Below are 57,671 nucleotides of genomic sequence, written 5' to 3' on the forward strand. Positions count from 1 at the left end.
CCTTCGAGACTCCGACATACTCGGCCATCGTCCGGCAACTCCAATGAGTCTCGCCTTTCGGGCGGTAGTTCTGCGTCAGGTCCACGATCTCGTCGATCTTCTCCTGCGGGATCGAGGGCTTGCGACCACGACCCTTGCGCACCTCGCCCAACCGCGCCATGCCGTCCTCGGCGAACCGTGCCCGCCAGTTCGCCACCGATCCCGGCGATACCGACAACGCCTGCGCGATAGCCGTGTTGGCCACACCCTCGGACGCCATCAACAGTGCCTTGGCCCGCACCACCTCCCGGTGTGCACCCGTCTGCGACCGCGCCAACGACTCGAGCGCAACACGCTGCCCATCGGAAATCTGCAAAGCGGGTACCGGATTCCTCATGCACGGATTCTATCGAATCAATCCATATTTATTTGCGAGACACACCACTAGTGCGGCGTGGGGTAAGTGATTTTACGGTCTTGTTTGAGACAATGAGGCATGCGAGCTGCTCCTTTGGTGTTGCGTGACGGAGATCGGGATGTCCTGACCGCGTTGGCGCGGTCGAAGTCGGTGCGTGCGGATTTGGCGCAGCGGGCGCGGATGATGGTGTTGGCGGCAGACGGGGAGTCGAATGCGCAGATCGCGCGGACGGTCGGGGTCTCGCGGCCGACGGTGATCCTGTGGCGTTCGCGTTATGAGCAGTTCGGGACCGCGGGGCTCGAGGACGAGTTGCGGTCGGGACGGCCTCGGAAGGTCGACCACGCCGCGATTGTGGCCGCGACGTTGGCTCCGCCGCCGAAGAATCTCGGAGTGACGCACTGGAGCAGCCGGTTGCTCGCCGACCGATTGAAGATCAGTAACACCACGGTCGCGGCGGCATGGCGCGAGTACGGTGTCAAGCCTTGGCGCAGTGAGACGTTCAAGTTCTCTACCGACCCGGAGCTGGTCGCCAAGGTCACCGACATCGTCGGGCTGTACTTGAACCCGCCCGACAACGCGATCGTGCTGTGCGTGGACGAGAAGTCGCAGATCCAGGCCCTGGACCGGACGGCACCGATGCTGCCGATGCGGATCGGTTCGGTCGAGAAACGCACCCACGACTATGTCCGGCACGGCACCTCGACCCTGTTCGCAGCCCTGGACATCGCTACCGGGAAGGTCACCGGGCTGTGCAAACCGAGGCATCGTCATCAGGAGTTCCTCGTCTTCCTCAAACACCTCGCCCGCGCCTACCCGGAGCGGGAGCTGCATCTGGTGATGGACAACTATGCCACTCACAAGAAGGCCGAAGTCCGGGCGTGGCTGGCCGAACATCCCCGTATCCATGTGCATTTCACGCCCACCTCGGCATCGTGGATGAATCTGGTGGTGCGACACGAAGTCGCATGAGTACAGCGCAACTCACCGAAGGAGGATCGATGTCGATGGTGTAGTTGCCGGTCCCGTGCGTGGGGGCCGTCCCCGCCTCGGCGTGCGTCGCGGGTAACCGCGGGGTGCGGAGCCCGAGGTGAAAGGCCGAAGGACCCTTGTTCCATCCAGGGGTTACGGGCTGGGGAAGACCGGACGGGTGAATAGCGTGAACCCTCGTCGACGCCTCGTCATGATCACTTCCGCCGATGGGAAGCTTCAGTGGGAGATAGGGACCGGCCGCTGGAAGGCGGCGGGTGCCGCCCGGACGAACTTGGCCGGGCGGGAACGCACCACCGTCCCCGGGGTACAGAGGGCACCCAACCCGGTCGTATCTGTCTGATGTGGAACGTGACAACCCCGTTGTGGTCCAAGGGCGTAGTTGCTCTTGGTAGGCCGACCGTGAGGAAGGCGGAATTCCGCAGCGGGCGCAGGATGGCTCGAGAAGCGAATGCCGGTAGCCGAAAGGCCGCAGGAAACCGGGCACCACTGGTCGGCTCCTCTCCGACGGTGCTCGCATAACTGGCCGGATAGGGGCAGCTGCCCCGACCCGAAAGGGTGCTGACGCGAGCCGGGTGAGCCTGCGACGAATCGATGCTCGACGACGCTGGAACCTCGAGGGGGCAAGTTGGACGCCAGGACGATGCCGGAGACGACTACGGTCGCCGACGGTGACGATCCGGTGAACGGACCCCAGGGCCGAAGCCTCGACTGGGACGCTGTGCGTTGGCGGTCGGTCGAGGAACAGGTACGGCGGCTGCGGCAGCGAATCTTCGCGGCGTCACAGGCAGGGGACCTCAAGAAGGTCCGCAATCTACAGAAGTTGATGTTGCGTTCCCGCAGTAACGCACTGGTTTCGGTGCGGCGGGTGACGGAGGTCAACGCTGGCCGCAAGACGGCCGGGGTCGACGGCAAGGTCGTGGTGACAGCGGAACAGAAGGCCGAACTGGCCGACTGGGTGCAGCACCGGGCCGAACCGTGGTCACCGCAACCCGTCAAGCGGGTGTATGTGCCGAAAAGCAACGGGCGCCGCCGCCCGCTCGGAATTCCCGTGATCGCCGACAGATGCCTTCAAGCGCTGACGGTCAATGCGTTGGAACCCGAGTGGGAGGCCCGGTTCGAACCGAAGTCTTATGGGTTCCGGCCGGGTCGTGGCTGCCACGACGCCATCGTGGCTATCCACACGACGGCGAGTCGCACCGACGCCCAACGTCTGTGGGTGCTCGACGCCGATCTCGCCGCGGCATTCGACCGGCTCGACCACGACCACATCTGTCAGTCGCTGGGGACGTTCCCGGCTCGGGAACTGGTCCGGCAGTGGCTGACGGCGGGTGTGATCGAGGACGGCCGGTTCGCCCCGACCGGGGACGGCGCTCCTCAGGGTGGGGTGATCAGTCCGTTGCTACTGAATGTTGCTCTGCACGGTATGGAGGCCGCCGCCGGAGTCCGATACCACGTCACCGGCACTCGTGCCGGGAAGACAGTGTCGGGGTGCCCGGTGGTCATCCGTTACGCCGATGATCTGCTAGCCCTGTGCTATTCACGTGCACAGGCCGAGCAGGTCAAGGCGCAGCTGGCGGAGTGGTTGGCTCCCAGGGGTTTGGTCTTCAATGAGGACAAGACCCGGATCACGCATCTGGAAGATCAGGGCGTGGACTTTCTGGGGTTCACCATCCGCCGCTTCCGGAACGGGAAGCTGCTGACCAAGCCGAGTGACGATGCGTTGCGGCGGATCCGGAAACGGTTGTCCACCGAGGTGAAGGCTCTACGCGGGGCCAACGCCGATGCGGTGATCGCCAAGCTCAACCCGATCATCGCCGGATGGGCCGCCTACTACCGGATCGGGGTATCCAAACGGGCGTTCAACGCGTTGGACGCCCACGTGTGGAGACTGGTCTACAAATGGGCCCGGTTCTCCCACTCGAACAAGCCGCTGCGCTGGGTGAAGGCCCGGTACTTCGGCACGTTCAACCCCGCCAGGACGGACTCGTGGGTGTTCGGCAGCCGGGAGTCCGGCTTCTACCTCCGCAAGTTCGCCTGGACACCGATTGTCCGGCACCGGATGGTGGCAGGGGCGGCGTCTCCGGACGACCCGGCCCTGGCCGACTACTGGGCCGCGCGACGTCGCCGCAGCAAACCTCCACTGGGCCGAGGCACCCTGCGCCTGCTGCAGGCGCAGCACGGCCGATGCCCGCTATGTCGGGGGCTGCTGCTGCACGCCGAGCACGAGCCGCAAAGCCCACAGGAGTGGGAATTGTGGCTGGTGGCCACCCGCAAGGCGGTCCGCAAACACGCGATCACCGCCACCACGGGGGCTGGCACACCGGACAAACGCACCGCGCCGCATCTCGTACACGCCCACTGCTACCGCCGGGGAACCGGTGATGGCAACGAGCACAGCACTTCTGACGGTCTGTGAGCCTTCAGGGCTTGCTTGAGCCGGTTGCCCGGAAATCGGGCACGGCCGGTTCTGAGGGGGCGGGGGCGCGGCAACGCGTCCCCGCTACCCGACGAGGTGTGGTTCGGGATCATCGAACGTCAGGCCATCCACCGCGGAACCTTCGGTTCCGTCAAGGATCTGACTACCAAGATCCGCGCCTTCATCAACGGATGGAACACCCGCTGCGCGCCGTTCGTCTGGACCAAGACTGCCGACCAAGTCCTTACCAAGGCAAACCGTCAAGATACTTCAACAACAAACCACTAGAGAGCCTTAGAAAGCGCAACAACCATGTTCCACGCACCACCAGCTCGCACACCCCCAAGAGCAATTCCACAGGGTGCACAGTCCCCGAGGAAGTTACGTCGATGCGCGGCGGATCACCACGCAGGCGGTGCCCGACCTGCGTGAGCACGGGATCCCCGACGAAGTGTCCGCGGTGATCGCCCGCGCGATGTCCCGGACCCCCGGTCAGCGCCCGGCCACTGCCGCCGACTTCGGGGAACAGCTGCGAGGGCTGCAACGCGCCCACGGCTTCCCGGTCGACGAGATGGCACTTCGTGCGGAGGCCGATGCGCAGGGGAACGGGGAGCAACCGACCTGGCGCGGCGGGCGATTGTCGCAGCCATCCTCCACGCTGGGCGCGACGGGAAGTCTTCCCCTGGAGCTGACGAGTTTCGTCGGCCGCCGGCACGAGTTGACCGAGGCGAAGAATCTGCTGGCCGGGTCTCGGCTGGTGACGTTGACCGGGATCGGCGGTGTCGGCAAGACGCGGCTGGCGATGCGGGTCGCGTCCGCTGTGCAGCGCGACTACGCCGACGGTGTGCGCCTCGTCGAGTTGGATGAGCTGCGCGACGGGTCATCACTGGTCGATGAGGTGGCATCGCCGACCGCCTGGTGATCTCACCCGCGGCGCTGAGTCGCCACTATCGGTCATTCGGTGGAATACTCACGTGGTCAGGCCGATTCCGCTGACGGTGGCTTGGAAGGGGCCGGGCTGGGCGTGGATGTTCCAGAGCTGATCGGCCAGGGCATCGGGGGCGTAGAGCGGGTCCCCGCCTCCGATTGCGCCGGGGATGATGAGCTGTTTGACGTGAATGTTCTGAGGTGTGAGCGCCTCGTGGAGCATTGCACCATAGGCCGATTCGCCGGCGAAGGCGATCGAGGTGCCCGCCACGTTGGGGTTCGGTGTCGCTGCGCTGGAACCGTTGACGAGAAGGATCGTCCCGCGCCCCAGTTGCCGCATTCCGGGAAGCACTTGTTGGACGGCGGTGACGGGGCCGAGGATGGAGAAGTCGGCGGCCGCGGCGAGGTCGGCGGCCGTCGTCTTCAGGACAGGGCGCAGGAAGTCCTTGCGCGGGACCGGGCTGTACTGCAGTACCTCGATCGGGCCGAGTTCGGAGGCTGCCCGTTCGAGCGCGCCGGCCAGCTTCGGCCGGTCCTGCACGTCTGCGGCGTATCCGCGCGCCTGCACCCCGTGCTCGGCGAGTTCGGCCGCGATTCGGTCGACGTTGTCCTGGGTGCGCGAGATCAGTGCGACAGTGAATCCGTCACGCCCGAAACGTCTGGCCGTTGCCGCGCCGAGCCCTCGGCCGGCCCCGATGATTGCGATGGTCGTCATAATTGTCCTTTCGACAAGGTCGGAGTCGCCGAAGCGCTATTCGCCGGTGGTGAGGGCCGGGTGGTCGGCTGCGGTGGCGGTGAGGGTGGTGGCGGCCCAGTTGGCGAGCAGGGTCATGGCGTCGGCCGACGGGCTGCCGGGTTCGACGCTGTAGAGGGTCAGGACCAGGCCCGGGTCGGCCGGCAGCGGCATTGTTTCGTAGCCGATGGTGATCTCACCCACGACGGGGTGGTGGAGGGTTTTGGTGCCGGTGTAGTGCAGGCGCACATTGTGTTTGGCCCACCGGACCCGGAATTCTTCGCTGCGGGTGGACAGTTCACCGACGAGGTCGGAGATGCCGCGGTCGTATGGGTCGCGTCCGGCGTCGGTGCGCAACAGGTTGACCGCGCCGTCGGCCATCTGGTCCCAATCGGGATAGAACTCGTGTGCGCGAGGGTCGAGGAAGCAGAACCGGACGAAGTTGACCGCCTTGCTGGGATCGGGGTGCAGTTGGTCCGGGTACAGGGGCGAATAGAAGACGTAGGCGAGCTGGTTCGCGGCGACGAGGTCGTGGCGGGCGTTGCGCACGAATGCGGGCCCGGTGTAGCCGTCGAGGAGTCGCTGCACCATCGGCCGCACCGCCTTGGTGCGGCGTGAGCGGACTCGTTGCGGGCTGCTGAGGGCGCTGCGGTGCAGGTCGAACAGATGGGAGCGTTCGGCGTCGTCGAGTTCGAGGGCACGCGCGATGGCGTCGAGCACGGACTCGGAGACGCCGTTGACCTTGCCGCGTTCGATCTGGGTGTAGTAGTCGACCGACAGCCCGGCCAGGGTGGCGACCTCTTGGCGGCGCAGCCCGGGGACACGGCGCTTGGCGGCGTCGTAGACCGGCAGACCGACGTGCTCAGGGGTGATCTTGGCCCGCCGTGACGAAAGGAATTGGCCGATCTCGGCGACTCGGTTGGTGGACTCCATACACCCGAGGCTACGACCCGCGCGTCGGCCGATGCCAGGTGCTGTGAGGGGGGTGCTGCCAGCACCCCCCTAATCTTCGCCTCCCACGCGAGCGGTCAGCGGCGTTGCATGGATGCTGCGAGCACGGAGGTGCTCTGCGACCGAATCCTTCGATATCGACGAGGTGACATGACCACGCAAACAGCTGTCCAACCGAGCACCAGCACCAGCACTGGCCTGCCTGTGCTGGTGTATGTGCTGGCGGCCGGGATCTTCCTGATGGGCACGACCGAGTTCATGGTCGCCGGACTGTTGCCCGACGTCGCCGCGGATCTGGGTGTGGATATCGCCCGGGCCGGGTTGCTGGTCACGGCGTTCGCGGTCGGCATGATCATCGGCCCGCCGGTGATGGCGCTGGCCACGCTGCGGTTGCCCGCCCGGGCGACCTTGATCGGGGCGCTGATGGTGTTCTCCGCCGGGCACGTGGTGGCGGCGGTCAGCGACTCGTTCACCGTCGTCACCGCCTCCCGCGTCCTCACCGCGCTGGCCACCGGCACGTTCTGGGCCACCGGCGCGGTGGTGGCGGCCGCGACCGCCGGACCGGGGGCGAGCGCGCGGGCATTGGCAGTGATGTCGGGCGGAATGAGCCTGGCCGTGGTCGCCGGTGTCCCGTTGGGCACCTTCGCCGGCCAGTTCACCGGGTGGCGGGGCCCGTTCTGGATGCTGGCCGTGCTGGCGGTTCCGGCGATCGTCGCTGTCGTTCGGTTCGCTCCGGGCACCGCGACCGGGAACGCGGTGAGTGTGTCGGCGGGTTCGGAGATCTCGGCAGTGCGGCCGTGGCGGGTGTGGGCGGTGCTGGGTGCGATCATGCTGGCGCAGGCCGGGTTCCTCGGCGCCTACAGCTTCATCAGCCCCCTGCTGACCGACCGCGCCGGCATCCCTGCCGCGCTGGTGCCGCTGGTCCTGGTCGGGTTCGGTGTGGGTGCCCTGGTGGGGACCGCGCTGGCCGGTCGGATCGGCGACCGGTGGCCGCTGGCGACCATCGCCGCGGCGGTGACGGTGACCTCGGTTCTGCTGCTCGTCCTGGCAGCGACCGCGAGCCACTCGGCGATCGTGGTGGGTCTGATCGTTGTCCTGGGCGCCTCCGGGCTCGGGGCGAACCCGGTGCTGATCGCCCAGACCATGCGATTCGCCGGACATACCTCCCGGCTGGCGTCGTCGCTGGCGACCGCTGCCTTCAACCTCGGCACCGCCGCCGGATCGGCGTTAGCCGCGACCACCCTGTCGACGTCACTGGGTGTGGTCGGGCCGGCGGTCCTCGGCGCCGCGATCACGGCCACCGCGCTGATACCGATCGCACTGCTGGCGACCACCCGGGCGCGTCCTGCCGCCGGTAACCCGCCGCCCCGACCCTCCGACGAGACGCTGCGGGTCCCCACGTCCGTGAGCTAGAGCGCGGCTGAACACCGGCATCGACAGGAGAAAACCCATGCGCCCCAGGATCACCGGACTGGTCGTCCTCACGACAGCCGTCACCGCCGTCGCCGTGCTCACCGCCTGCGCGAACACCTCGGACTCGGCCGCGAACAGTTCGCCAGCCACATCACTCACGGCGCACCCTGCAACGTCACAACCTGTTCAGGAAGGACCGTTCACGCAGATTCGGTTGAGGATCGGCGCGTCGGAGGCAACCGCACGACTCTACGACAACGCCACGGCACGAGACTTCGCGTCCCTGCTACCGGTGACGATCACCCTGCACGACCTCGGCGGTCGCGAGAAGGCCGGACCGCTGCCTCGCGAACTCGCCGACGGTGCGGGCCAGAGCAGCTACCGGGCAGGACAACTCGGCTACTGGGCACCCAGCAATGACCTGGCCATCTACTACCGCGAAGACGGGTTCACGATTCCCGATCCCGGGATCGTGATGATCGGCGAGATCGACACCGGACTCGACGCCATCACCCACGCCGACGGCACCGACACCCTCACCATCACCGCAGCCTGACCACCCCAATGAAAGGAACATCATCGTGAACCCGACGTACAACTTCACCGGCCAGGTCGCCTTCGTGACCGGTGCCGGTTCCGGCATGGGACGTGCCACTGCGCGGGCGTTCGCCGAATCCGGTGCCGCGGTGACTCTCGCCGATGTCGACGACGACGCGCTGAACACCGCGGCCACCGAGCTGCGTGACACCGGGCACCAGGTCCTGTCCGTGCACTGCGATGTCTCCGACGAGGCTCAGGTCGCCGCCGCGGTCGCCTCAACCGTCGAAACGTTCGGCCGACTGGACTTCGCCTACAACAATGCCGGAATCCAAGCCCCCGCCACCGATGCCGCCGACGAGCCGGCCGAAACCTTCGACCGCGTCACCGGCATCAATCTGCGCGGGGTGTGGGCCTGCATGAAACACGAACTCGCCCACATGCGCACCCAAGGCTCCGGTGCGATCGTCAACTGTTCCTCCCTCGGCGGCCTCGTGGGGCTCCCCGGCCGGGCCGCCTACCACGCCGCCAAGCACGGTGTCATCGGTCTGACCCGCTCGGCCGCACTCGAATACGCGCCCCGCGGCATCCGGATCAATGCGATCTGTCCCGGCACCATCGAAACCCCAATGGTCACCGACATGATCGCCTCCGGCGACCTCGACCCCGACGAAGCCGCCGCCAACCAACCCATCGGCCAGTTGGGCACCGCCGACGAAATGGCCGCCGCCGTGCTGTGGCTGTGCAGCCCCGGCGCCAGCTTCGTCGTCGGCGTCGCCCTGCCCGTCGACGGCGGCTACACCGCCCGCTGACCCCCAACGACCGAAGAGGACCACCATGCGTGGAGTAGTGATGTATGCCCCCGGCGATGTTCGCGTCGTCGAGCGGCAAGACCCGAAGATCATCGAGCCGACCGACGCGATCATCCGGATCACCGCGACCTGCATCTGCGGATCCGACCTGTGGCCGTACCGGGGTGTGGAACCGGTCGATCACACCCTGATGGGACACGAGTACGTCGGCGTCGTGGAGGACATCGGTGCCGCCGTGCAGACCGTGTCGGTCGGTGATTTCGTCGTCGGGTCGTTCGCCATCTCCGACAACACCTGCGAAATCTGCCGCGCCGGTTACCAATCCCGTTGCGTACACGGCTCCTTCGTCGCCGGAGACATCGGCACCCAAGCAGAGAAGGCCCGCATCCCCCACGCCGACGGAACCCTGGTGGCCACGCCCGGTCAGCCGGAGAAGGACCTGGTTCCCTCGCTGCTGGCGGCCTCGGATGTCCTCGGGACGGGCTGGTTCGCCGCCGTCGCCGCGGAGGCCGGACCCGGTAAGACCGTGGCCGTGGTCGGTGACGGTGCCGTCGGACTGATGGGTGTGCTCGCCGCCCAACAGCTCGGCGCCGAACGGATCATCGCCATGTCCCGGCACGCCGACCGCCAAGGGTTGGCCCGCCAGTTCGGTGCCACCGACATCGTGGAGACCCGCGGCGACGAGGGTGTCGCCGCGATCAAGGAACTCACCGACGGGCTCGGCGCACACAGCGTCATCGAAGCCGTCGGCACCGAGGAATCGATGCTGCAGGCCATCCGCTCGACCAGGCCCGGCGGGCACGTCGGCTACGTCGCCGTCTCCCACGACGGTGTCACCCTGCCCGCCGACCAACTGTTCTTCGCCGAAATACACCTGATGGGCGGCCCCGCACCGGTCCGCCGCTTTCTGCCGGAGCTGATCGACCTGATCTGGCGCCGCGAGATCGATCCCGGCAAGGTCTTCGACCTCACCCTCCCGCTGGACCAGGCGGCCGAGGGCTACCAGGCGATGGACGAGCGCCGTGCCGTCAAAACGCTGCTCACCCTCTGACACGACACACCACAAGGAGCACAACAACGATGAACACCCCCCGCACACGGCGAGGCACTCACCGCTCAAGGAAGCTGGCCGGCGCCGGTATTGCCACGCTCGCCGTCCTGGCCGCCTCGGCCTGCTCGGCCGCCGACTCGCCCACCTCATCGGCAGCTCCTGCCTCGCCGGTCCCGAACCTGGCCTCCGGTGATCTGTCCCAAGGCGCCGACAACTTCTACACCAGCGACCAGGTCACCATGGAGAAGGTGACATTCAAGAACCAGTACCGGATGGACGTCTCCGGCAACCTGTTCGTCCCCAAAAACCTCGACCGCAACACCAAGAACGCCGCCATGGTGGTCGGGCACCCGATGGGCGCGGTCAAGGAGCAGAGCGCCAACCTCTACGCCACCAAGATGGCCGAGCAGGGTTTCGTGACGCTCTCGCTGGACCTGTCGTTCTGGGGTGACAGCGCCGGCGAGCCCCGCAACGCCGTCGCCCCCGACATCTACACCGAGGACTTCAGCGCCGGCGTGGACTTCCTGCGCACCCAGTCCTTCGTCGACACCGAACGCATCGGCGCGCTCGGAATCTGCGGCAGCGGCAGCTTCGTCATCAGCGCCGCGAAGATCGACCCCCGCATCAAGGCCGTCGCCACGGTCAGCATGTACGACATGGGCGGTGCCACCCGCAACGGGCTGGGCCACTCGGTCACCCTCGATCAGCGCAACGCCGCCCTGGCGCAAGCCGCAGCCCAGCGAGACGTCGAATTCACCGGCGGACCCACCGAATACACCGGCGGCACAACCGAACAGCTGACCGATCAGTCCGGCCCGATCGAGCGCGAGTTCTACGACTTCTACCGCACCGCGCGCGGGAACAGCCCCGACACCACCACCCAGCCGACGCTGTCGAGCAACGTCAAGTTCATGAACTTCTACCCCTTCAACGACATCGAGACCATCTCGCCCCGCCCGATGCTGTTCATCGCCGGCGAAGACGCGCACTCGCGCGAGTTCACCGAAGAGGCCTACCGCCTCGCCGGTGACCGCAAGGAACTGGTGATCGTGCCCGGTGCCGGTCACGTCGACCTCTACGACCGGGTCGAGATGATCCCCTTCGACAAGCTGACCGAGTTCTACACCCAGAACCTCACCTAACGGGTGGGCGGGCAGTGACCGGACCCGGTTGAGTGCTCGTACCCCCACAGAGGACCCACCGAGATGCCGGCGTGCACCGACTACGCACGCCGGCATCTCCCCATCGCCATCAAACCTCGACGGGTGATGCCAGGGACACCGAGACGCATCCACAGGCGCACGGACAGAACCGTTCTCGCTATGACACGCCTACACCGCACCGCGGTTGCCGAACCGGGGTTCGGATATCGGACGGAAGGACACCGATGACTGGGAACAGTGCCGACAACAATGAACGAGCGGGAACGATCGCGATCGGGCTGGCCATCGCGATCACCGCCCTCCTGACATACCTGGAGGCACTGGCCTGTTGACTGCTCAGGTCGGCCCTCTCACGACCCGAGCCTTAGCGGGCTCTCGCCTACGCAAGGCACCGTAGGCCGCAAGTAGTCCGCTACACGGGGTGCAGCTAGCGGCTGGCTCCGAGTCAGCTCGTTCGGCTGCGACGCCGACACCAGCATCGACGGAGACAGCGTCATCATCGGGGAGAACGTCATCGGTGAAAGAGGGAGATGTCGTCGGGGTCGCCCCCCGACATGCCCTAGCAGTGATTCTCAGAGGAGGACCACTCTACCGGGATGACTGCGCCGTGACTGCCTGACGTTGCTCTTGCAGTTGATGTCTCAAAACATCGATAAGGGAGCAGAGGAAGGTTAACCGCAGAAGGGTCATCCGCCGACCACTCGATGTCGAAGATGCCACCAGCGAGCGAAGCCCGCTGAGGATCATTCGGCCGGCACGGGAGTAGCACTCCCACACCGCCGTCGATGTCGCAATCCTGGGCGGAGGGTTGAGTGGTGAATCGGATGCGCAGAGCGTGCCCAGGCTCGACCGACCAAAGATTCGGGTGCAACGGAATACTGAACAGTTGCTGCTGTCCCGGCGTCAGGTACGTATCTTGAGACTGGGTGGCGTAGGGCCGAATGAGTGTCCCGTTGCTGTCGCGCCACGTGTGATCGGAATCTAGAGCACTCTGGCTGCCGAGAACGACACCGAAAGTGATCGGAATTTCAGTGCCGTCTGGCGCGACGTCCAAAAGAGTCGCTATCAGTGCGAGATTCGTGGTGTTGGTTCGGGCGAAGACCTCGACACTTGAGGGACCGGCTAAAGTCACGCCATTGGTGAATGGTGCTGTCGTAAAATTCAGAACTCCATCAGATTCGGTTGGGGGCGTCCAAGCAATCGTTTCACGCCCCGGGGTGGTCGCGAGGCCGTTCGCCAAGGTGGCGGCTGGGCCAAGGTAGAACGGGTCATAATCGGAGTCCAATGGGTAGGACGCCGCGTTAATCCAGCGTTCGCTTCCCTGCTCGTACAGATGCATAGGCTGCTCCGTGCGGTCGATGCCAGTCGCCTCATCCTTGAGCCAAGTGTCGTACCATCTCAGCATGACGGCAGGGTCCAGACCTTCAGTGTGGTGCCAAGGGCCTACGATCAGCTGGTACTTTCCCGATGCCGAGTCAGAGAAAGCAGGACCGTTGGTTGACTCCACGCGGACAGCTGCATTCTGCATTGCCGCATACATTTCCAAGGCTCCACGTCGCCCGACATCACTCCAGCCCGTCCACAAAAGCGTCGGAATGTCGTTATCGACGATCTTTGTTGCATAGCCAATCGGCTGGCGTTCTTGCCAGAACTCGTTGTAGGCGGCCGGCCCACCCGTGCGCAAATCGTTTGCCACTACACCGAAAGCATCTCGGGCGGAAGGCTGGTTCCCTACGAACTCGCCCATTTGATCATAAAGGACCGAATCACCTGTCGGAATACCTCCTACAAGCGACATCTCGCGAATGTAGTCCCATCCAGTGCACGCCGGGATGATGGCCTTTAGAGGCGAGCCCTTACCAACCATGCCGGCTGTGGCAATCAGTGCCATGCCAGGGTAGGAACAGCCGTAGCCGCCCACCGCGCCATTAGAGCCGTCCAATTTTCGCGCCGCCCACTCGACGATCTCCACACCGTCGGCAGCATCGCGCCCGGAAAAGAGTCCAAAACTACCGCCCGAGTCTTGGGTACCTCGGATCGAAACACTGGCAAAGATGTATCCATGCTGTGTGAATAGTTTGCCGTGTTCGACCGCATACGGCTCGGTATCGGGAGCGTACGGCGTAATATTCACTATTACGGGAAAAGTTCCCGGAGCGCGTTCTCCGGTAGCCACATCTGCTGGATATTTGACGGTCGCGTCGAGGACGACACCGTCATCCATTCGCACCGGAATGTTGCCGGAAACGACCTGTCCGTACGTCGCAGGGCCCAGTTCCCAACCTTCTCCAGACGAAGGCGTCTTGAGGGGGCCCTCGGAGGATTCCGCAGTGCACCCTACGGCAACACTGGCGAGGACGACAACCACACTGAGACACAGTCTCATACGCCGCGGACTGGGGAATTTCACTCGGCGATCCTCTCGCGATTGATGTGTCGGTCGAGCCGATTCCGGCGACGGCGGTCGAGCGCATGTCGAGGAACGACTGAAGCGTGGAAAACCGGAAGGCCGAGGGGCATCAGCCGCATCTTGCCAATCGATTGGTGCCGACTTTACCGCCGCAAAGGCGCCCGCAGCAAGGCTCCGCGTTGACTCATCGGAAATCCCGCGTAGGTCCATTCGTTGCCTCACCTGATAATGCCCGCGTAGCGGCGTGTCGGTCGGGAGTTCGGGTGGTGGCGGTAGGGCCGGATGATGGGACTGTCGAGGGCCGAGCGCAAAGCGGTGCCGAAGACGATCGCGACCCGCTACACGCGGGCCGACAAGGTCGCCAGGGAATCATCCTCGACGAACTGTGTCGCACGACCGGCTGGAACCGTGACCACGCTCGCATAGGTACTACATACGGTGTTGATCCCTCGCGTCGTCACAGCACGCGCACCTCGGCCCGCAATATACGGACCGAAGGTCATTGCGGCGCTGGTATTCTGATGGGCGGTTCTGGGAATGCCCGCCGGCAAGCGCCTGGCACCGACACTGCCCGAGTTGGTACCACTGTTGCGTCGGTTCTCCGAACTCGCGATCGACGACGACACGGTAACGCTTGGGCGGTTGTCTGATAGTGGCTTCACCAGTCGCGGCGGCGCCGGAGAGGTTCCCGCAACAGCTCGCGCGACCCTCGGGCGAAGACATGGGTGGCCCGTTCACGAGAGCTACCGGAAGGGACTGACGCAGAGCCCGCGCCCTATGTCGAGCAGAAGGCTTGGCCGCGAATCATAAGCGCACACAGAGATTGTGGCCAGAGGAAGGCTTGAGACGTCCGGTCAAAGTTCGCTAGAAACGCCGAATCGGCGAGGGTCGCAATCAACGGTTGCGGGCCACGGATCCGGACCAGATGTGGGCGTTGGACTTCCAGGTCGATACCACGGTCGGCGGCCGACAGGTGCGGTTCCTCCATATCATCGACGAGTTCACCTCAGAGGCCCTTGCGACGCAGGCGTTTCGGTCCTGCAGCACCAATCAGTTGATCGAAGTGCTCAAGCCGGGTACGCCTCGGGTGATCGGAACTCGAGCGATCCCTGTGGTCGGTAACTGTTGTACTCGAGCCTCCAATCGTCAACAAGGGCCTGCTCCTCGGTCAGCGAATGGAACACCTCGCAGGCGAGGAATTCGTTGGAATTGAGAATGGGGCCCAGTCATGTCCTCTATAACTTCATCGTGGCGGAGACTTTCCTCGCCGCCGACGTCGATGCACACGAGTTCTGGACAGTGCAGACTCAATCATCCGTGACATGAGTTCGCGCGCGGAATTGGGCAATTCTCGAAACTCGCCGGATGTACACGACGTGCGTCCCCGACGATGGACGCTCGGTCCGCATACACGGGAGTAGCCCCTCTGCACCGGGGTGCCCGACGACGATCATCGAACACCCCGGCACGCCACAGGACTCCAAGTCTTAGAGATCCAGCACCAACCGCGTATCGTGACAACGCGAGACACAGATCATCATGGTGTCGTTCGCTTCCTTCTCCTCGTTTGACAGGAGTGAGTCACGGTGGTCGACGCGCCCCGCCAGAACAACGGTTTCGCAGCTTCCGCACGTGCCCTCGCGGCACGTGAACGCTGGCGCCAATCCATCCGCCTCAAGAGCTTCCAGTACGGAACGCCCCGCAGGCACGATAACGGTGCGGTCACTGCGCTCAAGGCGAACCTCAAATTGGGTGTCCAGGGCATTCTCGATGACTTTGGGACTGAACCGCTCCGAATGGGGCGCTGCCCTTCCCTGATGCGAGCATGCCGCCTCAAGGGCCGTCAACAGCGGCTCGGGGCCGCATGCGTACACCTCCGCACCCCGTGGCGTGTTCGACAGAACTCCGTGGAGATCGAGCAGTCCGAACTCGTCTTGTGGCTGGAGGACGACCCGGTCGCCGTATGCCGCCAATTCGTCCCTGTAGACCATAGAGGCCCGAGTCCGACCCCCGTACAGCAACTTCCAGTCTGATCCGGTTCGCTCAACGCTGGCGATCATCGCTAAAATCGGGGTGATGCCGATCCCGCCGGCGACGAAGAGATAGCTTTCCGCGGGAACCAATTCAAAGTGATTCCGCGGTGCGCGGACTATCAGCTCGCGCCCCGGAACCGCAATGTCGTGAAGCAGTTGCGATCCGCCGCGACCATCCGCCACCCGCAGAATCGCAATGCGATACCTATCGCGATCGCGGGGGTCACCGCACAACGAATACTGCCTAGTCACAGAATCGCTGATAACGACGTCGATATGAGCGCCGGGCCCCCATGCCGGCAACCCGTCGGTACCTGGCGCCGGCGTAAGGGTGAGGGCTATGACGTCGTCCGCGACATCTAGACGCTCGTTCACCAGCACCGCCATATCGGACGTGCGGTCAGCACGGGCAGGCTTCACCGTGACACCTCCGCTGTCGCTCACCAGTTCACCATCGCTCTCATAACGTGACACGGACGTGCGCCGAGGCGTGCGTGAGCACGCCTCGGCCACGACTATCGCCCAATCGCCTCGAGGTATAGCCGCTTGAAATTGCGGTTGATGGTCTCGTAGACATCGTTGTAAGGACCAGGCTCGTATGCGGGAGACTTGAGGCCACGCTGGATCAACTCACACAGGTCGTCATCCTGTTGACGGGTGACAATGCCGACTTCGCGCAGATGCGCGAGGTCGTAGTCGACGCCCTCGATTGCGTCTGCGTTCACAAGGCCGATGACGCGGGACTCGGTCGTCGTTGGGGTAAGTGGCTTGTAGGTCGTAATTTTGACAAAGTCGGGCAGGACGACCATCTCCAGCGAACCCGTGTGCCAAGACACGTACGAGGCTTGGGTCGGCGGGCTGTCGGGATCGCCGAGCATCTTCTTGACACCGAACTTGCCGTCGATCGTCAACGACTCGTCCAGGAGCGGGTAGTTATCGGTCCAGTCGAAGTCCCCGTCGGGGATCGTGTCCCCGAGCGGCCCGTCGCGCTCGACGCGAACTACCTTACTGACCTCAGGATGGTTCACAGCACAGTGATAGCACTCTAAGCCATTCTCCCACAGCACTTTCCAGTTGCAATTCAGAATCTTCTTCACGTCCCATGCCACCCGAGTGTGCTCGAGCCTGTACTGGCTCAGATCTGCTGCGGCGAGATGCTCCGCGACGGTGGTTTCCGGGTTTTCACTGAAATTGACGAACACCAGACCAGCCCAGACGTCCACTGCTGCCCTCTTTAGCGGATAGGCGGACTTGTCGAAGTCAGCATGCATGCGAGGCGCGGACATGAGCTTTCCGTCATGATCGAAGGACCACGCATGGTACTGACACACGATGGCACGCTTGCAGTTCCCTTCCTCCGCATCCACGAGGCGTGATCCCCGGTGACGACAGACATTGTGAAGGGCGTTCAGGTCACCGGAACGATTTTTGGTCACGATCACCGAGTAGTCGACGAAGTCGAACTTGATGAAGTCACCCGGGTTTGCAAGCTGCGATATGTGCCCGACATAGTGCCACCGCTTGAGGAAGAATGTGTCCAGTTCCCGCTGGAACCAGTCCGGGCTGACATAGGCATCACGCGGTAAACCAACGTTCGGCAGATCCTTGATTGCAATTTCTGAAGACGCGGTAATAGTCATCGTTCAGTCCTTTCGTGCACCAGTGTGCAGTATGTTCATGGTCCACACCCCAATCAGGGGCAGAGCCCTCTCCCGATCACGGTCAGGTGAGGGCGGGCGTCGCCAGTTCCCGCTCCGCGCTGCTCTGCGCATCCGGCAGAAGCGTTGCAGCACCGAAGTCCCACGAGATGGTGACGTCGTCGCCGCGGCGAAGCTGATCGCCGGTCACCGCAGGCTCTCGCACCGTGATCCGGCCGTGCCCCGGAACATCGATTTCCAAGCGGCGGGTGGCGCCGAGGTAGACAAGATCCGCCACCACGCCCGGCAGCGAGCATCCGTCGGAGGCATTCGTGCAGTTCGAAGCGCCGACTCGGCAGACCTCCGGTCGCAGGAGGAAGGACGCCGACACTCCGATCGGAGCATCCGTTCTTTCGACGCGAACTCGTGAGTCGCCGATAGCGACGACAGCCTCATTGCCGATGTCCTCAGCGGGTCCGGTGAAGATGTTCGACTCACCGAGGAAGTTCGCCACGAAACGGCTGGCCGGCCGACGGTACAGGGTTTCACCCGTGTCGCACTGCTCGATCCTGCCCTCGTTGAACACCGCGATACGATCCGACAGCGTCAGCGCCTCTTCCTGATCATGCGTGACGAGCATGATGGTGACGCCAAGCTCTCGGTGAATGCGGCGGATCTCCCCTTGGAGGGAGTCACGCAGCTTCTTGTCCAGTGCGCCGAGCGGTTCGTCCATGAGGAGAATCGGAGGGTCGAATACCACGGCCCTGGCTAGGGCGACTCGCTGCTGTTGACCGCCAGAGAGCTGCTTCGGGTAGCGATCACCGAACTCTCGGAGATGCACGAGATCGAGTGCCTGACCGACCTTCTCCTTGATCTGTGCCCGAGTCATCTTCCGCCGCTTGAGTGGGAAGGCGATGTTCTCCGATGCCGTCATATGCGGGAATAGAGCATAGTTCTGAAAAACCACGCCGATGTTGCGACGATGCGGCGGACGAGAGCTGATCGACTCTCCTCCGAGCAGGATCTCTCCCGCTGTCGCTGGAGTGAAACCGGCGATCATGCTGAGCGTCGTCGTCTTTCCGGACCCACTGGGGCCCAGCAGGGTGACAAACTCGCCCGGCTTAATGGACAGATCGACCGACTTGACCACGCCATTCTTGCCGTAGTTTTTGCTGAGGCCTACGAGGTCAAGGGCAACGCCCGCCCCGCTGTGCGTTTCAGACCGCATTCTTCTTACTCCTTGTGATACGTACGGCGATGACAGCAAGGAACAGCGCCACAGTCACGCCGCTCGCCAACGCTGATGCTGCAGCGATTGTCGGATCCGAGTCCCTTGCGACGCTCGAATACATCTGGACCGGAAGGGTGGTTTGAAGCGGCGAGGCGAGAAAGATCGACACGAGGGTTTCGTTGAAGGACCCCAGGAAGGCCAGCAAAGCGCCCGTCGCCACACCGGGCAGGATGATTCTGAGCGTCACCAGCATGAAAGTCGTCACCGGCGGTGCGCCGCACGAGGCCGCAGCCTGTTCGAGGCTTCGATCCAGACTCTGTAGTGAAGAGGTCACGCTGATCACCACGAACGGCAGCACGAGCACTACGTGAGCCAGAACGAAACCGAGGACAGTGCCGGAGATCCGCCACTGGAGGAACATCGAGTACATTCCGATGCCGGCGACGACAGCGGGAACAACGGTGGGAAGGAGAATGATCGACTGGATACCTGCGACCAGACGCCGCGACTTGGACCGATGGAGCCCCAGCGCAGCTATAGTGCCTAGGACTGTCGCCAGGACCATGACGATGGTGGCTGTTTGCAGGGAGTTCAAAAAGGCGTTGTACCACTTGGCGTTCTGGAAAAAGTTCTCGTACCACTGCAGTGACCATCCAGGAGGCGGGAACACAAAGCTTCCCGCGCTCGTGAAGCTCACGATCGTCACGACGACGATCGGCGCCACAATCCATACGAACACGATGGCTGCCCAGACGGCCAGCAGAAACCTGCTTGGAGCTATGCGCGACACGAATTAACTCTCCCTCGAGTCGGTGCCCAGGGACGTGATTGCCGGCCCGACGAACCGTCTTCCTGCGAGCAACAGAACCGCGGTGGCCACGATCATGACTGCAGCTATGGCACCGCCACGACCCCAGGACAACAGCGTGCTGATTTGTGTATAGAGGAACTGTGACAGAAGTACCTGGTTGGGCGATCCCAGTAGGTCCGGGGTGACGTAGAAGCCGAGCGAGATGACGAAGACCAAGAGGCTTCCCGCCAGAACCCCCGGAATCGAGAGCGGAAAATACACCTTCAAGAATGCGACGGCAGGACGAGCGCCCAGGGTGTGTGCGGCACGCACAAGACTCATGTCGATTCTGCTCATCGTCGCATACAGCGGCAGCACCATGAACGGAAGCATCGCCTGAATCATCGCGATGGTCGCGCCGGGTACCGATCCCGAGAGTTGCAGCTGTTCCAGCCCCAGAGAACGACCGAGCTGGTCCACCGGTCCATTGTCCTGCAACAGGATCACCCAGGCGAACGTCAATGCCACGGGCGACGAACAGAACTGCACCAGAACCACACCGAGGAGAACCGTTCGCCACATCGGCTTCGCGACGGTGATGAGGTAGGCGTAGGGGTAGGCGATCAGGAGGCATCCGATCGTGATCGCCACACCTGTGACCAAAGTTCGGACAAGAATGGTGACGTTCACTGATTCGCCGAGAAACCACGTGAAGTTGTCGAATCCGCCGACCTGGGGAGCCTGGAAATCCGTGAAGCCCCGCCGCAGCGCCTCGAACGTCGGCCAGGCGAAGAGCACCGTGATCATCGCCAACGCCGGTAGCGCCAGCCAGAGCCAGTCCGATGGCAGCCTCCTGCGGTGCTTGGGTCGCGACGACGATTCCCCTTCGCCGTTGGGTCGAGCGTCGCTGGAGTGGCGACCGTCGACGTCAGCTGTAAGTGTCATGGCGTCAGCCCGCCTGCCAGGTAAGCCATGCCTGGTCAACTCGGTCGTTATTCTCGCTCCACCACTTCATGTCTACGATGTGCGTGTCATCCAGATGGCCGGACTCTGTCGCAGAGAACTTCCTGCCGAGCTCGTCCAGTTCGACACTGGAGCCTTCGACGGTCGGTGCGTACGGAACTGCTTCCGCCAACTGCTCCTGTGGCGCGGGCGTCGCGATGTAGGAGAGGAACTTCTGTGCCGCCTCCTTGTTGGGAGCCCCCTTTGGGATGGTGAGCTGATCCGTTGCTCGCATCGCGGTGTTCCACACGGGCGCGTACGGTGCGCCGTCCTTCGCGGCGGTATGCGCCCGGCCGCTATATACCAACGCCATCGCAACCCCGCCCGAGTTGAGCTGCTCGGTCGACTGGGCAGTCGTCCCGTACCACGAGACGTCGTTCCGCAATGTGGCCAACTTCGCCATCGCGCGCTCGTAGTCGAGTGGGTAGAGATTCTCGGGCGCGACACCGTCTGCCATGAGAGCAAGCTCTAGCTGTCCTGGCACTGCATAATCCCACATCCCCCGCTTACCCGGGTACTTCGCGGTGTCGAAGAAGTCCGCAATCGAGGTGGGTGGATTGTTGCCGAATAGGTCCTCGTTGTAGACCATCACGAACGATTGCTGCAGCACCGGCAGCCCGCAGTCGCTGAAGATCAGATCCGGATCGATCTGTGACATGTCGACAACGGTCCGGTCAATCGGTTCGAGCAGTTCACCACATTTGGCGACAGCGACGTCGGTAGCCACCTGTACGACGTCCCAGGAAACGTTGCCCGACTGCACCATTGCCTGAAGCTTGGCGTAATCGGTCGGCGAGTCCTGAACCACCGTGATGCCGTTCTGCTCCGCGAACGGATCGGTCCAGTACTGCTCCTGAAGCGCCTGACCGTCGCCCCCCCACGACACAAATGTCATCGCATTTTCCGCTCCAGGCGACGCGCCACACGCGGTGAGTAGAGCAACGCTCCCGGCGAACGCTGCTGCAGAGATAGGCTTCTTCATGTTTCTTCTCCTGTCGACGCTGCGGGATGGCCCGCCGGTGGGGTGACCGTCGCGTCCGCGGTTACTGGGGGATGCTCACAACGCAGTGCAATTTGGTCGGACTCTCGCCTGTCCAGGTGTGGCGGCGTTCATCCTCATCACTGATCGCGTTGCCAATCGATTGGTATCGACCATAGCTGTGATGTGTGTCGCACACAAGTCCGAGAGTGAGTGTTTACGTGGACGCAATTGAAGCTGAGCTAATGAAACAGTTCTGCAACAGATGCTCCCCCGCCCTCAGTCTCGCCGGCGCGTCACTTTCGTCCTTAGATATGTCCGCAACAACCGACACCTGGAGCCGAACGCCGCGCGAAATTTGCGCGCTGCCGCAGCTGCAGCCGCGTGTGACATCCCAAGATCCAAGGCTGTTGATTCGCTACGCAATCCGATGCTCAACCATCGACTGCAGCGTGGCCTTCAGGTATCGTTCCAAACGATTGGCAAGGGTTGGCCATCGTTTCCCGAATCCCCTCTGGAGCCCGCCCTGTCATCCTCGACTGCCATCTCGACGAAGGACAATCATGAACTCGATTACGGCCAACGCGCTCGTGTTCACTGCCCAAGGGAACCTCGAACTAGACGTCGTGGACATCCAGGCGCCGGGCCCGGGCGAGATCCGCGTGCGGCTGAAGGCCAGCGGCGTGTGTCACTCCGACCTGCACGTCGCCAACGGAGACTGGGGCTCAAAGGTTCCGACGGTTCTCGGCCATGAGGGGGCCGGAATTATTGAATCGGTCGGCCCCGGAGTATCCCCAGACCGAGTCGGGGAGCACGTCGCACTGTCCTGGTTCGCTCCCTGCCTCAAGTGCAAGTACTGCGTCAGCGGTCGGCAGTGGGCGTGCCGCGACACCACCGCCAACGACGCGGTTATGGCGGACGGGACCACCCGCATCCGCCGAGCAGGTGCCAGCATTCACGCCTTCCTCAACGTCGGCAGCTTTGCCGAGTACGCGGTGGTGCCGGAGTCCGGCGCCATTACGATCCCCGCCGAGCTTCCGTTCGAGATCGCCGCACTCATCGGGTGTGCTGCAACCACCGGAATCGGGGCGGTGCTCAATACAGGCAAAGTGCCGGCGGGGAGTTCCGCCGCGGTTGTCGGATGTGGAGGTGTCGGACTATCGGTGGTGATGGGCCTTGCACTTGCCGGCGCCAACCCGATCATTGCAGTCGACATGTCCGACGAGAAGTTGGCAGCAGCCAAGGCGGTCGGTGCAACGCACGTCATAAATGCCGCCGACGGAACGGTCGTGGAGCAGATTAGGGAGTTGACCGACGGCGGCGTCGAGTACGCCTTCGAGGCAGCGGGGCGGGTGGACACCGCCGAGCAGTGCGTGTCGATGACATGTGCCGCAGGAACCGCAGTTCTGGTGGGCATGCCATCGGGCGGTACGGCCCTGCCTTTGAACCTGCTCGACGTGACCCTCAACGGCAAGTCGGTCGTGGGATGCAGCTACGGCGGTTCCACCCCGTCCCTTACCTTCCCGATGCTGGCGGAACTGTACATGTCGGGTCGGCTTCCCCTGGACAAGCTGGTGGGACGTCGGATCGAGCTCGGCGACGTGCCGCATGCGTTCGAGGAGATGAAGGTCGGACGCGGCCTCCGCTCGGTCGTCTGCTACTGATCTGCAGAGCTCGAGTAACTACTTGACTCTGCCCGCCCACCGGCTCGGTGGGCGGGCAGAGTTTGTCTCTGGCCTTAGTGAAGGTCAGCGGCCGGCGAGGAGCTCGGCAAGGTGGAGCACCTCGGTGGCGGGGTGGAGGTTGTCGATCTGGGTGCGGCAGGAGAATCCATCGGCAAGGACAACGGCCTGAGGGGGGAGGGTGCGCAGCGCCGGGAGGAGCTGCGTCTCGGCTACCGCTACGGACACCTCGTAGTGGCCACGTTCGGCACCGAAGTTTCCGGCCAGGCCACAGCAACCACCGACCGTCGTTACCTTGGCGCCGGCTCGCTCCAGAAGTGCACGGTCGGCGTCCCAGCCGATCACGGCATGGTGATGACAGTGGGGCTGCGCGGTGATCTCCAGGCCTGAGAGGTCTGGCGGGGTGTAATCGGCGTCCGCAGAGAGTAGTTCGGCCAAGGTACGCACTGCCGAGGACACCTGTGCCGCGTCCGAGGTGTCGACGAGCTCGACCAGATCAGATCTCAGCGCGGCGGTACAGGACGGTTCGATTCCCAGCACGGTGGCGCCACGCTGTACATAGGGATACAACACGTCAACCGTGCGCCGCAGCCGCCGCCGCGCTCCGTCGAGTTGGCCGGTCGAAGTCCACGTCAGTCCGCAGCACACCTCGCTTGCGGGCAGATGGACCGCGTATCCCGCGTCGTTCAGAAGGTCGATGGTGGCTGTTACCACCCGCGGATTGAAGCTCGAGCTGAAGGTGTCGACGAAGAGAACGACCTCTCGACCTGGCGTGTACTTTCCGACACCCGGTGGTCCAGTCTTCACCGCAGCCTTGAACGCGGCCCTGTCGGTGGACGCGGCCAACTGAGGGATGGAGCGTCGTGCGTCGATACCCGCGAACCACATCAGCGGCCGGTGCAGAGGCACTACGCTGCTGAGGCCGTTGAACAGTGCTGGGAGGCGACGCGCGAGACGCAACCACAACGGCAGCCAGCCGAGCGAGTAGTGCGAACGCGGGCGCAGCCGCCCGGCATACCGAGCGTTGAGCACCTCGGCTTTGTACTTGGCCATGTCGACACCGGTCGGGCAGTCCGACTTGCACCCCTTACAGCCCAAACACAGGTCCAGCACATCGCCTACTTCCGGAGACTGCAAACCGTTCGGACCGAGCTTTCCCGACACCGCGTCTTGGAGCACCCGTGCCCGCCCGCGAGTGGAGTCCTTCTCGTTCCTCGTGGCCTGGAAGGATGGGCAGATGACGCTGTCAGGTGCCGGGTTCGCTGCGACACATCGTCCGACGCCCGTGCAGCGGTGCACGGCATCGAAGAGACCGGCCGAGTCGTCCGGATAGCTGAACGCCGTGGAGCGCGCCAGGGGCAGTGGCGTCGTGTAGCGGATATCGGCCTCCACCGGAACGGGATCGACAACGATTCCGGGATTGAGCAGGTTCTCGGGATCAAAGTGCGCCTTGACCTTCCGGAAGACGTCGATGGCTGCAGCCGAGTACATGTGCGCGAGCAGTTCGCCGCGCGCTCGACCGTCACCATGTTCACCCGACATTGATCCCCCGTATTTGGCCACGAGTGTCGCTGCATCGTCGAGGAAGTCCCGATAGCGCCGGCGACCCCCACTGTCGTCGAGGTCGAAGTCGATGCGTACGTGTACACACCCGTCCCCGAAGTGACCGTATGGGACACCCGTGAACCCGTGGCCGGTGAGCAACTCTTCGAAACGAGTCAGATAATCCGCGAGGTGCTGCGGAGGCACTGCCGCGTCTTCCCATCCTGCGTGGGCGGGGCGGCCTGTGGACGTACGTGCGACCAGACCAGACCCGTCTTCACGGATCTTCCACAGGGCAGCCATTTGCGCCGACGAGGTCACGACCCGATGGTCCAAGGCCCGGCTGGCGTCGGCCACAGCGTCGGCCACAGCGGCGAGGGCAGACTTCTCTTCGCCGACCACTTCGACGAACAGCCATCCGGCGCCCTCTGGAAGGTCGCGTACTGCAGCCGACCTGTCCGCGACTGCGTTCGTGATGCGACGGTCGAGGCCTTCGCAGGCAACCGGAGAAAATGGAAGGATCGCCGGGACCGCGGCGGCAGCGGCGATCATGTCGGGGAATCCAAGCACGACCATGACTTTGTGCGCAGCGTCGGCAACGAGACGGACATCGGCCTCCACTACCGTTGCCAGCGTTCCTTCGCTGCCCACCAACATTTTCGTGACGTCGAAGCCGTTCTCAGGAAGCAGGTTTTCAAGCGCGTAGCCCGAGACTTGCCGCCCGAACCGGCCGAACTCGGTGCGGATGGTGGCTAGCGAGTTCATCGTGGTGGTTTGCAATCCCCGCAGAACAGATGACCCGTCGCTGGATCCGTCTGCGAGGCTTCCGAGGCGGAGGTGCTCACCCGTACCGGTCACCACATGCAGGCCGTGCACGTTGTCGCTGGTGCGTCCGTACCCCAGAGCCCGCGAACCGCATGCGTTGTTTCCGATCATTCCGCCGATCGTGCATCGAGAGTGGGAGGACGGATCTGGACCGAAACGCAGACCGTACGGGGCTGCGGCTCGCTGCAGCGTCGCGTGTGCGGCGCCCGCCTGTACTCGAGCCCGGTTGCTCTCGAAGTCCACGCCAAGCACGCCGTTGAGGTGTCTCCTGTGATCGACCACGAGTCCGGTGCCGATGGCGTTGCCTGCGATCGATGTGCCGGCGCCGCGGCTGGTAATCGGGATGCCGTGTGCGGTGGAGACCGACATGATGGCGTCGATTTCGTCGATGGCCCGCGGGAACACCACAGCGCTCGGTGGTACCCGGTAAACCGAGGCATCCGAGGAGTACAGCGATTTGGTCAGTGCACTGTCGTCGACCTCGACTCCCTGACGCCGTAGCGCCATCACTGCCTCGACAACCGCGGCGGGTGCGGGGTGCGTCACCGAGGAGATCATCTTGTCCGGTCCGCGTCCGCAGTCATCGGGAGAAGACACAGAGTCGCTCCACGGTGAGTGCGGAGGCGGTCGACTCGGGCCCCTCCTTGGTGTTTCCGGAGTTCCGGAGTCCTCCGTAGGGCATGTTGTCGGCGCGGAACGACGGTGCCTCGTTCACCAGAACCGCGCCGAAATCGAGTCTGTCGGTGGCCGCCAGGGCCTTGTCGAGGTTCTGGGTGAAGACGGCGGCCTGCAGGCCGTACTGGGAGTCGTTCGCCATGTCGATCGCTTGATCGAAACTCTCTACTCCGACGACACTGACCACCGGGGCGAACGCTTCCTTCTGAATGAGATCGCTGGACTGCGCAGCGTTGTTCACCACGGTCGGGGGTACAACCCCGTCGGATCGGCGTTCGCCGCCAGAAACGACTTCCGCTCCTTGCTCGGTTGCGGAACGTATTGCTGCAAGGGTGCGTTCGGCCACCCGGTTGTCGATCAGTGGGCCGCACACGACCTGCTCGTCCCGTGGGTCGCCGGAGACGATTTCACCGGTTCGTGCGACGAGCAGGTCGAGGAACTCGCCGTGTACGGCGCGATCGACGTAGATCCGCTGGACCGAGACGCAGGTCTGCCCGGCGAAGACGAACGCGTTCGGAGCGAGAAGATTCGCTGCTCGTTCGAGGTCGGCGTCGGGCTCGATGATGGCCGGACTCGCGTTTCCCAACTCGAGGAGGACCTTCTTGCGGGGGTCGCTTGCCGCGATGTGCCAGCCGACCTCGGTCGACCCGGTGAAGCTGATCGCCGCGACTCGCGGATCCTGGACGATCGAGGCGCTGATCTCGGCCGGCTCCCCTGGAACCACCGAGAGGTACCCAGCCGGGAGACCTGCGGCAGTACAGATGTCGGCGAGCACGAACGCGGTGAGCGGGGACTGCGGGGCAGGCTTCAATACGACCGGGCATCCTGCAGCCAACGCCGGAGCCAGCTTGTGAGCAACCAGATTGAGTGGGAAGTTGAACGGCGTGATTGCGGTGACGACCCCAATCGGGCGGTTTACGGTGTAGGCCAACTTGTTCGCCCCCGCAGCCGTGGCGTCCATTGCGACCATATTTCCAGTGCGTGTTCGCGCAACAGCGGCCGACACCCGGTACGTGCTTGCTGCCCGGTCAACCTCGGATCGTGCCAGGGCGATCGGCTTACCCACTTCGGACGAGATCAGCAGTGCCAGCTCCTCACGCCGGCGCAGCAACTCCTCGGCCACCCGGTCGAGAACTGTGGCCCGCTCGTGTGCGGGGATCGGAGCGTCGAGCGCGGCATGGGCTAAGCCGACCGCCGCGGTGGCCTGCGCGGCGGTCGCTTGGCCGACACTCCCGACTGCTTCGCCGTCGTACGGGTTTGTGACATGCGCCCGACTCGAGGTGGAGATCTCCTCGCCACCGAGGAGGACGCCGCGCTCGAGCACTTGGCGGGAAAGGGCAGTGGTGAGAGACATTGATGCAGATCTCCTTGAGAGGGTTTGGTGGCCGGGACGCGTCTTACTCGGGCAGCGACCCGAACATCACGTGCCGCGCCTCTGTGTACTCGTGGACGATCGACGTCGACAGGTCTTTGCCGCCGCCGGAGGCCTTCCCTCCACCGTGCGGGAACTCGGGAGTCACGCTGAGGTGGTGATTGACCCAGACGCAGCCGAATTCCAGCTCGCGAGTGAAGCGGAGTGCTCGGTCGATGTCGCGGGTCCACACCGATGAGGCCAGGGCATATGGGGTGCCGTTCGCGAGCTGCAACGCCTCCTCCGCGGTCTTGAAGGACTGCGCCGTGACCACTGGTCCGAAGATCTCGTTCTGCACGACCTCGTCGTCCTGTTGGACTCCGACCAAGATGGTCGGATCCACGTAGTAACCGGGCAGCGCCCTCGCAGCGTCACCCCGCAGCACGTCGACGTGGTCCGGGCAACGGTCGAGAAAGCCAAGCACGCGTTCGTGTTGCCGAACATTGTTGACGGGACCCAATCGGGTTGCGGCGTCACTGGTGAGACCCATTGTCATGCTTGACGCGGCGGCACGGAGTTCGTGGAGAAAGCTGTCGAAAATCGACTCGTGGACGATCATTCGCGCAGCCGCGGTGCAGTCTTGCCCCGCATTCCAGAAAGACGCGAGACCGATGAACTGGGCGGCCGCCGCGGGATCGACGTCATCGAACACGACGACAGGTGCTTTCCCGCCAAGCTCCAGATGGGAGTGCTTGAGGCCCCGCGCGCTGAGCTCGGCAACACGACGACCTGCCGCCGTCGATCCCGTGATCGACACCATCTTCACCAGCGGGTGCCCGACGATCGCCTCACCGCAGTCGGCTGCGCCGGTGACGACGTTCAGAACTCCGGCTGGGAGGAACTCCGCGGCCACCTCGGCCAGAAGCAGGGTGGTCAGAGGGGTGGACTCCGCCGGCTTGAGCACGACAGTGTTACCCGCGGCCAGCGCGGGGCCGCACTTCCACACCGCCATCATCAGCGGGTAGTTCCACGGGGTGACCTGGCCGACGACGCCGAGCGGATCACGACGTAGGTAGGAGGTCGTGCCAGCGAGGTACTCCCCCGCGGTCGCGCCGCTGAGGGTTCGCGCCGCCCCCGCGAAGAAGCGGAGATGATCAACGACGGTCTCGATCTCTCCGCGTGCTGCGGTGATCGGCTTACCTGCATTACGGGACTCGAGCTGCGCGAACTCCTCGGCCCTGGTTTCCACCGCTTGGGCGATCCTCAGCAGCGCGGTGGAACGCTGACTCGGCGACACACGTCGCCATGTCCCGAACGCGCGATCGGCGCTTCGCACGGCATGATCCACATCCGAGGGCGAGCAGCGCGGGACGACTGCGAACTCCTCGGTTGTCGAGGGATCGACGATGCGGTCGACGTCCTCTGAGGTCGGGACGTAATTCTTGCCGTCAATGAACGGGTAGGCCGTGCCGGTATGCACCATGGGTTTGATCACCATTCTGTCGTCGGAAGTTTCGTTGCAGGTGATTAACGAGGGCGCTGACCAGTGCGAACGGAAGCAGATCGACTGCTAACGCCAATCGTTTGGCATGCTTGCCCAACGTATGCGATGGATACGGGGTGCGCAAGGCTCGCGCCAGACTCAGCTCCTGCCGCCGGCTGACGACGCCCGCACACCAAGCTGGGCGTAGCCTGCCTGCAGCGCTCCCGAGAATCTCCAGTCCAGTGGCCACGGCCACGATGCTGCTTCGCGGGCGAGGGCCATCGGCGCACCCTCGTCGACCAGCCGGCGGATCGAGTCAGCAGCGCTGGCGATCTCCAGTTGCTGACCTCGCGCCCAGGTCAGATCGGCGGGTTGCCCGTGTCCCGCAAGCACAACCGACCGCGCATCCAAGAGTGCGAGTGCAGAATCGAGGGCGCTCGCCCACTCCAGCGGATAGCAGTCATCGATGTAGACCGGTGGGCCTGTCGCTTCCAGCAAATCACCGAACTGCATGACGTTGGCATCAGGCACCCACACCACGAGGTCCCCGGCCGTGTGGCCGCGCCCTGGATGAACAAGCTCAACCCGGCGACCACCGATGTCGACGGTCATCCGATCGTCGAAAAGGTGGTCGGCGGGAAGGACGGGCGTTCCGAGGATCTCGGACGTCCGCGGATCCTTGGTCGGGTCCGCCGCATGCTCCCGCCGGTACCGGTCTTTGAACAACTCCGCGGACACAGGAGTGCGCTCGGCCGCACGACGAGTTGCGTAGATCGGGATGTTGTCGCCGCACACGGCTTTCGCGGTTGCGTTTCCAAAGACGTGGTCGAAGTGCTCGTGAGTGTTCACGATTGCGAGGACGTCGCCGCGGCCGAGTCGCCGAACGTCCGCCAGCACCGCGCGTGCCGCCTCGGCCGAGGAATGAGTGTCGACGAGGAGAACACCGCCGCCGCCCTCCACCAGTGTGACGTTGACGTCGTGCCACGCGTAGCGAGCCATCCAGACGCCGTCGGCCACCTCGTGGAAGCCCGTGTCATACTCGATCTTCATAGCGAATCCTATTGTCTTGCAGTGACTGTTAGTCAGCTGAGGCGTTCGCGCATCATCGCCATGCCCTGGCTGCCGCCGACGCACATGGTCTCGACGCCGAAGGCCTTGTCCTGCTCACGTAGGTTGTTCAGCAGGGCGTTGGTGATGCGGGCACCGGTCATGCCGAACGGGTCACCGAGCGCGATCGCCCCGCCGGAGATGTTGATCTTGTCCTCGTCGAGGTCCAGGTCGTCGACCTTGGCCGGGTCGAGCTCCGGCACCTTGGCGAGGGCCGCGGCGACGGCAGCCAGGTCTGAGGTCGTCCCCCGGGAGTGGACACCCGATTTCATGCGGCGACTGACAGCGCAGACGACGCGATCAGTCGTTGATCGAACTCCTCTGGGGTGAGGTGTCCGAGGGCGAAGTGAGGCGACGTCGATTGAAGTACGAGAGCCACTCCCCCACCCGCACTTTCGTCGTCCAACCCGATCCGTGCAGTCGGACCTGGCAGGAACACTGCAGGTAACAGATCTCAGTGGTGGAGACTGGACGACTCGCTGAGCTTCATCCCCTGGGTCTCGGGAGCCCACACGATGGATACGAGCAGACCGACCAACGTGATGGCGCAGGCGGCGTACATGGTGGCGGAGATGCCGTACTGCTCGAGTACAACCGGTACGAGAAAAGTTCCTGCGGCCGCACCAAATCGCGTGAACGCGGTGACCAGCCCCATGGCAGAACTGCGAAGGTCGGTGGGGAACAGCTCGTTGGGGTACACGAAGTTCATCACCTCCAGACCTCCGCTGAAGAGGGCGAACGCGATGAAGAATACGGCGATCCAGATGGCCGGCGCATCGGAGAACACGGCAAGCAGCAGCAACGGAACGGACTTGAGGGCAAAACTCCGGATGGTCAGGGTTCTACGGCCAACCTTGTTGACGATCCCGAGTGCGAGCAAGCAGCCAACAGCGAAGAACAGCTCGATGACGGCGGACCCGTAGGTAGCAGCATTACCTTCGAGATGCAGCGCGCCGATGAGTTGAGGGCCGAACGAGAAGATCGCGTACACGGGGATTATCGCGCTGGTCCAGCTGGCGATCACGAAGGCGAGGCGCCCGAGATAGCCGGAGCGGATGATTCCGCGGAGCCCGACGGTCCGCTCCCCTTCAGCGGGGACCTCGTCGACCGTAACCCCGGGACCGAACACGCGCTCCATAACGGTGTTCGCCTCTTCGATGCGCCCGTTTCGGGTGAGCCAGTACGGAGATTCGGGGGTTCCGACGCGCAGCACCCCGATGAGCAGCGCGGGGACGGCAGCGCTGACCAGCATCCATCGCCAGGCGTCGTCCCCGACCGTGGACAACAGCACCTGGCCGACGCCATAGGCAACGGCACCGCCCAGGAAGAACAGCGAGATGAGCACTCCCAAGAGCGGCCCACGGAATCGCTTCGGACTGAACTCGGTGAGTAGGGCCGAACCAATGGGATAGTCGACTCCGACGGCGAAACCGATGAGCAGCCGCATGATGAGCAGAGCGAGTGGCCCATCGATCCAGAACGACGCAATGGAGAGTACGGCGATGGCGAAGAGATCCCATTTGTAGATCCGCTGCCGGCCGAACTTGTCCGATAGGTAGCCACCGACGATGCCTCCGAAGAAGACACCGATGAGAATCGTCGCGGCGATGGCGCCCTTGGCGGCGGACGAGAGAGCGAACTCCGGCCCGATCTGGATCAGCGCAACACCGAAAATCGACAGGACGTAACCGTCGATGAACCCCGAACCGCCCGCGCACGCGGCAAGCCGGATCTGGAACAGACTCAGTCTTTCATTGTCGAGCGAAGCATCGCCGTTAGGCGGGGACGGTGATGTGGATGGGTACGCGGTGCCCGCGATCTCGGACATGTGACGCTCCTGTTCTGGGTGGACTCGCGCGCTTGCCGTATACCCATGTCGATATGTCTCTTCGGGTTTCGTGGCTGGATGTGGCCGGTGCGCGGGGCCTGGTGTGACGGTACGTCTGGTCTGGCCGGCCTGATTACCCGGACCCCCATGGCGCTGAGGCTGTCACGACGGCGTGTTGCTTCACCGTTCCGACTCTCCGGCTGCCCGGTCGCGATCGGCTGACGACGTCGAGGTCCGCGGCAGGTGGACACCCGTACCGCTCTCGTTCATCTGCAGCCCTCATGTGACCTAGGCCTTGCCAAACGTTTGGTGTGACGATAATCGACCGCGTCGAGTGAACGCAAGGGGCGAGATCTCGGGAGAGCACGGTTTCAAAATCAAGCGAGAGTATGACGCAGATGACAATCGTTTGGCGTAGATTGCTGTGCGCACCACTGGACTGGTGGCTCTAACAGCCCGACGCCGGGTTCCTATCCTTTGCCTCACGACCGCAACTAACTCGAAAAGGGGGACGACTTGACCGCGATGAATATGAAGCAGTTGGCAGCGCTGGCCGGTGTCGACGTGTCCACTGTGTCACGCGCATTGCGAGGTGACAGCCGACGCGTGGCCGCGTCCACGATCGAACGCATCCAGACGCTGGCTTTCGACGCGGGCTATGTTCTCGATCCTGTTGCGTCCAGTCTGCGCGGAGGGCGCTCGCGCGTGCTCGGCGTGGTCGTCCCCGTCCTCAGCGACATCGTCATGGCCATACTCGCGACAGCCATCGAGGAAGCGTCCCGAGAATTGGGCTACCTTTCGGCCGTCATCGCGACACACGGCGACCCCGATGTGCGCTCCGCCGCGATCGATCATCTCCTCAGCCGGAAGGTGGACGGTTTCGTACTGTGCGACACGGAGGTGGGGCGTGCAATTCCCTCTCAACTCGAATCGGAATCTGTGCCGTTCGTTTTTGCCATGCGCCGGTCGGATTGCGCGGTTTCGGTGACTGCCGATGATCGCCGTGGCGGTTCGCTCGTGGCTGAGCATTTCGTCGCCATGGGACACGAACGGGTGGCAGTGGTCCCCGGGCCGGCCGCAGCGAGTACGTCGCTCGATCGAGTGGCCGGATTTGCCGAAGTGATAGCGCAACACCCGCAGATCACCGTCGTGTCCGTTTCCAGTCTCGGGGGATTCGGTGTCAACGACGGGCATCGCTACGTCACGGAGCTTCTCGCGGAGCACCAGGAACCCCCCACTGCCCTGTTTTGCGCGAACGACCACGCTGCGATTGGAGCAGGCCGGGCGCTCGCCGACCGCGGTCTGCGGGTCGGCGAGGACGTCGCGCTCGTCGGGTACAACGACATTCCGCAGGCCGCATACCTCGAAACACCCCTCAGCAGCGTCCGCACGGATCTGGGCGCGATGGGGGGCGGACGGCAGCGCGCAAGCTGGTGTCGTTGATCGAGGGACGTGATGCGGCAAGCGCCGCTTTGGAGCCCGCTCTGATCGTCCGTGCCTCCTCGTCCGAGGTGCGCGGCGCCTTGGTAGGACCGGCACCTCGGCCAGGGGCGTGATCATCACGCGACGAAATCGTCCCAATCATTCGCGAGATAGTCGATGAAGGTGCGGCCCAGTCCCTGCGACGCGAGATATTCACGACACCGGCTGATCGATGCTGCTGAAAGACGGATCGATCAACACTCGGCGAGCTAAGTCGTGCTGAAGAATCGCCGCCGTTCCGACTAGAACGAAGTCCGCTCCCCGATCAAGACACGACTGGGCCACGGCGCCGGACGGGATCTTGCCCGCCACGCCGAGCCGTGTGCTCCCTCGCGGAAGCGATGCGAAGACATCCAGCAGTGTGGCACCAGCGGCCAGGTCGCGTGAGAGCCGGTTCGGGCTGGTTCCACGGTGTGGGCGCTTCTCTACATCCCACATCGAGATAGTCGACAAGGTCCGATGTCATGGTGCATTCTGCCACGTGACAGCTCTCGGAAGAAGGACACCGTAGCGCTCGGGGCGCAGACGCAGACCGACCTGGAACGAGGGTCCGGTCGCCGCTCTCACCGCCTCGAGAACCTCGAGAACCATCCGGGAACGATTCTCCAGCGTGCCACCGTAGCCGTCGGTCCTGGTGTTGGGTCGCGAGTCCAGGAACTGGCACAGGCGGTAACCGTGCGCTCCAAAAATCTCGACGCCATCGAGTCCCGCGTGCTCGACCCGTTGTGCAGTAGAGGCGAAATCTCGTACTATGTAACCGATTTCGGTGATCAGTACGCGGATACTTCTGGATGCATCATCCTAGGGGGCGACCGGCTCAAGTCCTGCAAATTCGTGGCGTGCGCGCGCACCACCGTGATGGAGCTGGACTGCCGAGGGCGCATCCCGCTCGGCCAGTGCGGAGGCCAGTCGTGTCAGGCCGGGCAAGAAACGATCGTTCCATACGGCCAACTGTCCGGGGAATGCCTGGCCAGCCCGGGACACATGCGCTGCGCACGTCATTACCAAACCGAATCCGGCGTTTCGTGGAGCACGCGATTCGAGGGGCGGGGCGACGGATACTCGATCACTCCGCTATTGCCCCGCGGTCTGGTACTGCTTACGCAGTTCACGCTTCAGTATCTTGCCGTAGGCACTGGTTGGCAGTTCGTCCACGATCCAGACGTGGTGTGGCTTCTTGTACGAGGCCATCGACTTTCGTGCGAAATCGATGACGGACTCGGGAGTCAGATCTGTGCCCTCCTGCGCGACAACCACAGCTGCGACGACTTCACCCCACTTCTCATCGGGGATGCCGATTACCGCGGCCTGCGCGATGTCCGGATGCTGGCCGAGGACCTCTTCTACCTCGCGGGCATAGATGTTGGATCCACCGCTGATGATCATGTCCTTGATGCGGTCTGTGATGAAGAGGTATCCCCCTTCGTCGAGGTAGCCGGCATCGCCGGTGTGCAGCCAGCCGTCCTTGATCGTTTCGGCTGTCGCGTCCGGGCGTTCCCAGTAGCCGGACATCACCAGCTCACCGCGGACGGTGATTTCTCCGACGGTGCCGGCGGGGACTTCCCGTCCCTCGGGGTCGACGATTCGAATGCGAGTCGAGAAGGTCTCGCGGCCGGCCGAGCCGAGTCGTCGGACGCAGTCCTCGTCGTCCAGACGGTGCTCGGCCTTCGGCAAACAGGTGATGGTCGCGGCTGCCTCTGCCTGTCCGTAGAACTGCACGAACACGGGGCCGAAGACCTCGAGTGCGCGCTTCAGGTCGGCGACCGGCATGGGAGCAGCCCCGTACACGACCGATTTCAGGCTTGACAGATCGTGCTTCTCCACATCAGGAGCGTCGAGCAGCATCCGAATCATCGTGGGGGCGAGCATCGTTGCAGTGACGTTCAGGCGATCAATCGTTTCGAGCACTGCGGAGGGGTCGAAACTGAGCGAGCTCGGAAACGCGTTCGCCGCGCCCACCGCGAGGTGTGGCATCGCGACGCTGCACGATCCGTGCGAGATCGGAGCGAGGTGCAGCATCACGTCGTTGGACCCGAGATCGGATCCGAGTTCGAGCATGAAGTGGCGCGTCATCGCGAGCAGGTTCCGGTGGGTCTCCACAGCTCCCTTGGGCTTGCCTGTGGTTCCCGATGTGTAGAACAGCCACGCGGGATCATCGGGCTCGATCACAATGTCCGGACGTTCGCTCGGCGACTTCAGCCAGTCGTCCAGCCGTTCGAAACCGGGGACGTCCCCGCCGAAACTGACCCAGTGCTCGATTTGCGAAAGATCCTCGTGAAGGGGAGTCAGTCGGTCGGCGAGCGTTGCATCACACAGGACGATGGTGGCCCTGGAGTCCGAGAGAGCGTGGCGGTAGTCCTCTTGATGGCCTCGCGGGTTGAGGGTGACCGCGGCGCAGCCGGCCGTGATGGTGGCCAGGAAGCCTTCGAGCCCCTCGTAGCGGTTCGTCGACAGAATCGCGACCCGCGCCCGCTGAGGAGCGCGGGTCAGGATGGCGTTGGCTAGGGAGCTAACGCGGGCTGCGCCTTCCGCGTAGGTGACGGGCGCACGGTCGAGCGAGACCCACAGCGGGTTGTCGGGATAACGCAACGCGCTTCGGTACAGAAGGTGTGACAAATCCATGTTGTTCTCCAGAGTGCGAAGTCCGAACCAGTCGCGAAGACGGCGCGGTCAGGCGAAGTCGAGCTCGCGATCAAGGGTGATGATCGTGTTGAGAAGTACGTTCGCGCCCGAGTGGATGTCCTTGTCGGCGGTGAACTCGTCCGGGCAGTGGCTGCGGCCGTCCTTCGACGGCACGAAGATCATGGCTGTCGGGATCTTCTTCGCAATAATCGCCGCATCGTGTTCGGCGCCGCTGTAGAGGCGGGATTGTTTGAGTCCGAGTCGGTCTGCCTCCCGCGCGGTGACCTCGATGAACCGATCATCCATACCGGCGGGCTGCTCCGACGGGAGCCAGTCCAGCTGGGCTTCCACCGAACGGCTAGCGCCCTCGCGCTGCACCGCGCTGTGAAACTCGGTTCCGGCGTCGTCCAGCCAGCGCAGATCGGGGCTGCGGAACTCGCCCCAGAGTTCGGCGGATTCGGTGACGATGTTCACTGCATCCGGTGTGAAGGTGACCAACCCGGTAGTTCCTCTACCGTCGACGTTCGCGGAGGCGATCTGTTCGATGGCCAGGACCGATCCTGCGGCGGCACATCCCGCGTCGTGCCGCCGGTTCATCGGCGTCGTTCCGGCGTGATCCGGACGGCCCCTGAACGCGACCCGGAATCGCTTGATCCCAGTGATGGAAGTGACGAGGCCGATATCGCTGCCCTGCTCCTCGAGATACGGCCCCTGCTCGATGTGCAGCTCGACGAACGCCTTGATGCGGCTGGTGTCCATCCGTGAGGACAGCAGCGCACTGGGGTCGATGTCGATGCGCACCAACTCGTCGGCGAACCGGACACCGTCCGAGTCCACCCGGTCGAGATCCTCAGCGGTGATGAACCCCGTCAGCGCCCGCGAGCCGATGCAGCTGATTCCGAACCGGTTGGGCTCCTCACTGAAGAAGTCGACGACGATGAGGTCGTGGCGGAGTCGAACTTCGTTGGCGCGGAGGGTCCGCACCACCTCGAGGGCGGATGCGACACCGACGTTGCCGTCGTATCGCCCACCTCCCTCGACGGTGTCGGTATGTGATCCGGTCATGATTGCGCTGTTGCCAGGCGCGGTCCCGCGGAGCACACCGATGACGTTGCCTGCGCCGTCGATGTGAGCGTCGAGGCCGGCCTCCGCCATTCGAGCTCTGACCCAGTGCCGGCCGACGACATCGGCCTCGGTCAACGCCTGCCTGGTCCAGCCAGGAACGGTGGAGTCGACGATGGTCGACAGGTGGACCAGGTCGGCAGTGAGTTGCCCCGGATCGGCAATGGTGAGGGGGTCGAGAACAGACATGCGGTCTCCGTTTCTCAGGCCGAGAGATATCCGGCGGCCTGCAGCCGCTTCGTCACCGTCGCGAGGGTCGTATCCAGCCGCTCGACGATCTCGGTGACTTCGGCCTCGGTGATGATCAATGCGGGCGTGAGCATGAGGAATTCACCGAAGGCTCCCCCGTTGAGTCGACGACCACCGATGAGCAATCCGTTCTCCATGGCAACACGACGGATCTCGCCCGTCGCGTTGGCAGCACCGGGAAGGGAGGCTTTCGTGGCGCGGTCCGCGACGATCTCGACGCCGACCATCAGCCCGCGGCCGCGGACATCACCGATCAGCGGCCATTTCTCCGCCAGACCCTGCAACTGCTTGGTCAGCTCTCGACCCATGACCGCGCCGTTCTCGATCAGGCCTCGCTCGGTCATCTCGTCGAGAACCGCACAGCCTGCCGCGCAGGAGATGGGGTTCGCGTTGTACGTGTGCGACAGATCGAAGCCACCGTTCGAGGTGAGGCGCTCGAGCAGTTCCGCCGAGACCGCAGTCGCAGCGAGCGGGACGTATCCGGCGCCCAGGCCCTTGGCGATCACGATCGCGTCGGGGCGTGCGTCGGGGGTGTGCTGGGCAGCCAGGAATTTTCCGGTCCGGGTCGCGGACATGACCTCGTCGAAGACGAGAAAGACATCGTGGCGGGTGCAGATCTCGCGAACGGCGCGCAGATAGGATTCCGGTGCAACGTTCGCGCCGGTTGCTGTTCCGCCAACAGGCTCCATGATGAAAGCGAGGACGTTGTCCGGACCAAGTTCGAGGATCGCGCGTTCGAGGTGCTCGGCGGCGAGCGATCCCGCCTCCTCGATGCTGATTCCGTCGGGGCGGCGGTACGTCAACGGCGCGGGAACCTTCGTCGAGGGCACCATCATGTCGCCGTAGTAGGCGGTGTACTCACTGTCCCCGGTCCACCCCATCGTTCCGAGCGTTCCGCCGTGGTAGGACGGCGTGAGTGAGATGACCTTCCGCTTCGCCGGCTTTCCTGCCTGGTAGGCCGCGACCCGGAGAAGTTTGATGGCCATCTCGTTGGCCTCGGACCCGTCGTTCGCAAGGTGGATGCGCTCAAATCCGGGTCCGGCGAGCTCGGCGATCCGCGCCGTCAGCTCGATGTTGGGGTCGTGTCGGGAGAAACGAACGTACGAGAACGTCATGCGTCGGCCCTGGTCGACCATCGCCTGAAGGACGCGTTCGTTACCGGGACCGATATTCGCTACTGCCGCACCAGCATTCGCATCGATGTACGCCGTGCCATCAGCGCCGTAGAAGCGAATACCCTCGGAACGGGTGATATGCGGTCGAGGAATCGAGGACTTCGAATAGAACTGCTCTTGATGGTTCCCGAGGCCGTCACGTGTGGACACTGCGCCTGACCTTCCTGTTAGTGGCCGTTGTTTACTAGAGAAGCGAGGAGCGGCAGCCCACCGCAGGTCACTCCCGCTTTTCCGGAAGCTGCATGGGCGGTTGCCAAACGTTTGGTATCACTCTACGTTTGCCAGCCCGTGAGCACAAGACACCTGACCGGAGAGCAGCCTGGCCGGAGCCTGTGGTGGCCCGGCTGGGCACCCTTCCGTGCAATGGCGCGGCCTGCGCACGTCGCCCGACCGCGGAACTGGGCACGCATGACGGTTTCCACCTCCACCGGAGCAGCCTGCCTTCGTTGCCGCAGCCGGGGACGACGCTGATGGAAGTTCTGCCTAATAGAACGACTATCCATAGATAAGAATAGCGTGATTTCCGTAGTGTTACCTTCGGCGAGACCTGGTATACAGGATTCGGTTATATATCCTGACTTTGACTTCAGGCGGATGCCGGCAACGGACCTCAGAGTGGATTTCAATTCTGCATAGCAGAATTATCGACGTTCCAGTTCGCCTCAGATGCATGCGGGCTGCGCTCGAAGAGGATTTGCCATTGGCACCATCTCTATCTCTGGCCTGCGCGAACCGGGCTTCCACTCACGAGTACGAAAGGGCGTTCATGGTGGTGACTCGCAGACCTCGGATGGCCACGTTGGGTGGAGTGATCTTCATCGTTTCCAACGTATTCGGGTCCTGGGCGTTGATCTTCCCCGTGACTCCGCTCCTCGTCAGTGCCGTCGGAGGCTCAGGTTTCGCCGCGGGGGGAACAACCGGGGTGTTTATGACCGCCACTATCGCGGCCCAACTCGCCACCCCTACATTGCTGCGTCGCTACGACTTTCGACCAGTTGTGGTGTCCGGATGTCTGCTTCTCGGGTTGCCGTGCATCGCTCTCGTACAGTGGTCACACGACATCACCGCTTTGATGGTGATCAGCGCGGTCCGAGGACTCGGATTCGGCCTGGTGACAGTGGCCTGCTCTGCGCTGCCTCCTCACCTGTCCACCAGCGATCGGCTCGGTCGGGCCGTCGCCGCACAGGGCATGGCCAATGCTGCCTCTCAGACCGTCTTTCTGTTGATCGGAATGCAACTCTTCCGAGCCGGGGGTGTGGTGGCAGTGTCCGTAGTCGCGACTGCAATGGCCGTAACAGCAGCGCTGGCGGCGCTTGGTCTCCCGCGGGCCATGTATGGCGCTATCGGTGCGCATTCGGATTCCGAGTCCACGCGTGGTGTCCTCAAACGGCCTATCGCCTTGGCCAGCCTGGCCGTTGTTGGCATCGCTGCTGCGTATGGTGGTCTTTCAGCGCTGGTTCCGCTCGTCGGCTATCCCCAGTCCACACATGCCGGAGTGATCCTGGCGACGGTAGGCGGCACCGTCGTCGCGGGCCGGTTCGTCGCGGGACACTATAGTCACCGGATTCTCGACCGTCGGTCGACGGCACAGATCGGAGTCGTCGCAGCGATCGCGGGAACCATGTGCTTCTCGGTCGCCGTCACATCGGCGAATGCCGCATTCCCGGTCGCTCTGGCCGGGGCGATGGCCTTCGGGTTTGGCCTTGGCTGGATCCAGAACGTGACGTTGATGAGGACATTAGTGTCAGTACCCCCGCACCGAGTCGGATTCGCCAGTGCCGCATGGAACATCAGCATGGACGCCGGAATCGGCCTGGGAGCGACGATGACGGGCGCGGTCGCCGATCACTCCGGGTTCGGTATCGCTCATCTCTCGTCTGCAGTGATCATTGCACTGACCGTGGCACTCCCTCTCGCCGCACGGCAGAACCGCAGTCAGCAGCATCGGCAGGTGATGCGCGAAGTGCCGGCCAGTCGCGAATAGAACCGCGCCGACAGTCTCTGCGGTTCGCCTCGCCTGAGGGCCGAGGTGGCTGCGAAGCCCTTACTCTGACCCTCGTCCACGGTCGAGCGCCAGAGACTCGCCGAGATTCGAGGCGAGGAAGCCGAACGCGGAGGCGGGGATCGACCGTGCGATCTGAGGGAACTCCTGTGCTGGCGGGCTAATAGTTCATAACTGTTGTGCAACAGCCTTTTACCGACCCGACTGCGGCCGAGTCGGATTCAAGGACGTTACTGTGGGCGGCGAGGACCGACGCGGTCCCAGTACGGCTGAGTCCGTCGCCGCTGGTTTGGATCGCACCACTGAAGCGTGTAGCGGACCTGAGGCCGAATTCGGCGACCACCCGTTGATCCGGACCGTGGAAGAACGGAACATCGTCGCCTGAACAATGGGTGGTCAGGGACCAGTGCGCTGCCAGGGTGAGCGACTCAAGAGCAGGTACGCAGAAGTGCCCCGGATGTTGCTCCGGGGCACTTCTGGCCCATGTCGAAGATCGCCGTCGAGGTGGAGCGGTTGCGTGCCCGGCATCACGAGTGCTTCGAAGTCACTTTCTGGCCGCCGAGGCCGTCAAATCACCGCTCACGTCGAACTCGACATTCTTACACTGACTAATCAGTGTGGTCTCCCGCATCTCGTGACTTCCCGGCCGAGACGACATTTGCTGTCGGCAAACACTCTTTCACATGTGAGCGAGGACCCAGCACTCAATACCGTGGAGCGCCGTGCTGTATCCCGCTCGCGATAAGGCCGGCGATCTTCCGGTCATGTCAACGCGACCAACGATGGGAAGGTGTGAACCCGGTTACAGGACTGTGCTGATGGTCTCTGCGGTGCGTCTGACTTGGGGGCCGAGGTGGCTGGCAAAGCCGTCGGCAGCTCGCGCCCACGGCAGTGCCAGCGTGACGGCGCCGTGGACTGTGCCAGTCTCGTCGACGATGGCGGCGGCCACGCCGACGAATTCCGGGCCTGCCTCCCCGAGATTGGTCGCATAGCCCAGTTCGCGGGCTGTGGCCAGGTGCTGGTCGAGTAGGGCACGGGTGCCGATGGATCGTTCAGTTACGGTGTGGAGCTGCTCCTCCGGGTCTGGGAAGAGTTCTCCAAGGTCAGCGGTGGTCATGCGGGAGAGCATTGCTTTTCCCGCTGCTGTCAGGTGGGCCGGCATCCGGTCGCCGAGATCATCGACTACTCGCAGCGGTAGCAGTCCTTCGGCGACGTCGACGACGATGACGTCGGGCCCGTCGAGAATGCACAGCTCGGTCGTCTCACCTGTGACGTCGCGCAGGTTCCTGATCAACTGGTGAGCGGCTTGGCGGACAGGCAGATGACTGACGGCAGCCAATCCGATATCGAGCAGCGCCGGACCTTGGGCGTATGCGCGGGTCGTCACGTCTTGCTCGACGAACTCGAACTGCTGCAGCACAGCAAGTATCCGATGCGCGCTGGAAGGTGCAATGTTCAACTCGTGCGATACCTCGGTCACACGAAGTGATGGTGATTTCCGGAGCATAAGAAGCATCTGCAGTGCATTGCCGACTGATCCGATCGGGTAGGAGGGGAAACTCCCGCGCGGTGATTTGACCGTCGCCGTCGGGTCCAAGTTGCCCACGATGGATGACTATACATTTTCAGTGGGCGCCATGAACGGGGGTGGACTCGGCCCGGCCGGCAGTGGCGTCGTGGACCTCGCCGAAGTCGGGCGAGGTCCACGACGTGTTGCATCTTTCTCAGCGAGTCAGAAGGCGTTCTCGTCGAGCTCCATGAGATCGAGATCGAGGTCGAGGACGGATTGCTTCGTTGCCGTGATGCCGGGGAGTACGGTCTTTGCGAAGTAGGACGCCGTCGTGATCTTTCCCTTATAGAAGGGCACATCCTTGACTGCCGGGGCACTGGCCAAGGCAGTCAGTGAGACAGTCGCCTGCACGAGGAGCCGCCATCCGATGAGCAGATCTCCCACCGCTTCGAGCAGTCGAACGGCTCCGAGGCCTGCCTTGTAAATCTCTCGCCCGTCGTTCGTGCCTGCCGCGTAGCATTCGAAGGCTGCGACCATCTCACCGATGTCGACGAGTGCCCCGTGAAGCAGTGTGCACTCGGCTCTCAACTCAGCAGGTGCTGATCCGATGAACCGCTCGATCTGCTCCGTGACGTGCGAGAGGGCGACACCGTTGTCGCGCAGTACCTTGCGGAACAGAAAGTCTTGGGCCTGAATCGCTGTGGTGCCTTCGTAGAGCGTGTCGATGATGCTGTCCCGGAGGTACTGCTCGAGCGGGTAGTCCTGAAGGTATCCCGAGCCGCCGAAGATCTGGAGGCTACGGGTGAGCAGCTCGCATGCACGTTCCGAACCGACGCCCTTGACGATCGGCAGGAGGAGATCGTTTACTCGCTGCGCCAAGTCCGCGTTCGCACCGGACACCTCGAGTGCAACCTCGCGATCCTGATGCGCCGCGGTATAGAGGTAGACGGCGCGCAGACCCTCGGCGTACGCCTTCTGCAAGACGAGGCTGTGGCGGACGGCCGGGTGATGGCCGATCGGAACCCGCGGCGCGGCCGGGTTTCTCATCTCGGTCATGTCGACACCCTGAATGCGTTCTTTCGCGTAGTCGCGGGCATTGAGGTAGCCGGTGGAGAGAGTGCCGATGGCTTTGGTGCCCACTGTCATCCGCGCGCTTTCGATGACCCGGAACATCTGGGCGATGCCGTCGTGCACGTCGCCCACGAGCCACCCCACCGCGGGAACGTCGGTACCCCCGAAGGTCAGCTCACACGTCGGCGAGGACTTGATGCCCATCTTCTTCTCGAGGCCGGTGACGAAAACGCCGTTACGCGCCCCGAGCTCCATGGTCACCGGATCGAAGTGCCATTTGGGGACATAGAACAGGCTCAGACCTTTGGTTCCCTGCTGCGCACCCTCAGGTCGGGCCAGGACGAGGTGGAAGATGTTCTCCGCCGTGTCGCCGACGTCGCCGTTCGTGATGAAACGCTTGACGCCCTGTAGGTGCCAGGTGCCATCCGGCTGAGCGATCGCTTTGGTCCGGCCCGCGCCGACATCGGAACCGGCATCGGGCTCGGTCAACACCATGGTTCCCGCCCAGCCCCTTTCCAAGCCGGCTTTCGCCCACTGCTTTTGCTGTGCGGTCCCGAACTCGAACACGACCCGCGCGATGGTCGACGAGAAGTTGAAGAACGTCAGTGGCGCATTTGCCGAAGACAACATCTCGTTGACCGCCCAGACCAGGACGGACGGGGCCGCCGAGCCGCCCATGTCGGCGGGGAGCCCCAGCTGTGCCCACCCTGACTCCGCGACGATGCGAACGGTCTTCGCCAGCGCATCCGGTACGACCACCGAACTGCTGTCCACGTCGAACGTCGTCGGTGCGCGATCCGCTACCTCGAACGACTCCGCAACCGGTCCTTCGGCCAAGCGGCCGACTTCCTGCAGAATGTCGGTGACGAGTTCACGATCGAGGTCCCCGTAGACGCCCGTGTCGAGCACCCTGCCGAGTTCCAGGACCTCGAACAGGTTGAACTCCAGGTCACGGACGTTGCTCTTGTAATGCGCCATCTTGGTCGGTAATCCCCTCTAGCTTTCGATGCACGGTCTGCCGACATCAGCCGATCCGCTGCTGAGCCCGCAACCTCTCTAGTGGTGCAGGAGCACAACGTGGTCTGCCAAACGTTTGGCACCCACCATACGGTGGGCCTTCCTGCCGCACAAGGGCGCCAGGCTCACTGCGCTCTTCACCGGGACCCGAGGTCGACCAGGAGATCCCGTTGAAGATCGGTCTCCATGGCTAGCCCGATGGCAGGATCAGCTGTCCACGCCTCATTGAAGAGCCTTTTCGCGGCGCGCACGGCCTTCGGCGGGCGACTTGCGATGTCGTGCGCAAGCTGCTGCGCGTAAGCGTGTGGGTCGTCGACAGCGTGGGTGATCAAGTGCAGATCCTTGGCCTCGCTGCCGGACAGGATGCGGCCCGTGAAGGTCAGCTCCTTGGCCACGTCGATGCCGACCACCTTTGATATCGACTGGGTAATTCCCATGTCAGGTACAAGACCCCACCGAACCTCCATGATCGACAGGCGGGCATCCGGTGCGGCGACTCGGATGTCAGCTCCGAGCGCTATCTGCAATCCCCCGCCGAAGCAATTGCCGGTGATCGCAGCGATGACCGGCACCGGAAGTCGGTGCCAGTCGTAGGACACACGCTGAGCCAGGTTCGCAACTTCCCCGGGCGCGCGAACCAGCAGATCCTCGATATTGTCCGGATTCTGAAGGAAGTGCTTCACATCCAACCCAGCGCAGAAGCTTTCGCCGTCCCCACGGAGAACAACCGCGCGGACCCGTGAATCTCGATGAAGCTGCTCCGCGCTCGCCAGCAGTGCGGCGATCATGGGACCGTCGAGGGCGTTGTGCTGCGTTCCTCGTGTCATGGTCACAGTCGCGACTCCGGCGCTGTCGATGTCGACACTGACCCGCTTGTCATCCATGGTCTGTTGCCCCATTCGTTTTCATCTCAGCATCATGTGCCGTGTATCGGCCGGCCGTCCCAACGGCAGCGGCGGCAGCGAGTACGACCCGGCCCGTCAGGATTCGCGGTCGACGGGTCGTCACGGATAGAGACCACGGGTCAGATGTGCGGTTGTCACCGTGTCCACAGCAAGCACGGTAGCTGCCAGGCGAAGCGAGACACGATGGGTCGCAGCATATTCGAGGACGCGATGCCATGCCCGCTCCATTCGTTCGCGAAGGCGATTTTCGACATCGGTTTGACTCCACCAATAGGCCTGGTTCGCCTGCACCCATTCGAAGTAGGACACGATGACGCCCCCCGCGTTGGCGAGGATGTCGGGAACCACCAGTTGCCCATTCGCACGGAAGATCTCGTCGGCGGCGGGGGTCGTCGGGCCGTTCGCGCCCTCCACGATGAGCGAAGCGTGGACGCGGTCGGCATTCTCGCCGTGCAGAACCCCTTCGACCGCCGCCGGGATGAGCAGGTCCACCTCGAGGTACAGCAGCGCATCTCTATCGTTGAGATCCTCGGAATCATCGAACCCGAGAACCGTGCCGGATATCGCTACGTAAGCTTCGAGATCCGGTACGGAGAGACCGCCGGCATTGAAGATGGCACCGTACTCGTCACTGACGGCGACCACCTTGACTCCGGCTTCCCAGAGGTACCGCGCGGCGCCACGTCCGACCTTTCCGAATCCCTGAACTGCGGCGGCTGTCGCGGTCGGTCGCCTCCGGAGATGGCTCAGGGCCGCCAAGGCCACGTGTGCCACTCCCAGCGAGGTCGCGGTGGGCCTACCGAGGGATCCGCCGAGCGCGAGCGGCTTTCCGGTGGTGACGCCCAGCACCGTGTACCCCTGGCTGGCGGAGTAGGTGTCCATCATCCATGCCATGACCTGCTCATCGGTGCCGATGTCCGGCGCCGGAATGTCCTGGGTGGGTCCGATGATGGGAATGATCTCGCTGGTGTACCGGCGTGTGACTCGTTGGACCTCCTCTCGGGAGTACCGCTTCGGGTCGAAGCGAACCCCACCCTTCGCCCCGCCGTAGGGCACGTCGACGAGCGCGCATTTCCACGTCATCCACATGGCAAGGGCGCGGACCTCGTCGAGAGTGACATCCTTGCTGTACCTCAGCCCGCCCTTGCCGGGGCCGCGAGAGACGTTGTGCTGCACCCTGTGACCGGTCAGCACCTCGACATCTCCGTTGTCTCGCCGCAGTGGAATACTGACGGTCATTTCGCGCCTCGGATTGGCGAGCATGGAGTAGACGCCCTGATCCAGGTCGAGTACCGCGATCGCGTCCGAAAGTTGCGCCCTGGCGTACGCCAGTGGGCCAGTGTCAACATCGGGAGCTTCCCCGCCGGGGGTTGCGGTGGCAGTGACAGGGATCGAATGTGGCGATTCGAGGTCGAGAGGGGATCTCCCGGCGTTCAGGTCGGTCGTCATGACAAGTCCTTCGGTGTGTCCGATTCCGTTGTGGAGGCACCATCCAATATGCCAACCGTTTGGCATCCAGGGTGGCGCTCGTGGCCCTCGTCGTCGACTGCGGCCCTACCGAGAGCCGGCGTCAGCCGTGGCATCGCCTCGGAGCTCGTTCACGAGACTGAACACCGGCAGCAGCAGCGCCAGCACGTCCTGCCGGTTGCCAATCGTTTGGTAACCGGTCGTACTCTACGTTTGTTCGATACTGCAGCACAAGAGATGCTGATCGAATTGCGTGAGAGGAATGGTGCGGTGTGGGTGCAATCGTTCCGGGGAACCTGATCGAGCGCACACAACTCTCAGCGCGATCGTTCACGATCTCCCGCCTGCGCGTCGTCAACGCACTTCCTCCGGAAGCTCACTGGTCAAGCAGAATCCGACTTCCTGCGAGCTAGCGCACCGTACGCGACTACCTCACGAGAACAGCGGGATTGCGAGACAGGCGCACGCCCCCACCAGGAGACTGCCTGACGACTACGACGATCAATCGAGAATGCGGATGACGACGAGTCCGGATGGGACTCGTCGTCATCCTGAGGGTCGCTGGCAGCAGAACGCCGTTGTCCTAGAAGCCGGGGACCCTCTCGCCCTGCCCTAGGCAGTCGCGCTACCCGAGGCCGAAGGGAATTGCGGTTCCCGCTTCTCCTGGAAGGCGGTGAGTCCTTCCAGTGCGTCCTCCTGGTAGAAATCGATGGTTTCGAGCGCCACCGATAGTTCAAAGGCCGGCGCAGCGCTGCGCAACACATGGTTGAGTGAACGCTTAGTTGATCGCAGTGCCCGCTGCGGCCCTCGCCCGAGTCGGTCGGCAACGGCGAGCGCTTCATCCAGCACCGCTTCCGCCGGCGCCGCCTTGCTGACGAGACCAATGCGCTCCGCCTCTGCCCCAGTCAGGAAGTCAGCGGTGAGGAGGTAGTACTTGGCTTTGGCCATCCCGCACATCCACGGCCAGAGCATTACGGCATGGTCACCGGACGCCACGCCGATCCTGCTGTGACCGTCGGTGATCCGCACGTCCTCGGCGATGATGCTGATATCTGCGGTCAGTGCGACGGCAAGTCCGGCCCCGACCGCGACCCCATTGATCGCGGAGATAATGGGTTTGTCGAGGTCCAGCATGTTGTAGACGATGTCGAGGGCGACCTTGCCCGACCTCAGTACTCGGTCGGAGCGCAAGCTAGCCGCAGGGGTGCCGTGCTCCTTGAGATCCCCGCCGGCCGAGAACACCTTCCCCCGTCCGGTGATAACCGCGACTCGCGTGTCATCGTCGCGCCCGATCGTGCGCCACACCTCCGCGAACTCGTCATGAGTTCGCGCGTCGGCCGCGATACGATCGATGTGGACCAGGAGCACACCGTTGGGGCGGCGCTCGAAGCTCAGGTTCTCGAATTCCTCATACTTCATGTCGCGCTCCGTTGCCTGCGATTCCGCACTTGGAGACGCGAGCGAGCGCGATAGCGCAAATGATCTCGAACATGATGTTTGCGGCATTCAGCGCCGTGTGACCGCTCGGGTCGAGTGGCGGCGCCACCTCCATGACGTCTCCGCCGATAATGTCCAACCCCTTCAGTCCTCGCAGGATTGCCAATGCCTCGCGCATCGACAACCCATCGGGTTCGGGTGCCCCCGTACCGATGGCATAGGGCGGATCCAGCGCGTCGATGTCGAAGGTGATGTATGTCGGGCCGTCACCGACCACACGGCGAATCTCGGCGACGGTTTCTGTGATTCCGAGTTCGATCACTTCGTTGATCGTGAGCAGGCGCATTCCATGTTGTGCGTGGTAATCACGGTCGGTGGACATGAAGCGAGTTCCACGAATGCCCAGGCTGATGGTGCGTTTCGGGTCGACCAATCCTTCTTCGATCGCGGCCCGGATCGCGTTGCCGTGATGGATGTAGCCACCGTACGGATCGTCGTAGGTGTCCGGGTGGGCATCGAAGTGGATCAGGCCGACCGGGCCGTTCCGCACGAGGCCCTTGAGGATCGGATAGGTGGTCCCGTGGTCACCTCCAACAGCCACGAGGGCTCCACCGCGGTCCGCCACCCTGCCCACGAACTGTGCAGCGAGGTCTTGGCTTACGCGAGGGCTCATGGGATTGAGGACGGCGTCACCGATATCGGCGACTCGACATAGATCGAAAGGCGAGACGCCGTCGAAGCTCACCCGTCGGATGAGGCCGGACATCTGCCGTACCTGCGACGGCCCCTGCTTCGCGGAGCCTCGTCCGCCCTGGAAGTCGAACGGGATTCCCGCGAGTGCGATGTCCACACCCTCGAGATCGGGTTGGTAAGGGGCGCGCATGAACGTCTGCACGCCCGTGAAGCGACCCATCCCCTGTTTGCCGAGTTCACCAATCGTGGATTCGGGCTTTTCTGACATGTTGTCTCCTGAGCTGCCGGCCGCGGCCTCCTCTGTATAGGAGCCAATAGGCGCTGCCGCGAGCAATCTGTAAAGAGCGGCTTTCGACCGTTCCGTTGATAGGAATGACATTCAACCTAGCAGAACACGAGTGCTGAGGGAAGGGATGGTTAGCAGGGTTTGCCCTTCCGTTCGCCTTGACGAAGGGCTGTAAGGTGCTACTAGATTCCGCGTGGCGGAATCAGGTTCGCTTTGCAGCAAGGGAGTGGTTCGGCGGATGCGCGATAGTAGTCTTGGCGACTCCCCGGCAGGAGAGAACACCAGCGGTTCAGGGGTGACCGGTTCGGTCGGCAATGCGTTGAAGATCTTGCTGATGTTCGGCACTGTTCCGGCTGTGCGAGTCGCCGATGTTGCTCGTGAGCTCGGGGTCGCTCGATCCACGGCACACCGACTGCTCGCGACGCTGGAGCATCACCGCTTCGTGACGCAACAGGTCAAGAGCAAGGCATACGAGGCGGGGCCCGTTCTCCTCGAAGTAGGACTGAGGGTCCTCGCGGATCTCGATCTGAAGTCGGTCGCTCGGCCGCAGCTCGAGCGCTTGAGCGACGTGACGTCGGAATCGAGCGGATTGCTTGTACTCGAGGGGCGTGACGTCGTCGTTGTCGACTTCGTTCCGGGAAGCCATCGGTTGCGGGTGGTCGAGCGACTCGGAGACCGAGCTCCTGCGCACCTCACAGCGGCGGGCAAGGCCATACTTGCTGCGTTGAACCCGTTCGATTTCCGCCGTTTGTATCCCAGTGAAACCTTGCCGGCCGTGACGCCGCGATCGGTTCAAACCCGCCTCGAACTCGAAGAAGAACTCGATCAGATCCGGCGCAACGGGTATGCGTTCAATCGAGAAGAATCAGGGGACGGCTCCGTCGGCATCGCCGCCGCCGTCGTGCACCGAAACGACGGCGTCGTAGGTGCCGTTACCTTGGCCCTACCGATCAGTCGACTGAACGACGATCTCGGCGCCGACTTCGGGGCGTCCGTCGGTGAGGCAGCCCGCAGGATAGGAACCGGCCTGCCCTAATGTCCCCGGGCTTGGATTCATTCATCGTCATGTGATGATCTTGGATCGACACCGTCAGAGCTGGAACTAATTACGGCCGAACGAGATACGTTGCAGAATGGGCTTGGTGCGACTAGACCGCTCGGGCACTGGAGGCCCCACAAACATCCCGGCCACGCAGCGAGACGGTTGCGTGTGAGGATCTCGCGCACGTTCTCCGCGGAGTGCCCGTCGGGCAGGTGCAGCCTGCGTTCGACGTGGGTGCCGATACCGACCGGTTGACTTCGCCCATGATCGCCGGAGTCGAGATCCCCGGCGCGCGGTGGGCGCGGTCACCTCGGCGGCGCACGACGCCTCCACGACCGTCGCGCCCTGCGTGCGACAACAACCGTGCCCGCTCCGAAGCCTCGCAGCCGAGGCTGGTAATGCGCACAAGTTACTCTTGAGGCACAGCATTGGCAGGTTGAGTAGGGTGCGGCATCGCATTGGTGCCGAAACCAGATGAATCGCGGGTGCCCGATGTCCGAAGATGATCCTCTGCGGACCCAGCGCAGCATGGGGTCGACAATCACGTTCGAGCTGGAAGCTGCCGGATTCGGGAACGCCCAAGAAATTGGGCGAGGCGGTTTCGGTGTCGTGTACCGATGCGTACAAAACGAGCTCGACCGCACGGTCGCTGTGAAAATTCTGACCGCCGACCTGGATGCAGAGAACCGGGCGAGATTCTTCCGCGAGCAGCGCGCAATGGCCAGGTTGACGGGGCACCCGAACATCGTCACAGTCCTTCAGGTCGGGTCCACCGACAACGGTCGCCCATACATTGTGATGCCATATCACCCGCAAGGCTCTCTCGAGGCGCGGATCCGCCGCCAAGGCCCACTGGCATTGAACGAAGCATTGCGCCTCGGAGTGAAGATCGCAGGTGCTGTGGAGTCCGCACACCGGCTGGGCATTCTTCATCGGGATATCAAACCCGGGAACATTCTGCTCACCGACTATCAGGAGCCGGCACTGTCAGATTTCGGGATCGCTCATATCTCGGGAGGGTTCGAGACCGCCACCGGCTCGGTCACCGGGTCACCCGCCTTTACAGCCCCCGAGGTTCTCCGGGGAGATCCGCCGACCCCGTCGTCGGATGTCTATTCCGTCGGCGCCACTTTGTTCTGCGTACTTACCGGCCATGCCGCGTTCGAACGCCGCAGCGGCGAGCAAATCGTCGCGCAGTTCCTACGCATCGCGACCAACCCCATCCCTGATTTGAGCGGCCACGGCATCTCCGACGAGATATCGAAAACGATCGCGCGGGCCATGTCCCGTGATCCGCACGAACGCCCATCGGCGAAGCAACTCGGTAACGAGCTTCGTGGCACCCAGCTCCGCCACGGGCACCAGGTCGACGACATGGCACTTCGTGCCGAACCAGTTTCCGAGCCGCACGGCCCGGTGCCGATGTCGCACGCACATTCCGCGCAATCCGGCCGGGGCACCAAAGGGAACATCCCCCTCGAGCTGACCAGTTTCGTCGGGCGACGAAGAGAGCTAACCGAAGCAAAAACCCTTCTGCGATCCTCTCGCCTGGTCACATTGACGGGCATCGGCGGTGTCGGTAAGACGCGCCTCGCGCTGAAGGTTGCCAACAACGTGCACCGTGCGTTTGCCGATGGTGTCTGGTTCGTCGAGTTGGGAGAACTCCGCGAAGAATCCCTACTAGTCGATGTGGTATCAGGGGCGCTGGGTATTCGAGATCAGATGGCGATTCCACGCCAGGAAGCCTTGATTGAGTTCCTCTCCTCGCGCGAGTTGATGCTCGTGCTCGATAACTGCGAGCAGTTGGTGGGTGGGGTGGCCGAGTTAGCTGAGTCGCTGCTTCGAACCTGCCCCGGGGTCCGAATTCTCACCACGAGCCGTGAGCCGCTCGGCATCGGCGGCGAAGTTGCACTACGTGTTCCCCCGCTCAGCGTCCCCGATCCCGACCGTGATCCGTCTCTTCAAGGTCTGCCCAGCTACGACGCGGTGACATTGTTCGCTGACCGCGCCGCGACTGCGCTACCAGGTTTCGAGCTCACCGACGACAATCGAATGGCGGTCACCCGAATCTGTCAGCACCTGGACGGGTTACCTCTCCCTCTCGAACTGGCCGCGGCTCGACTGCAGGCCATGTCACCGGAACAGATTCTGCAGCGGCTCACCGACCGCTACGCATTGCTTACCCGTGGTAGCAGAACTGCACCGACACGGCAACAGACGCTGCGATTGTGTATCGATTGGAGCCACGAACTGTGCACACCACTGGAACAACTTGTGTGGGCACGTCTCTCGGTGTTTGCTGGCGGAGTCGAACTCGACGCCGCAGAATCCGTCTGCGGGATGAACCTGACAGCGGAAGCCCTCCTCGACGCGATCACCTCTCTCGTCGAGAAATCGATTCTGATCCGCGAGGAACGCGACGACGTCGTGCGCTTCCGACTGCTGGAGACCCTGCGCGAGTACGGCCGGACGAGGTCTGAGCAAACCGAGGAACTACCGGAACTGATTCGTCGGCACAGTGACTGGTATCTGCAGTTGGCGCTGAACGCCGAGGCCGAATGGATCGGCCCGCGGCAGCTCGAATGGATCGCACGCCTCGAGCGGGAGCAATCCAACCTGCGGGAGACACTGAACTACTACCTGTCCGAAGATCCGGACACCGGCCTCCGAATCTCCAACGCCATGCACCTCTTCTGGAGCTCCCGAGGACTGTGCAGCGAAGGGCGGTATTGGCTCGATCACTTTCTGGCCCGCCAGAGCGGGCAACCAACCATCGATCGGGTCAAAGCACTCTATTCTGTCAGTGCCCTCGCTGACTGGCAGGGCGACCTCAGCTCTGCAGCAGCGGCCGTAGCGGAGGCACGCGTGCTCGCCGAGCAGATGACCGATCCGCTGCCGCATGCACTGGCCGTCCACGCCGACGGAGTCCTCAAAGTCTTCGCTGGTGACTACACCCGTGCCCCCACGCTTCTGGCGGAGGCCCTCGAAGTGTTTCGCGAACAGAACCGCATCTACTTTCAAGTCGAGGCCTTGATCATGTTGGGGCTCTCGAACGTATTATGCGGAGAGACCGCACAGTCGATGGCCTATTATCAGGAAGCCCTCGACATCACCGACACACAAGGTGAATCCGTCAACTCGGCTTTTGCGCGATGGGGCATGGCCGTTGCGGTGTGGCAGCAAGGTGATCGCGCACGGGCCACGGACCTTCTTCAGCAAGCACTAATACGGATCGCGAGACGTGTGCAGGACCCGGTGGGTTCAGCGGCGTGCCTCGACGCGCTCGCATGGATCGCCGGTGATGCCCGCGAGGCACACCGCGCCGCTGTCCTGATAGGAGCCGCCGAGTCCCTCGCTCATGTCGTCGGAACGTCGCCGGTCTTGCTTCCAGGCCTCCTCGTGCACCATGAAGAGTGCGTGCAAACCTGTCGGCGGACGCTAACCGACAAGACCTTCATGACTGCCGTTGAGGAAGGTAGGCAACTCGGGCTCGAGGCTGCCGTCGCCTACGCTGTCGGCGGAGTCCCGGCGGCTCCGTCGCCGTCAACCGGCGACACAACAGTCACACTGACCAAAAGAGAGCGGCAGGTCGCTGAACTGATAGCCGAGGGCCTGACCAATAAAGCAATCGCTGACCAGTTGGTGATTTCCCCTCGCACCGCCCAGGGACACGTCGAGCACATTCTCACCAAACTCGGGTTCCATACGCGGGCGCAGATCGCCGCATGGATCGCAGAGCAGCAACAACATTCATAACTTCCAGGGGAGAGACCACGAGCGCCCCGACGGTGGGCCGGGAGATAACGGGACCGACCGTTCGACCAGGCAATCCTTTGCTATACGGTGGTGACGTCGGGCGGGTCGGGAAGGTCGACGTCGAGAATGAAGTCGAGCCTGATCAGGGCGTCGACGTCGAACCTTGCTGCCCGCACTCGGACCTCTTTGTAGGTAGAGACGCCCGTGCACGCAATCGAACAGAGTCACTGGAATAGTGTGTGCCACCGCCGATGGCTGGGGAGTGGCGATAACTGCGAAGTTCGAGCTGTTCAAGGACACCGGCGGCCAGTTCCTGTTAGTTGGGTGTCGGACATTATGTTGGGTTGGCTGGGTTCCTCGGCATCTCGCAGTCGATTCGATGGGCGAAGTTGCAGCTACACGGTTGGTGTCCGTGCTGGAAGGACGAGACGTCCCGGGTGTCGCGTTGGGCCCAGCGCTTGCGGTCCGGGCATCCTCTGAGTCGGGCGACTCGGTCGACAGCCCGCCATCGCGCATCGGGGTCTGTCACGCGACAAAATCATCCCAGTCGGTCGCGAGGTAATCAATGAAGGCACCCCCCAAATGCTGTGTCTCCAGGTGCCGCCGCGAAACGGGTTGGCAAAGGCTAGTGAACGCGGGGTCGGCCAGCACTCTGGCCGCGAAGTCGTGGTGAAGGATGGCCGCAGTGCCGATGAGTACGAAATCGGCACCACGGTCAAGGCACGACTGCGCAACGGTTCCCGACAGTATCTTGCCAGCGACCCCGAGCTTTGCCTTTCCTCTCGACAAGGAAGCGAAGGCGTCGATGAGCGTGCTGCCGGAATCGTCCCCATGTGGCCGTTTTGACACGTCCCACAGTGACATATCGAGGTAGTCGACGAGCCCCGACGTCATCACCTCTTCAGCCAAAAGACGGCTCTCGGAAATCGTTATGCCGTAACGCTCGGGACTCAGGCGCACACCCACCTGAAACGACGGCCCCGTCGCTGCTCGTACGGCTTCCAGTACCTCAAAGATCACTCGTGACCGATTGTCGAACGTACCGCCGTAGCCATCGGTACGGTTGTTGCGGCGCGCGTCCAGGAATTGGCACAGCAGGTAACCGTGAGCACCGTGGACCTCCACGCCTGCGAAACCGGCTCGCTCGACCCGTCGAGCAGCACTGGCGAAATCGTCGATCAAGCAGTGGATCTCGTCCGTCGTCATCGCACGAACTCCCCTGGAGGGATCATCCCACGGGGCAATCGGAGGGACTCCCGAAAGCTCCGGCCGCGCACGCATGCCACCGTGGTGCAGCTGGACCGCCGATGGAGTTCCCTGCTCGCGCAGTACTGTGGCGAGCCTGGCCAGACCAGGCAAGAATCGGTCACTCCATACTGCGAGCTGCCCGGGGAATCCCTGCCCTCCGCGCGACACGTGCGCAGCGCACGTCAACACCATCCCGAACCCGCCTGCGGCGCGTGTCCGCAGCCACTGCAGTTCGTCTTCGTGCAGACTGCCATCTACATGACTCTGTTGATTTGTCAGGGGTGCCAGGACCAACCGGTTGGACCAGTCGGGGCCGCGTTCCAACGACATTGGATTCTCCACACGTGTCACTACGCTCTCTCCTTCGAGATGCTGATGCATTGGTTCAATTTGGTGTGGGTGCATGTCGCAGCAAGTACGAGTGAATCCGCGGTCCAACCCACTTGAGCACCTTTGCCGGAAGGAACTGGTCGGCCCACGGTCGACGGACCTCATACGGTGAGACTCGTGGGCCCATGAACTGCCTCATGGCCGTCTCGAGCATCTCCATTCCCTGAATGGAGATTTTTTTTCTGGAGGCAACTTGGCCGTTAGGGGTGCTGTCGCGTGTAGACGCGTGCAAGTTCGCGGACGATCGACGCGTCGAATTCAACACCCTCAACCGTCTGCCAAAGTTTGTCGTTGAACTGCTGGCGGGAGATGCCGAATGTTTGGAAGACCTCCTCTGTTGGTGCTCCGCCGTACGGAGCCCAGATCCGGGCGAAGTGGACTATTGCGTCTTTTTCGGTCCGAACTTGGCGGGCGTTGTTGCGGCGATTCAGTTCGTTGAGCTGGCGGCGACGCTGCGTGCGGTATGCGTCCACATCATGGTCGAGACGCACCGAGTCTGCGGTAGTCGGATGGGAGGTCACCCGACCACCTGCCGGCGGTACGTGGTTCACGTTCATGGCGATTCCTTGAGTCGTCAGCGGTGTCAGGCACGGAAGTCCTGTCGGATCGGATCAGTAGACGGGTCGGCGGCTTTGCCGCAGGGGTTGCCGGAAGTCGTCATCGCACCGGCCCTACCAAGGACGTGTGTCCGAGCCCAATAGAGCCGATGTGACTGCAAGCACGGTAGCAATAAATCGACTGCCTGCCAATCGTTTGGCAACCGCAGATCTGTTGCTCTTGCCGTCCAGCTCTCCCGCGGCCGCAACCAGATGTGCATATTTCCGTTCCCGCTCTTGTGTTGCAGGGAAGTCGCTCGTATCGTCTTACCAAACGTTTGGCATATGTGGCGAGCGCTCGTCCGGCAGGAGAGAGTAATGATCAAGATCGAAACGACGAAGTCTGACGGTATGCCGTCAGACCTAGCGGAGACCACAATGCCAAGCCTCCTCGATGACGTACCCATAAGTCTGTTCCATATCCGGCTTGCCGCCTGTGCAAGTGGGGGGGCCTTCATCGATGGATACGTTCTCGCGATCTTCGGTGTGGCGATGGTGCAGATTGGTCCCGAATTCGCTTTGTCTGCCGCAGCCAAGGGTGCCGTTGCAGCGATGGTGCTGCTCGGGGTCTTCTTCGGCGGGTTCATCGGCGGCTACCTGACAGATAGATTCGGACGGCAGCGCATCTACAAATGGGATCTCGCAGCTATCTCGGCGTTGTCGATCGCCTCGTTCTTCGTAGAGGGCGCATTCAGTTTGATCATCATGAGGTTGCTGGTTGGTTTGGCGGTCGGCATCGATTACCCGATCGCGCCGGCACTGCTAACCGAATTCAGTCCCAAGCGTTTGCGGGGCCCGTTGCTGGGTGTACTGATCTCTCTCTTCTTCGTCGGAGGCGCGGCCGCCTACGTCACAGGGGAAATCATGTTGTCCACGATCGGGGACGGAGCGTGGCGATGGATGCTAGCAAGTACTGCCGTCCCCGCTGCCATCATCGCCGTCATGCGGATCGGCACTCCGGAGTCCCCCCTGTGGCTGGCGCGGAATGGGCGAGTCGAGGAGGCCAACTCGGTCATGGCCAAGGTGTTCGGACCCGGCGTCAGAGTCGATGAATCGCCGGCAGAAGCGCGCGCAGGCGGGGGCCTCTTCGCAGTCGTGAAAGCCGGGTACGTTGGTCGGCTGCTGTTCGTCACCGCGATATGGATCTGTCTCATCATTCCGGTGTATGCGATCTTCGCCTTCGGACCTCAGTTGGTGGGCGCAATGCACTTGGAGGGACGCGCGAGCACTCTGGGCTCGGCCGCCATTGAGCTCTTCTTCGCGGTTGGCTGCGTCATCGCGCTCCTCCTGGTCAACCGCGTGGGACGCCGTACCATGACGATTCAAAGCTTCGCTTGGGCGGCTATCCCAATGCTGCTCCTCGCTATCTTCTCGGATGCCCCCGCAATCTGGGCAGCTGTCCTCTTCGCCGCCTATGCACTGTTCAGCGGGGGGATGGAAGTCATGTCGTTTGTCTACCCCAACGAACTCTTTCCCACCGAGCTACGCGGATCTGCAATGGGTATTGTGACCGCGCTGAGCCGATTCGGGGCGGCCGTGGGCACGTTCCTGGTGCCTATCTCCCTCGAGAATTTCGGCATCTCAACGACGATGTACGGGGCCTTCGCGATTACTGTCGTCGGATTGGTGATCTCGG

The 57,671-nt window shown here is 63.3% G+C and carries 38 protein-coding genes and 6 pseudogenes (1 of these 44 running past the window's edge); 15 read left to right on the forward strand and 29 right to left on the reverse strand.

The window, feature by feature from the left end; translation table 11 throughout:
- Nucleotides 1–376: helix-turn-helix domain-containing protein (locus tag G9373_RS22750; protein WP_167116861.1), on the reverse strand; the 376-nt coding region annotated here is incomplete at its 3' end.
- 99 nt (nt 377–475) lie between these two features.
- On the opposite strand from G9373_RS22750, the pseudogene G9373_RS22755 reads away from it, so the two are divergent.
- From G9373_RS22755 to G9373_RS47715, 4 genes and pseudogenes are all read left to right on the forward strand, one after another.
- Nucleotides 476–1,345, forward strand: a pseudogene (locus tag G9373_RS22755) (IS630 family transposase); the annotation flags it as partial.
- A 682-nt stretch (nt 1,346–2,027) separates the two neighbouring features.
- Nucleotides 2,028–3,803 carry a group II intron reverse transcriptase/maturase gene (gene ltrA, locus G9373_RS22760; RefSeq protein WP_167116864.1) on the forward strand — a complete coding sequence of 592 codons (1,776 nt, stop codon included), beginning with the start codon at nt 2,028–2,030 and terminating at the stop codon, nt 3,801–3,803.
- A 93-nt stretch (nt 3,804–3,896) separates the two neighbouring features.
- Nucleotides 3,897–4,091, forward strand: a pseudogene (locus tag G9373_RS46620) (IS630 family transposase); the annotation flags it as partial.
- 103 nt (nt 4,092–4,194) lie between these two features.
- Nucleotides 4,195–4,710 (forward strand): annotated as a pseudogene (locus G9373_RS47715) (protein kinase); the annotation flags it as partial.
- Between the two features lie 63 nt (nt 4,711–4,773).
- Here the strand turns inward: G9373_RS47715 and G9373_RS22770 are convergent.
- Nucleotides 4,774–5,445, reverse strand: coding sequence for an SDR family NAD(P)-dependent oxidoreductase (locus G9373_RS22770; RefSeq protein ID WP_167116867.1), 672 nt, complete (start codon nt 5,443–5,445; stop codon nt 4,774–4,776).
- 36 nt (nt 5,446–5,481) lie between these two features.
- On the reverse strand, nt 5,482–6,396 hold the full coding sequence (locus G9373_RS22775; protein ID WP_167116870.1) for a helix-turn-helix transcriptional regulator: 915 nt from the start codon (nt 6,394–6,396) through the stop codon (nt 5,482–5,484).
- Nucleotides 6,397–6,564: 168 nt separating this feature from the next.
- On the opposite strand from G9373_RS22775, the gene G9373_RS22780 reads away from it, so the two are divergent.
- Genes G9373_RS22780 through G9373_RS22800 form a run of 5 tightly spaced genes read left to right on the forward strand, consistent with a single transcriptional unit; the run spans nt 6,565 to nt 11,369 of the window.
- Nucleotides 6,565–7,827: an MFS transporter gene (locus G9373_RS22780; RefSeq protein ID WP_167116873.1), complete on the forward strand. Its 1,263-nt coding sequence runs from the start codon at nt 6,565–6,567 to the stop codon at nt 7,825–7,827.
- A 37-nt stretch (nt 7,828–7,864) separates the two neighbouring features.
- Nucleotides 7,865–8,383 (forward strand): cyclophilin-like fold protein, encoded by a 519-nt coding sequence (locus tag G9373_RS22785; protein WP_167116876.1) that lies wholly within the window; start codon nt 7,865–7,867, stop codon nt 8,381–8,383.
- A 25-nt stretch (nt 8,384–8,408) separates the two neighbouring features.
- A complete protein-coding gene (locus G9373_RS22790; protein ID WP_167116879.1) occupies nt 8,409–9,176 on the forward strand; it encodes an SDR family oxidoreductase in 768 nt (255 codons plus the stop codon).
- A 25-nt stretch (nt 9,177–9,201) separates the two neighbouring features.
- Nucleotides 9,202–10,227 (forward strand): zinc-dependent alcohol dehydrogenase family protein, encoded by a 1,026-nt coding sequence (locus tag G9373_RS22795; protein WP_167116882.1) that lies wholly within the window; start codon nt 9,202–9,204, stop codon nt 10,225–10,227.
- A gap of 29 nt (nt 10,228–10,256) precedes the next feature.
- Entirely contained in the window at nt 10,257–11,369 is a 1,113-nt protein-coding gene (locus G9373_RS22800; RefSeq protein ID WP_167116885.1) for an alpha/beta hydrolase, read from the forward strand.
- A gap of 580 nt (nt 11,370–11,949) precedes the next feature.
- Here the strand turns inward: G9373_RS22800 and G9373_RS22805 are convergent.
- From G9373_RS22805 to G9373_RS22835, 7 genes are all read right to left on the reverse strand, one after another.
- Entirely contained in the window at nt 11,950–13,614 is a 1,665-nt protein-coding gene (locus tag G9373_RS22805; RefSeq protein WP_164060177.1) for a CocE/NonD family hydrolase, read from the reverse strand.
- Between the two features lie 1,673 nt (nt 13,615–15,287).
- The gene (locus tag G9373_RS22810) at nt 15,288–16,277 is read right to left on the reverse strand and encodes a PDR/VanB family oxidoreductase (RefSeq protein WP_346842842.1); all 990 of its coding nucleotides are present in this window, start codon (nt 16,275–16,277) and stop codon (nt 15,288–15,290) included.
- A gap of 71 nt (nt 16,278–16,348) precedes the next feature.
- On the reverse strand, nt 16,349–17,473 hold the full coding sequence (locus G9373_RS22815) for an aromatic ring-hydroxylating dioxygenase subunit alpha (protein ID WP_095870043.1): 1,125 nt from the start codon (nt 17,471–17,473) through the stop codon (nt 16,349–16,351).
- An 82-nt stretch (nt 17,474–17,555) separates the two neighbouring features.
- Complete coding sequence (locus G9373_RS22820) at nt 17,556–18,698, reverse strand: ABC transporter ATP-binding protein (RefSeq protein ID WP_167116890.1); 1,143 nt, start codon at nt 18,696–18,698, stop codon at nt 17,556–17,558.
- Complete coding sequence (locus tag G9373_RS22825) at nt 18,688–19,491, reverse strand: ABC transporter permease (protein ID WP_241031764.1); 804 nt, start codon at nt 19,489–19,491, stop codon at nt 18,688–18,690. Before G9373_RS22825 ends, G9373_RS22820 begins: the two co-directional genes overlap by 11 nt.
- A 3-nt stretch (nt 19,492–19,494) precedes the next feature.
- On the reverse strand, nt 19,495–20,436 hold the full coding sequence (locus G9373_RS22830; RefSeq protein WP_095870041.1) for an ABC transporter permease: 942 nt from the start codon (nt 20,434–20,436) through the stop codon (nt 19,495–19,497).
- Nucleotides 20,437–20,440: 4 nt separating this feature from the next.
- Nucleotides 20,441–21,475 (reverse strand): ABC transporter substrate-binding protein, encoded by a 1,035-nt coding sequence (locus tag G9373_RS22835; RefSeq protein ID WP_167116893.1) that lies wholly within the window; start codon nt 21,473–21,475, stop codon nt 20,441–20,443.
- A gap of 311 nt (nt 21,476–21,786) precedes the next feature.
- Here G9373_RS22835 and G9373_RS22840 point away from each other — a divergent pair, with 311 nt between their 5' ends.
- Complete coding sequence (locus G9373_RS22840; protein WP_206032501.1) at nt 21,787–23,136, forward strand: Zn-dependent alcohol dehydrogenase; 1,350 nt, start codon at nt 21,787–21,789, stop codon at nt 23,134–23,136.
- A gap of 84 nt (nt 23,137–23,220) precedes the next feature.
- Here G9373_RS22840 and G9373_RS22845 read toward each other — a convergent pair whose 3' ends face one another.
- The 7 genes and pseudogenes from G9373_RS22845 to G9373_RS22875 all read right to left on the reverse strand — a co-directional run bounded on the left by G9373_RS22845 (nt 23,221) and on the right by G9373_RS22875 (nt 31,965).
- Nucleotides 23,221–26,118, reverse strand: a complete 2,898-nt coding sequence (locus G9373_RS22845; protein ID WP_346842843.1) for an FAD-binding and (Fe-S)-binding domain-containing protein — start codon at nt 26,116–26,118, stop codon at nt 23,221–23,223.
- Nucleotides 26,102–27,550 carry an aldehyde dehydrogenase family protein gene (locus G9373_RS22850; protein WP_167116896.1) on the reverse strand — a complete coding sequence of 483 codons (1,449 nt, stop codon included), beginning with the start codon at nt 27,548–27,550 and terminating at the stop codon, nt 26,102–26,104. Before G9373_RS22850 ends, G9373_RS22845 begins: the two co-directional genes overlap by 17 nt.
- A 43-nt stretch (nt 27,551–27,593) precedes the next feature.
- Nucleotides 27,594–29,030 carry an aminobutyraldehyde dehydrogenase gene (locus G9373_RS22855; RefSeq protein ID WP_167116931.1) on the reverse strand — a complete coding sequence of 479 codons (1,437 nt, stop codon included), beginning with the start codon at nt 29,028–29,030 and terminating at the stop codon, nt 27,594–27,596.
- Nucleotides 29,031–29,189: 159 nt separating this feature from the next.
- Nucleotides 29,190–30,080, reverse strand: a complete 891-nt coding sequence (locus tag G9373_RS22860; RefSeq protein ID WP_095870036.1) for an MBL fold metallo-hydrolase — start codon at nt 30,078–30,080, stop codon at nt 29,190–29,192.
- Between the two features lie 32 nt (nt 30,081–30,112).
- A pseudogene (locus tag G9373_RS22865) lies at nt 30,113–30,310 on the reverse strand (acetyl-CoA C-acyltransferase); the annotation flags it as partial.
- Between the two features lie 95 nt (nt 30,311–30,405).
- Nucleotides 30,406–30,557 (reverse strand): annotated as a pseudogene (locus tag G9373_RS22870) (IS3 family transposase); the annotation flags it as partial.
- A 34-nt stretch (nt 30,558–30,591) separates the two neighbouring features.
- Nucleotides 30,592–31,965 carry an MFS transporter gene (locus G9373_RS22875; RefSeq protein ID WP_095870035.1) on the reverse strand — a complete coding sequence of 458 codons (1,374 nt, stop codon included), beginning with the start codon at nt 31,963–31,965 and terminating at the stop codon, nt 30,592–30,594.
- A 525-nt stretch (nt 31,966–32,490) separates the two neighbouring features.
- Between G9373_RS22875 and G9373_RS22880 the strand changes: the two genes are divergently transcribed.
- Nucleotides 32,491–33,408 (forward strand): LacI family DNA-binding transcriptional regulator, encoded by a 918-nt coding sequence (locus tag G9373_RS22880; RefSeq protein ID WP_240960679.1) that lies wholly within the window; start codon nt 32,491–32,493, stop codon nt 33,406–33,408.
- A gap of 501 nt (nt 33,409–33,909) precedes the next feature.
- Here the strand turns inward: G9373_RS22880 and G9373_RS46630 are convergent.
- The 4 genes and pseudogenes from G9373_RS46630 to G9373_RS22900 all read right to left on the reverse strand — a co-directional run bounded on the left by G9373_RS46630 (nt 33,910) and on the right by G9373_RS22900 (nt 38,765).
- Nucleotides 33,910–34,449, reverse strand: a pseudogene (locus G9373_RS46630) (hypothetical protein).
- Between the two features lie 72 nt (nt 34,450–34,521).
- On the reverse strand, nt 34,522–36,069 hold the full coding sequence (locus tag G9373_RS22890; RefSeq protein WP_167116903.1) for an AMP-binding protein: 1,548 nt from the start codon (nt 36,067–36,069) through the stop codon (nt 34,522–34,524).
- 48 nt (nt 36,070–36,117) lie between these two features.
- Nucleotides 36,118–37,380, reverse strand: coding sequence for a M20 family metallo-hydrolase (locus G9373_RS22895; protein ID WP_095870031.1), 1,263 nt, complete (start codon nt 37,378–37,380; stop codon nt 36,118–36,120).
- 14 nt (nt 37,381–37,394) lie between these two features.
- Nucleotides 37,395–38,765, reverse strand: a complete 1,371-nt coding sequence (locus tag G9373_RS22900; RefSeq protein WP_164060180.1) for an aminotransferase class III-fold pyridoxal phosphate-dependent enzyme — start codon at nt 38,763–38,765, stop codon at nt 37,395–37,397.
- Between the two features lie 520 nt (nt 38,766–39,285).
- On the opposite strand from G9373_RS22900, the gene G9373_RS22905 reads away from it, so the two are divergent.
- Entirely contained in the window at nt 39,286–40,599 is a 1,314-nt protein-coding gene (locus G9373_RS22905) for an MFS transporter (protein WP_095870029.1), read from the forward strand.
- A gap of 820 nt (nt 40,600–41,419) precedes the next feature.
- On the opposite strand, the gene G9373_RS22910 is transcribed toward G9373_RS22905, so the two are convergent.
- From G9373_RS22910 to G9373_RS22935, 6 genes are all read right to left on the reverse strand, one after another.
- Entirely contained in the window at nt 41,420–42,223 is an 804-nt protein-coding gene (locus G9373_RS22910; RefSeq protein WP_167116905.1) for an IclR family transcriptional regulator, read from the reverse strand.
- A 126-nt stretch (nt 42,224–42,349) separates the two neighbouring features.
- Nucleotides 42,350–44,176, reverse strand: coding sequence for an acyl-CoA dehydrogenase (locus G9373_RS22915; RefSeq protein WP_167116908.1), 1,827 nt, complete (start codon nt 44,174–44,176; stop codon nt 42,350–42,352).
- Between the two features lie 176 nt (nt 44,177–44,352).
- Entirely contained in the window at nt 44,353–45,099 is a 747-nt protein-coding gene (locus tag G9373_RS22920; RefSeq protein WP_167116934.1) for a crotonase/enoyl-CoA hydratase family protein, read from the reverse strand.
- A gap of 120 nt (nt 45,100–45,219) precedes the next feature.
- Nucleotides 45,220–46,569: a Glu/Leu/Phe/Val dehydrogenase gene (locus tag G9373_RS22925; protein WP_167116911.1), complete on the reverse strand. Its 1,350-nt coding sequence runs from the start codon at nt 46,567–46,569 to the stop codon at nt 45,220–45,222.
- Nucleotides 46,570–47,199: 630 nt separating this feature from the next.
- A complete protein-coding gene (locus G9373_RS22930) occupies nt 47,200–48,006 on the reverse strand; it encodes an enoyl-CoA hydratase/isomerase family protein (protein ID WP_095870025.1) in 807 nt (268 codons plus the stop codon).
- On the reverse strand, nt 47,996–48,985 hold the full coding sequence (locus G9373_RS22935; RefSeq protein WP_240960674.1) for an agmatinase: 990 nt from the start codon (nt 48,983–48,985) through the stop codon (nt 47,996–47,998). Before G9373_RS22935 ends, G9373_RS22930 begins: the two co-directional genes overlap by 11 nt.
- A 256-nt stretch (nt 48,986–49,241) precedes the next feature.
- Between G9373_RS22935 and G9373_RS22940 the strand changes: the two genes are divergently transcribed.
- On the forward strand, nt 49,242–50,039 hold the full coding sequence (locus G9373_RS22940; RefSeq protein ID WP_095870023.1) for an IclR family transcriptional regulator: 798 nt from the start codon (nt 49,242–49,244) through the stop codon (nt 50,037–50,039).
- A gap of 498 nt (nt 50,040–50,537) precedes the next feature.
- On the forward strand, nt 50,538–53,801 hold the full coding sequence (locus tag G9373_RS22945; protein WP_167116913.1) for a protein kinase: 3,264 nt from the start codon (nt 50,538–50,540) through the stop codon (nt 53,799–53,801).
- A gap of 525 nt (nt 53,802–54,326) precedes the next feature.
- Here the strand turns inward: G9373_RS22945 and G9373_RS22950 are convergent.
- Nucleotides 54,327–55,544: an NADH:flavin oxidoreductase gene (locus G9373_RS22950; protein WP_346842844.1), complete on the reverse strand. Its 1,218-nt coding sequence runs from the start codon at nt 55,542–55,544 to the stop codon at nt 54,327–54,329.
- A 95-nt stretch (nt 55,545–55,639) separates the two neighbouring features.
- Nucleotides 55,640–55,996: a hypothetical protein gene (locus G9373_RS22955; protein WP_095870021.1), complete on the reverse strand. Its 357-nt coding sequence runs from the start codon at nt 55,994–55,996 to the stop codon at nt 55,640–55,642.
- Between the two features lie 357 nt (nt 55,997–56,353).
- Here G9373_RS22955 and G9373_RS22960 point away from each other — a divergent pair, with 357 nt between their 5' ends.
- Nucleotides 56,354–57,671 carry the 5' portion of an MFS transporter gene (locus tag G9373_RS22960; RefSeq protein ID WP_240960676.1) on the forward strand. 62 nt of this gene lie beyond the right edge of the window, so 1,318 of the gene's 1,380 nt are visible here — the first part of the coding sequence; its start codon is at nt 56,354–56,356; its stop codon lies beyond the right edge, outside the window.

This window comes from Rhodococcus sp. A14, from assembly GCF_011603105.1.
In the GTDB taxonomy this organism is placed as follows: Bacteria; Actinomycetota; Actinomycetes; order Mycobacteriales; family Mycobacteriaceae; genus Rhodococcus_F; species Rhodococcus_F opacus.

Excerpts from the sequence above, each read along its gene's own strand:
- G9373_RS22855 (WP_167116931.1), bottom strand. The coding sequence starts at position 29,030 with ATGGTGCATACCGGCACGGCCTACCCGTTCATTGACGGCAAGAATTAC.
- G9373_RS22925 (WP_167116911.1), bottom strand. The coding sequence starts at position 46,569 with ATGACGACCGACCTGAACGCCGGGAGATCCCCTCTCGACCTCGAATCG.
- G9373_RS22770 (WP_167116867.1), bottom strand. The coding sequence starts at position 5,445 with ATGACGACCATCGCAATCATCGGGGCCGGCCGAGGGCTCGGCGCGGCA.
- G9373_RS22860 (WP_095870036.1), bottom strand. The coding sequence starts at position 30,080 with ATGAAGATCGAGTATGACACGGGCTTCCACGAGGTGGCCGACGGCGTC.
- G9373_RS22800 (WP_167116885.1), top strand. The coding sequence starts at position 10,257 with ATGAACACCCCCCGCACACGGCGAGGCACTCACCGCTCAAGGAAGCTG.
- G9373_RS22935 (WP_240960674.1), bottom strand. The coding sequence starts at position 48,985 with ATGTCAGAAAAGCCCGAATCCACGATTGGTGAACTCGGCAAACAGGGG.
- G9373_RS22905 (WP_095870029.1), top strand. The coding sequence starts at position 39,286 with ATGCGGGCTGCGCTCGAAGAGGATTTGCCATTGGCACCATCTCTATCT.
- G9373_RS22940 (WP_095870023.1), top strand. The coding sequence starts at position 49,242 with ATGCGCGATAGTAGTCTTGGCGACTCCCCGGCAGGAGAGAACACCAGC.
- G9373_RS22895 (WP_095870031.1), bottom strand. The coding sequence starts at position 37,380 with ATGTCTGTTCTCGACCCCCTCACCATTGCCGATCCGGGGCAACTCACT.
- G9373_RS22785 (WP_167116876.1), top strand. The coding sequence starts at position 7,865 with ATGCGCCCCAGGATCACCGGACTGGTCGTCCTCACGACAGCCGTCACC.
- G9373_RS22945 (WP_167116913.1), top strand. The coding sequence starts at position 50,538 with ATGTCCGAAGATGATCCTCTGCGGACCCAGCGCAGCATGGGGTCGACA.
- G9373_RS22815 (WP_095870043.1), bottom strand. The coding sequence starts at position 17,473 with ATGACTATTACCGCGTCTTCAGAAATTGCAATCAAGGATCTGCCGAAC.
- G9373_RS22795 (WP_167116882.1), top strand. The coding sequence starts at position 9,202 with ATGCGTGGAGTAGTGATGTATGCCCCCGGCGATGTTCGCGTCGTCGAG.
- G9373_RS22930 (WP_095870025.1), bottom strand. The coding sequence starts at position 48,006 with ATGAAGTATGAGGAATTCGAGAACCTGAGCTTCGAGCGCCGCCCCAAC.
- G9373_RS22955 (WP_095870021.1), bottom strand. The coding sequence starts at position 55,996 with ATGAACGTGAACCACGTACCGCCGGCAGGTGGTCGGGTGACCTCCCAT.
- ltrA (WP_167116864.1), top strand. The coding sequence starts at position 2,028 with ATGCCGGAGACGACTACGGTCGCCGACGGTGACGATCCGGTGAACGGA.
- G9373_RS22780 (WP_167116873.1), top strand. The coding sequence starts at position 6,565 with ATGACCACGCAAACAGCTGTCCAACCGAGCACCAGCACCAGCACTGGC.
- G9373_RS22820 (WP_167116890.1), bottom strand. The coding sequence starts at position 18,698 with ATGCGGTCTGAAACGCACAGCGGGGCGGGCGTTGCCCTTGACCTCGTA.
- G9373_RS22775 (WP_167116870.1), bottom strand. The coding sequence starts at position 6,396 with ATGGAGTCCACCAACCGAGTCGCCGAGATCGGCCAATTCCTTTCGTCA.
- G9373_RS22835 (WP_167116893.1), bottom strand. The coding sequence starts at position 21,475 with ATGAAGAAGCCTATCTCTGCAGCAGCGTTCGCCGGGAGCGTTGCTCTA.
- G9373_RS22805 (WP_164060177.1), bottom strand. The coding sequence starts at position 13,614 with ATGGATGACGGTGTCGTCCTCGACGCGACCGTCAAATATCCAGCAGAT.
- G9373_RS22850 (WP_167116896.1), bottom strand. The coding sequence starts at position 27,550 with ATGTCTCTCACCACTGCCCTTTCCCGCCAAGTGCTCGAGCGCGGCGTC.
- G9373_RS22875 (WP_095870035.1), bottom strand. The coding sequence starts at position 31,965 with ATGTCCGAGATCGCGGGCACCGCGTACCCATCCACATCACCGTCCCCG.
- G9373_RS22915 (WP_167116908.1), bottom strand. The coding sequence starts at position 44,176 with ATGGCGCATTACAAGAGCAACGTCCGTGACCTGGAGTTCAACCTGTTC.
- G9373_RS22920 (WP_167116934.1), bottom strand. The coding sequence starts at position 45,099 with ATGGATGACAAGCGGGTCAGTGTCGACATCGACAGCGCCGGAGTCGCG.
- G9373_RS22950 (WP_346842844.1), bottom strand. The coding sequence starts at position 55,544 with ATGAGGTCCGTCGACCGTGGGCCGACCAGTTCCTTCCGGCAAAGGTGC.
- G9373_RS22890 (WP_167116903.1), bottom strand. The coding sequence starts at position 36,069 with ATGGATTTGTCACACCTTCTGTACCGAAGCGCGTTGCGTTATCCCGAC.
- G9373_RS22880 (WP_240960679.1), top strand. The coding sequence starts at position 32,491 with ATGAATATGAAGCAGTTGGCAGCGCTGGCCGGTGTCGACGTGTCCACT.
- G9373_RS22830 (WP_095870041.1), bottom strand. The coding sequence starts at position 20,436 with ATGACACTTACAGCTGACGTCGACGGTCGCCACTCCAGCGACGCTCGA.
- G9373_RS22840 (WP_206032501.1), top strand. The coding sequence starts at position 21,787 with ATGTCCGCAACAACCGACACCTGGAGCCGAACGCCGCGCGAAATTTGC.